We start from the raw sequence: 57671 nt of genomic DNA on the forward strand, positions 1-57671 counted from the left end.
ACCGATCCACCCCAGTTTTCACCAGGATATCAACAATCGGGGCGTTGCTCACCTCAAAAGTGGGCAACAGATAAAACTATACACGCGGGTTTTTGCAGATGCAAATCGAGGGTCCTTTTTCGTACATTTCGGGCGTGTCGCGAAATAACATACCATTAGAATCGTCAGGTATAGCAATAATTTTGCCTTGATACCCGACTTGCCGAACAGATAGATTTGCAAAAGCCGTTGCAGCCTACCGGAGGGAATGACGCCGCCAAAAGTGCAATTGATTCCCGATTTTCAGCCTACTTTGTCTTTTTCAATGCCGCAGCAAATCCCGGTTGCACCGGTAAGTTCACCAAAAACATAGCCTGTCCGGCGTGATAAATATCCGGTTTACCCGACCAAGTCAGCGCCGCGGGCCGGTTATGTCCGTCTAGTTCGTGGCACCACCGACCGGGGGATTCAATCAGGCTACTTTGGGCGTATTCGCTGAAACGTTCCACCCATTTGTCAGCGGTAATCACCAAATCCGCACTGCCCTGCCCCGCCCACCGGGTGAAGCACTTCGCTGTCACCAGGCTGGCCCCAAGCGCTTCACATATGACCCAGTGCATCCGCTGGGATGAGACGGTACGACCCTCGAAATCCGTCGTATAGGGAATTCCCGCAGCGTCGTCGGTCCCCCACGCAGCCAGAGCACTACGGTAAAGTCCCGCAGCGGCCTCGTGAACCCATTCCAATTTCAAATCTAATCCAGCAGCCTCGACCGCACCTTGGAGCTGCAAAATCAGACGTGCCCATTCAAAACCATGCCCCGGCGTAGCTCCCCACGGGCGGAAGGGATCAGTCGGTCTGTCACGGTTGTAATCGAGGTCTATACGCCAGCTACCGGTGTAATGCTCGGGAATTTTCCAGCCATATTCCCTCGCTGACCCGTTGATAATTTTCGTGGCGATAGATACACCCCGGCGCAGGTATTCGGTGTCTGCAGTGGCATCAAAAGCTGCCAAGCACGACTCCAAAGTGTGCATATTCGCGTTTGCGCCGCGGTAGTTCTCCAAATCTGTCCAGTCTCGAGCGTAGGATTCTCGGACCCTCCCCGCTGCTTTGTCCCACCAGTAGGCATCCTGGATACGTCTGGCTTCGTCTAAAAGTTCGCGCGCCCCTGGAATTTCCGCAACGGTAGCAGAGCTGGCAGCAAGAATTACGAACGCATGAGCGTAAGCCTCTTTACGGGGACCTTTTTCAAGATTGGGACGAGACTGCCCAGACGCATCAAGTTCAGTCTCAATCCACGAAAACCAACCGCCGTATTCATGGTCCACAAAGTGAGTGCGCAGGGAGTGAATGCCATGAATCGCTAGTTCGCGGGATCGTTCAGGATGGATTCCTGCGAGGGCAAAAAGCGAAAACATATGCGTCATGCGGCAATTAATCCATAGCTGGGCACCCATCTCGGGCATGACTGCCCCTTCGGGACCAAGGTAACCAAATCCGGCAGGCACTTGTGACCTCATGCCGAACTCACACAAAGAAAGAAGCTCACGCGCAGCTAAAGAAGGCAAATCAAGGATTTTGCACATGACTGAAATTCTAATGGAGCCTCGCCTGCCTTACGGGGAATACCGGAGATTGAAAATAATCAGACTAAATACAGCTGTGTGTGCGAACCAAAGTCTGTTCGCACACACAGGTTTATGGAATTATCCGGGATGAATCTAGGCAGCCTGGTGATAGGTGAGGCACTCGCCGGTCTTTCCGCCAACTTTGACGGCAGACGCCTGGCATTCCAGGTGCTCGTTAAAGCTGCAATCGGATTTTTGGCAAGCACCGACTGCCGCTTGCTTTCCGAGACCGCCGACCTCAGGCAAGGCAATAAAGGTTGAGCAGCCCTTGGTGCCCATAGTCATGGCGGTGGCTTGGCAGCCATCGTGGTTGTATGAGCAATCGGATACGGCGCAATCGCTAACTACTGGTTGAGTACTCATGGCTTCTTTCCTTTCGAGATAAGTATCTGTAAACGAATAAGTTCTTAATTACGACTGTCAACTATTTTTTCACCCCTGTAAACCCTGACTCTAAAATCTCACGTTTCCCCAGGTCAGAGGCTTGAAAATATAAAGAAACGCGCTAATTGCGTATATCAAAAAGCATATAGAGATATTTTTAAATAACATTGGCGATTCTAATTCGAGTCGATTACGCAAAGCAGGTGTAGCCTAAAGCCGGCTCCCGTCAGCAAACGACCTAGCTCAACAAATCACACTTGACCAGCACTAACAGACACTACTTCAGTATTTGAGACGAATCTGCTCGAATAGTGAACACGCCTGTACTTTGGGAGAAAATCTGCGTAACTTAACTGGTGAACGGTTCGGACTCGAACCAAATCGGCATCAGTACGAAATTGCGAAAACATAGGAGGAAAAAATGAACAAATATCGCGATTTTGACAACTATCTCAAAGAATACCCCGACGAAAAGGGATACTTCGGCAAATACGGTGGCAACTACCTGCAGGACCCCGAGCTGGTCAAAGCCTTTGACCAGTACGCCGAGGCCTACCAGACAATTGCACAGTCTGCTCAGTTTATTGCCGAACTGCGCCGCATCCGCAAGGACTTCCAAGGTCGCCCCACTCCGGTGTACCACTGCCAGCGTCTGAGCCAGAAACTGGGTCGCACCCAGATTTATTTGAAGCGCGAGGACTTGAACCATACCGGAGCGCACAAGCTCAATCACTGCATGGGTGAAGGTCTGTTGGCGAAATACATGGGTAAAAAGAAGCTCATCGCGGAAACTGGAGCAGGTCAGCACGGTGTAGCTCTCGCCACCGCCGCCGCCTATTTCGGCCTGGAGTGCGACATCTATATGGGCGAAGTCGACATCGCCAAGGAGGCCCCGAACGTGGCGCGCATGAAGGTGCTGGGGGCGCGTGTTATCCCCGTTAGCTTCGGCCTGAAAACGCTCAAAGAGGCCGTGGATGCCGCCTTCATGGCGTATTCCGAGGAATATCACGACGCCATCTATTGCATCGGCACGGCTGCTGGTCCGCATCCGTTCCCGGTCATGGTCAGAGATTTCCAAGAGGTTGTCGGCGTGGAGGCACGTGCCCAATTCTTGGAGCAGACCGGTCACCTGCCGGACAAAATCATGGCTTGCGTAGGGGGCGGCTCCAACGCGATTGGTTTGTTTGTGCCTTTCCTGGCTGACCCGGTCGAGATTTATGGGGTCGAGCCACAAGGACGGGGCACAGCTTTGGGCGATCACGCGGCCACCCTTACCTACGGCGGTGAAGGTGTGATGCACGGCTTCAACTCGATTATGCTCTCGGACGAAAAGGGCAATCCCGCCCCGGTCTATTCCAATGCGTCCGGTCTGGACTACCCCTCGGTCGGTCCTGAGCATTCCCTGCTGCACGACATGGAACGCGTCAATTACGTAACCATTCGCGATGAAGAAGCAATTGAAGCCCTGTTCTTGCTCTCGCGCTTAGAAGGCATCATCCCCGCCATCGAAAGCTCTCACGCTTTGGCTTACGCCATCAAGGAAGCCCGCAAAGGCAAGCCCGGATCCATCCTGGTCAACCTGTCGGGTCGCGGTGATAAGGACTTGGATTTCGTTATTGAACACTACGGAACAGGCGAAGACTACGTCAAATAGACTCAAAAGTAGGCTTTAAATGTTTTGTTCCCGGACCATTTGGTTCGGGAACAAAACATTTAAGAGGGAGCTCAGGGAATCCTATAGCCCAAGTTCCTTCATGATCAGGGACTTAACTGTGCCCGCATCAGCTTGACCACGGGTAGCTTTCATGATTGGCCCCATCAAGGCGCCGATAGCCGCCATCTTGCCGCCTTTAATCTTGGCGACGACATCTGGGTTATCCGCGATTGCCTGCTTTACAGCCGTTTCCAGCGCACCCGTGTCAGAAACGACCTCCAAGCCACGCGCCTTCACGACCTCTCCAGGATTACCCTCACCAGCCAGAACTCCGGCGATAACCTGTTTCGCCAACTTGTCATTAATCTTGCCGTCTTCAACCAAGTGCTGCAGTTCAGCCACCTGGGCGGGAGTAATCGCCATTTCTTCCAGGTCTTTTTCCTCGCCCTTCGCTAAGCGCGCGATTTCACCCATCCACCACTTGCGAGCCCCGCCCGCATCGGTTCCAGCTGAAACTGTCTCCTCAATGAGGTCCACCGCCCCGGCGTTGACGATGTCGCGCATTTCGATGTCGGTGAATCCCCATACGCCCTGCAGACGCTTGCGTCTCACGGCAGGAAGTTCGGGCAGACTCTTGCGGATTTCCTCCACCCATTCCCGACTCGGCGCTACAGGCACCAGGTCTGGTTCAGGGAAGTAACGGTAATCCTCAGCGTCGGATTTCTCGCGCCCCGAAGAAGTTGTCCCGTCCGCCGCATGATAGTGGCGAGTTTCCTGGACAATTTTGCCGCCTTCCGCGAGGATTGCCGCCTGGCGACGCATCTCGTAACGCACGGTTTTCTCGATGCCCCTAAAGGAGTTGACATTCTTGGTTTCCGTGCGAGTCCCCATCGGGTCCTCTGGATTGTCCCGCAAGGACACGTTCACGTCAGCGCGCACATTGCCACGCTCCATCCGAGCTTCACTAACCCCGATAGCGCGGAAAATGTCCCGCAAGGTACGCACATAGGCGGCAGCAACCTCAGGGGCGCGGTCGCCAGTCCCGGTGATGGGTTTGGTGACAATTTCCACCAGCGGCACTCCCGCGCGGTTGTAATCCACCAAGGAGTGATCTGCCCCTTGGATACGACCGTCTTCACCGCCGATATGCGTGTTCTTGCCCGCGTCCTCCTCCATGTGAGCACGCTCAATCTCCACGCGGTACACGGTACCGTCCTCCAACTCGACATCGAGCCAGCCGTCATAACAGATTGGCTCATCGTACTGAGAGGTCTGGAATGCCTTGGTCAGGTCGGGATAGAAATAGTTTTTCCGGGCAAACCGGCAGTACTCAGCAATTTGGCAATTCAGCGCCAAGCCAATCCGAATCGCGTACTCTACGGCTCGCTTATTTACCACCGGCAGACATCCCGGCAATCCCAGGGAAACCGGAGTGATATACGTGTTTGGTTCGCCCCCGAAAGCGTTGGGAGCCGCGTCGAACATCTTGGTCTTCGTACCCAGCTCAACGTGAACCTCCAGTCCCAAAACGGGATCGAAACGTTCGGTAGCCTTTTCGTAACTCATCAATTTGTCGCTCATTTTGCGCCCTCCTTCCACGCCGCTGCCGGGCAGGGCGGCATTGGCTCACTCGACTTTGCCAGCTGAGCTTCCATACGGGCTGCCACCTCATACATGGTGACGTCTCCACGAGCGGGGGCCAGAATCTGCACACCTACGGGCAAGCCATCTTCCGGAGCCACCCCGGCAGGAACCGAAATCCCGGGAATCCCAGCCATATTGGCAGGAATTGTCGCTACATCGTTGAGGTACATACTCATCGGGTCATCGAGCTTGTCGCCAAACTTGAAAGCGGTAGTCGGAGCGGTGGGGGTGAGCAGCACATCGCACTGTTCAAAGGCTGCTGCCAAATCCCGTTGCAGGAGGGTTCGCACCTTTTGCGCCGAACCGTAGTAGGCATCGTAATAGCCCGCCGACAACACGTGGGTTCCCAAGATAATGCGGCGTTTCACTTCGTCTCCAAAGCCCGCCTCACGAGTCGCTGCCATCATCCGTTCCGTGGTGACCTCGCCTTCCTGCGGCAACACTCGCAGACCGTAGCGCACCCCATCGAATCGAGCCAGGTTGGACGAAACTTCTGCCGGCATAATCAGGTAGTAAGCTGCCAAAGCGTACTCGAAGGATGGGCAATCCACTTCGACAACGTTCGCCCCCGCCTCTTGCAGACGCTCCACAGCCTGCTGGAAACGCTGCAACACCCCAGCCTGATAGCCCTCGCCTTGCAGCTGCTTGACGACCCCGACGCGCAGCCCCGTAGCGTCCGTGCCGATTTTCGCCAATGCCCCGGTAATATCCGGCACCGGTTCATCCAAAGAAGTGGAATCCAGCGGATCATGCCCCCCGATAATCATCTGTAACGCCGCCGCGTCGCGAACATCACGGGTGACCGGACCAATCTGATCCAGGGAGGATCCCATCGCAATCAGCCCGTAGCGAGACACTGCCCCGTAAGTCGGTTTCGCGCCTACAGTTCCGGTAACAGCTCCGGGCTGGCGGATGGAACCGCCCGTGTCTGACCCCAGCGCCCACGGCACCATGAATGCTGCCACTGCCGCCGCCGAACCACCGCCAGATCCACCGGGAATCCGTTCCAAATCCCACGGGTTGCGGGTCGGACCGAAAGCCGAGTGCTCAGTAGAGGAACCCATAGCGAACTCATCCATGTTGGTTTTGCCCAGGATGGGCAGTCCTGCCTCCTGGAGCTTGAGCACGATGGTGGCGTCATAAGGTGGCAGCCAGCCTTCCAGGATTTTTGACGCGCAGGTGGTGGGTTTACCCCGCTGCACCATATTGTCTTTAATCGCGATTGGCACGCCCGCAAAAGGATGCAGTTTCTTGCCAGCAGCACGGTCTGCGTCAACCTGTTTAGCGGTTTGTAACGCCCCTTCCACGTCGACAAACAGGAAAGCGTGGACATCTTTCTCGAGGTGTTCAATACGTTCCGCAAATATGCGCACCAGTTCTTCGCTGGTGACTTCTTTAGCCACCAGCTTCGCGGCCAGCTCATGGGCAGACAACAGGTAAAGTTCTGCGTTACTCATAGTTACTCCTCCCCGATAATCTTGGGCACGCCAAACATGCCACGGTCTGGCTGCGGGGCGGCCTGGAGCACCTCATCATGATCGAGGCATTCTCCCACTACATCCTCACGCCACACGTTTGTGAGCGGAATCGGGTGCGAAGTCGCCGGAATATCCGGTTTCGCCACCTCATTTACTTTCGCTACTGCCTGGGTAATTACATCCAATTCAGCGGCGAATTTTTGGATTTCTTCGTCAGTCAGCGCAATTCGGGCCAAGCCAGCGACGCGCCTCACTTCATCAGCATCAATAGTCGACATATTACTGAGTCTAGCGAAAATCCGGGCGTGGCGGTTAACCCTTGCGGTCTATGGTCGCAACGCTTCATTTCGCCCTACCCGAGACGACGAAACTGGACATGGAAATCGGGTGCGCTACCAGGGAACCGGGAAAGCTACCGTGGTTTTAACCGTGTACGCTTCTGCGCTGGGAACACTGGGATTCTGTCCATTACACTGGTAACAGGAAAGGAATACAAACATGGGCAAAAGAGTAGGGGACCCGCATAGCAATCTGCGTAATCATTACAGCCCTGAACCCCGCGGTGAAGTGTTCCGCCAAATCGCCCGTTTCTTTACCCGGCTATCGGAACTAGCGGTGCAGACACCGCAGCAGCTCCCCAGGGTAATGGCACGAATTTTTGGTGGATTCCTGCTGTTTGAATTCGTTGCCGGGGTGATTACAGTCGCCATTGATACCCTGCGAACCTGGCGTCAGTCCCCGGTCAAGCCGTTCCCGGTAACCCAGTTGCCTGAAATTCGCTTTGCTGCAGACAAAATGCAGGTGTACACCTCCGGGATTGAGGTGTACACCGCGATGCTAGAAGCTATCCGTTCGGCGCAATCTCACGTGTTCTTTGAAACTTTCATCTGGAAAAATGATGAAATCGGACATTTGTTCAAAGAAGCTTTGATTGCCGCGGCAAAGCGCGGGGTTGAGGTCTTCATTATTTGGGATGCTTTCGGCAATATCAATGTGCCCCCCGCTATGACTCGCTTCCCTCACCTGCACCACCTGCACGTGTTACGTTTTGGATTGTTCCGTTCGTTCTTTCTCTCTCTGCGTTCCACCGGGCGTGACCACCGTAAAATCCTCACCGTTGACAACAAGATTGGCTTCATTGGCGGATACAACATTGGTTCACTCTATGCGACCCAATGGCGTGATACGCACCTGCGCCTGACCGGTCCGTCAGTATGGGAGCTGACCGACGCTTTCACCGACTTTTGGAATGCTCACAAAACCCGGAATCTGCCCCAGTTGCCTCAATTTCTTCCCCGGCAGTGGAGCCCTGAAATCGAAGTGGCTCGTAACGAACCAAACCGCCTGTTGTTTCCGGTCCGCGGTCTGTACATCAAAGCGTTAAACAAGGCTCGAAAGCGATTTTGGATTACTCAGGCTTATTTCATTCCCGACCAGGATATTTTGGACGAGCTCATCGCGGCGGCGTGGCGCGGTGTGGATATTAAAGTGCTGATGCCGGAAACTTCAAACCATATCGCGGCTGACTGGGTGGCACGCTCATACTATTCCCCGATGCTGGAGGCCGGGATTGAAATCTGGCTTTACAAAGAGGCTATGGTTCACGCCAAGACCGCCACCGCCGACGGATGCTGGACCACGATTGGAACGGCAAACATCGACCGTTTGTCCATGACCGGAAACTACGAAATTAATATGGAGATTTTTTCCACCGACCTGGCCAATCAAATGGAACAAGTGTTTCTCAACGACCTGACCAACGCTCGACAGCTCACCCTGGATCAGTGGGAGGAGCGCCCCGTAGTTAATCGAGTCATTGAGCGTCTGTTGCGCCCGCTAGGTTCAGTTTTGTAGAGCTAAGTTTCGGAATCTCGGACCGTGCAACTGCGCCTTCAGGAGCTGCCTCCGGTTTGTCTCTGCCCCCAGGAGTAGTCTGTCCGCAGTACAGCCCGGACTGCCGCCATGTGACGCACCGGATTAGGCTCCGGAGATGCCCTTTTCCAGCAGGGCTTCGAAGCCAGCAGATTCAATAACCGGGATGCCTAACGCTTGGGCTTTGGATAGCTTTGACCCCGCGCCGGCGCCAGCCACAACCAAGTCGGTTTTTTTCGATACTGAACCGGTCGCTTTCCCCCCGCGGGCTTCTACCGCCAACTGAGCTGATTCACGAGTGTAGCCGGGAATGTTCCCGGTAATGACCACGGTCAGACCTTCTAGGGTGGGCGCTAGGTTGGTGTCTCCAGCCAGAGATGCTTCGCTCGCCCCCTCCGCTTTACTGACGGCTCCGACTCCCGCAGCTTCCCAAGCATCCACGATTTCTTGATGCCACGGGACTGTGAACCAGTCCCGAATGGAGGCAGCTATGACTTCCCCGATTCCTTCAGCCTCGCCCAATTGTTCGGCACTAGCGACTCGCAAAGCAGACATCGTGACAAACTGGCGGGCTATGGTCCGTGCCGCGACCGGACCCAGATGTCGAATGGATAGCGCCACCAAAACCCGCCACAGCTCTTTGGACTTCGCGGCTTGCAGCTGTTCAAAAAATGTCTGCACGACTTTCCCCGCCACAGGAGGTCCGAAACGTTGCCCGGTGGCTTCCTGAGCAGCTTTCGGCAAGGGTCGCGGCTTCGCCCAAAAGAACCTAACCTGTTGCCAATCTCGACCGCCAGTACCCGGAATCTCACGCCATACCATCACGTCGCGCAAGTCCTCAGGTTGCAAGGCAAACAAGCCTGCCTCCGAAGTCAGGACCGGGGACTGAGGGGGCGGTAAGAGGTCTTCGATGGCCTCTAGGCTGCGCGGTTCCCCGGAGGGAACGGCGACAATGGTTCCGTCCTCTAACTCACAGTGCCCTCCCGCCGCGAGAGCAGCTGCCACGTCACCGCGCCCGAACTCTGGCTGAGTCAGCGCCAAGGCGCCTTCCTCTCCCAGACCTTCAATATCCAAGGCGTTGCGTGAGCCTACGTGTATGAGTCTCTCGGTGATTTGCGCCGGACATCCCGACTGATTAGGGCAGCGTAAGTCAATGTCACCTTCCTTTTGCGCCCCGAGTTCGGTTCCGCAAGAAGGGCAGGTGTCTGGCATCACCCACTCGGGCAAACCCGCTGGTCGAAGGGACATTACTGGTCCTAAAATTTCGGGAATGATGTCTCCTGCTTTGCGCAGCACGACAGTGTCACCGGGACGCACGTCTTTCCGGGCGACTTCTTTGGCGTTATGCAGCGTGGCACGCGAAACGTAGGAACCATCGACCAGGACCCGCTCCATCACCCCGAAAGGCGTTACTCGCCCGGTGCGTCCCACCTGCACCTCGATACCGAGCAGGCGGGTGTGAACTTCCTCAGGCGGAAACTTGTAGGCACACGCCCAGCGCGGTGCTCGTGCTGTCGAACCCAGGGCGTCACGTTGCGCAAAACTGTCAACTTTTAGCACCACGCCGTCAATCTGATGGGCGAAATCGTGGCGATGCGCCGTCATCTGGTCTAAGACCGTGTGTATCTCAGCCAGGGAATGTATTCCCGCTAGGGACATCCCCAGGCTGGCGGGGGTTTCCCGCACGGAATGCAAACCCCATGATTCCAACAGCTCATAAAAGTCCTCTTGGGTCTCCAGGTGTGCCGCCGCACCGGGGTCAGCCCAACGCACTTCCCCGACCCCGTGGGCTAAAAATGCGAGGGGACGTTTTGCCGCCTGGACGGGATCTTTTTGTTTCAAAGAGCCGGTGGCTGCGTTACGCGGATTAGCAAACAACTTTTCCCCGTCACGTTCGCGGGCCGCATTCATAGCGGCGAAATCCGCCAGCGGCAGATACACTTCCCCGCGAATTTCCACCAGTTCCGGCACGTTTTCACCGCTCAGGCGCACCGGCACAGTCGCGATGGTCTTCACGTTTTCAGTTACGTCCTCACCGGTAAAGCCATCCCCGCGTGTAGCCCCGACCGCGAGCGTGCCGTGAAGGTAGGTCAAACTCATAGCCAGCCCGTCTACCTTTACCTCTGCAGAAACAGAAAAATCCTGACCTTCCAGGCTTTTTTCCACTCGCGCCCACCACGCATCAACTTCCGCGTAAGAAAACACATCGTCGATGGAACCCATCTGGCACAGGTGGTGATGTGGGGGGAACCCTTCCGTGTTCGCGGTCTCTCCGCTCCCCCCGACCGTTTGTGTCGGCGAGTCCGGGGTCACCAAATCAGGATAAGCCGCTTCCAGCAACTGCAGCTGCACGAACAAGGCGTCGTATTCCGCGTCACTCAACCGAGTCACCCCAGTCTCGGGAGTTTGGTCATAGTAATCCGTGCGTGCCGCTTCGATTTGGTCGACCAGGTCAGCGTGCTGGGCTAAAGCAGACTCAGGGATGGAGGTTTTTTTCTTCACCATTCCATCTTAAGACCAACCCGGAAACACAAAATCTGAACCTTGGAGTACCCGGAACTTTCCGGTAAATACTCCGTTCTCTGGCAACTTGCGGTGGAACTTATGGGTCTCCTGGTGTCTCAAATTAACGCGCCCCCTTGTAAACTGGGAACGAAATTGAATCAAATGATTAAGGAGACGAGATGGAAGCCAGTATTTTTATTGCTAATGGTGTTGAAGAATGCGAAGCTCTGTTGGTCGTAGATTTGTTGCGCCGCGGGGGAATCGAGATTCAAACGGTGGCAGTGAACGACGCCACCGGAACTGATGAGAAGGCGCGAACCATCGTGAGCTCACACCAGGTTCCTTTGATTTGCGATGTACACCTCAATAGCTACGCTCCCAGCGACGAAAAAGTCCTGGTTATCCCCGGAGGCAAGCTCGGGGTAGATAACCTCAAAGCGTCAAACAAACTGTCCCAGATTTTGCGTTCTCATCAGGAAAATCTGGCAGCAGTATGCGCCGGACCTACGGTATTGGGGGCACTGGGACTGCTCGATGAACATAAAGCTACGGTTTATCCCGGTTTCCAAGACGGCTTGGGGTCTGCCGATTATACCGATACCGGCTTGATTCACGATGGTCGGGTCATCACCGCGCGGGCACTCGGGGCTTCCATTGACTTTGCCTTGGAAATTATTGCTTTGCTCCGTGATGAGTCGCAGGCTCAACAGGTCGCTGCCCAGATCTGCTACCAAACTCACTAATTTTCTTGGTATTGATTCCTCCGGCAGGAGGTTTGTCCTAATTTTCCAGGCTAAACTTGTGCCCTGGAGCGGTTTGACGTGGCTTGATGCAGCTTGATGGGAGTTATCAACAAGTTCTCCTCCTAGGTTATCAACAGGCTGTGGATAACCGTTTGCGAAAATTGGCTGAACTCTCTAGCTTGAGGGTATGGAACATTTTTTGCAGCCCCGGGCAGCTCTAGCTTCTCCGCTGCTCTGGGTCGTCACTAAAGGACCCGACACAGGTCAAGCTTTACCCGCGATTCCAGGGATATTTGGCAGATTGAGCGGATTGAGCGATCCGCAAATCTCGCGTCAAAATCTGCATCTGGAAACTTCAAAAAACTCTTTGCGCGCCTTGCCGTTCCCCGGTTCTACCCCTGTGTACAAGGTGTGGAAAACTCGTCCCTGGTCGCATCAGATACGTCGCGTCTGCCATCTCAAGCCCGGCACACAACTCAAACTCGGTACCACCACACTGCGCCTGAGTCGCCGTCCGTCGGACCTTCGGTTGGTTCCACCCCCAGCTCCACGACAGTTTGCAGGACGAGCTGCTTTATTCATGTTCCTACCGCTGCTACTCATGCTGGGATTAGCGGCTTTCCTAGGATGGCGCCTGCTGGTGATTGTGGGTATTGCCGGCACGATAGCCCTGGTGGTGTTCATCCGGCGAGCACTGGCGGTACCGACTCCGGACAAGCTCTGGCTCGCCGCCGCCACTCCCCTGGCGGTGCCTTCGCAAAAAGTCAGTGAGATTCGTGTGTTTACGGGTCGGAAACTCCACCGCAGAATCCTGCAGATTCAACCGGGAGAAACACTGTGTTTCACCGGAACACAAGGCGCCGATCAGGCCCGGTGGGTCATCGCCCAAGCTATCCTGTTTGGGCAAGCTCGGCTCAGCGCAAATAATCCCGACCCGTGGCGAGGACTCAAACCGCGTGAAGAATCAGAAAAATCCGCACCCCGAACCCTGACGATTCGCGTATTTGACCCCAGCGAGACCCCACATTTGGAGAGGGACGAAGTCGGGATAACCATCTGTGCCGAGATGCCTCCACCGTGGGCGCAACGTATCCTCGCCACGCACCCGCACCGCCTCGCTATCACCGCCACCTGGTTTAGCTCTCTTATGGACGCACTGGGAGAAAATCCGCAGCGTCTTAGCCTGACTGCCATGCCTCCCACCGAGACATTGCCCGACCTGGTAGATGTCACCCAGTGGGGACACACCAGTCCCGAGACTATTGCCCGTAACTGGCAGGCGCCTCCCCCAGGCTTGTGCGCCCAGCTCGGGGTGAGCACCGCAGAACGTCCCTGGGCGGTTGATTTGGTAAAAGAAGGACCACACGCACTGGTGGCGGGCACGACAGGGGCAGGAAAGTCCGAGCTGTTGACCACCTGGTTGCTGGCATTGGCTTTGCACTATTCTCCTCGCGACTTACGGTTTATTTTGCTTGATTACAAGGGCGGGGCGGCTTTTGCGGCGTTGGGCGCCCTGCCCCACACTCACGGTGTGCTGACCGACTTGACGCCCCAGCTCACTTCTCGTGCCCTAGCTTCCCTGGAGGCATTCCTGAAACAGCGCGAGACGGTTCTATCTCAGGTCAAAGCCCGCGACCTAGAGCACTATCATCAGCTCACGGGACAACGGCTGCCCAGGGTGCTCATCGTAGTGGACGAATTTCGCGCCCTAGCCACGGATCATCCCGAGACTTTGGAAAACTTAATTCGCCTGGCGACGCATGGGCGTTCGTTGGGGCTGCACTTGATTTTGGCCACGCAAAAGCCCGGTGGAGTAGTTAACGGTCAAATTTTGGCTAATACCAATCTGCGAATAGCTTTGCGGGTTCGTTCACCCCAAGACTCCACCGAGATACTCAGCGATACGCGGGCGGCGAGTCTCCCGCACATTCCGGGTCGTCTGTATTGGGAAGGACTCACTTCCGGTGTGGCGCAAGCCGCCTGGTGCGGGAAAGCCGACTGGGTACGCCATTGCGTGGAACAGGTTTGCCAGGCATGGGAGAAATGCCACGAAAACGCACCTTTGCCAGAAATCTGGTGCCCCGATTTACCCCTAGCGGCGCCGTGCCCCCCGCAGAGTTTCGCCCTGTTGGACTTTCCCCACCAGGCTCGACAAACCTGGCGTTTTCCGCAATCTAGCCTGGGTATTTTTGGGAATCCCGGCAGCGGACGAACCACTGCCCTGACCACTCTAACCACAATGTGGCTCTGTCAAAGTCGCTCGACTATAGTCATCACTCCCGACCCGTCAACGTTTTGGAACCAGTGGCGTGGGCACAGTAGCGACCCGTCGCCAGGTTCTTTCCAACGTTTTCTCACCGTGTTTGCTCCGCAGGACTTGTGGAAACTCGAACAATTCATGTCCTTAGCAGCTAACCGTGGTTTAGAAGGAGCCGCGGTGGCGATTGACCGGGCGGATTTGCTGGCTGATGAACTGGAACGGCTCTATCCGGGACAGGGGGTAAAGCGCTTGGAAACATTGCTGAGCGAAACCGGATCGGGCAGCTATGCACTGGCGTTCACGGCTCCTTTGAGTGCGGGGCATAGCGGTTGGGGAGCCTTAGCGGGCGAAAAATTCGTGTTATGTCCACGAGATACGGTGGATTTGCATTCTGCCGGCATTGAGTCAAACGGAGTACACGGGCGTTTGCGTGAGTCTTTGCCTGCGGTAATCACACCAGGTCGCGGAGTGTGGCAAATCGGCAACGCGTGCATCACCGCACAAATTGGTATCTCCACGTGCGAAAGTCTGGTCGAAATATCTGACCCAGAGTCGAGCGCGAGTTCTCCTGAGAATACGCCAAACGCCCCAGGCAGTAAAGAAATTGTTTTAGTGGACCTTCCGAAAGCATTTTCCCATCGAGAAATGCCCCACAACGCGCTGCAAGTTACGTTAGGCTGGTCCTCATCACGCCGTGATTGGCTGAGTCTTTCTGCCGCGCAGCGTCACTGGGTGGTGGACGATTTGCCCGAGTTACGTCCCCTGGTTGCCCAGTTGAAACGCGAATATCGTCGTCTTGGTTACCAGCTAATCGAGGCAGAAGATTTAGAACCTGAACGCATAAATCGGGATAGTTTCATCATTGTCTCCAAATCTGAACGTAACATATCAAAGCTGAATGTTTTATGGGAGACTATTGAGAGTAGCCTGAAGCTTGACCTAACATTCTTAGAATTGCGCTCACCTGGAATTATGTCCGAAAATTTAGCCCTCTCGTTACCAAATTCTGCCAATCGGAAAGTTACGATTACCCAATTAGGCAACACCATCGAGGCTAGACACCGGGTGGCAAATTACCTTAACGTCGAGATGGATCACGTTAGAAAACTCCAGACTATCGGCGGATTCCCAGCCTTTTATCGGCATGGTCCCGAAGTGGGAGCTTTGGTCACTCCAGATGGTAGTGTGACACATATCACATGATATTTGGAAGATTCTTGATTTACATCTCTTGAAAATGCATTGGAATGATGTCACCCTTGTTAAGTCGAATTTATTCCACGCAAAAGTTTTACAAATCCCTAACCTAATCTTTTGCACCGAACTCTAAGGAGTAATTATGGACTGGCGCGATCAAGCAGCTTGCCTTACCGTAGATCCTGAGCTCTTCTTCCCGGTAGGGAACACCGGCCCAGCACTGGCTCAGATTGAGGAAGCCAAGGCCGTGTGCGCGACCTGCCAGGTTGTAGACATTTGCCTGAAGTGGGCTCTGGATAACAACCAGGATGCCGGCGTCTGGGGTGGCACCAGTGAGGACGAGCGTCGTTCTCTGAAGCGTCGCAACGCTCGTAATGCCCGCGCGCGTCGCGCTTCGAGCCTTTAATTCCTAACCGTTCTGGGGTGTCAAGCCCAGAAAGACCCCGCTGGTGGTGAGCGCATTAGGTTGCTCACCACCACGGTTTTTTACCCGTCTCAACGCACGAACAAAAACTGCCAGTTCACAGCTTGGTAGCGGTAAGGCGCACAATCGTGCCAGTCGCGGGCGGCTCTCGGTTCTCCCATTGCACGGTTCCGACCAGCTCAGTTTTCACTAAGGTTTGGACGATTTGGGTACCCAAGCCCGAACCTACCGAATTGCCTGTCAGACCGTGCCCGTCGTCGGTGACTGTCACCACTAAAGTTTCGTTCGTGTCGTCCCGGTGCGCCTCGACCTCAACCACCCCATCGCGATCTTCCAAACCGTGTTCAATCGCATTGGTTACCAGCTCGGTAAGCACCAGCCCCAAGGCGGAGGCCGCATCCGCACCCAGCGTCCCAAAGCTACCCACGAAACGTGTCTCCACAAAGTGGTCAGATGATGCTGCCGTCGCTACCAGAGCTAACAGCCTGCGGAACGTGTCATCAAACGACACAGTCTCATCAACTGTATGCGACAGCGCCTCGTGAACCATTGCAATAATCGAAATTCGCCGTTCCGCCTGCGATAGCGCCTCTTGAACTACCGAGTTATCCGAACGGCGAGCTTGCAGACGCAGCAGAGCACTGACCGTTTGGAGATTATTTTTGACCCGGTGATGCACTTCACGGATGGTAGCGTCTTTGCTCAGCAGTTCCTTTTCCCGATGACGTTTTTCCGTCACATCGCGGCACAGCAGCAGGGCTCCAATCCGCTCCCCCTCCTCGACCAGTGGCAGCGAACGAACGGTCAAATCCACTCCACGCACGTCAATCTCAGCTAGGGCGGAAGACCGTCCTCGCAGCACCGTTGACAAATCCTCATCGATAACGCTGCCCTTTTCCAGCAGCGGCAGGACGGAGTCGCTGAGCTTCTCGCCATAAAGCTGGTTATAAAAACCGAGCCGTTTGAAAGCAGAAATCCCGTTCGGCGAGCAATGTTCCACCACGCCCTCACCATCGAGCATCAGCGCCCCGTCAGCCACGCGGGGATTGCCGTGCTTGCCGGTGGTCGGGGTGACCTCGAAAGGAAAGTCCCCAGCTGCCACCATCTTTAAGAGGGTTCGAGAAACCGCTTTAAACCATCCCTCGCCACCAATCTCACCGACTTGGAAAGCCAGATTGGTTTCAATCGCCAGGACTCCAATGTTTCGTCCGTCAAAAGGCACGGGCACCAGCACTTCTGATACCGTGTTCATCCCGGTCCAACGGTGTACGGGGTTTTCAATAATCTCCCCTTTTATCAAGACCTGTTCCAGCAGCGAGAGACGAGTGGCAGGCAGGTTCAGCCCAATTACGTCATCCAGGTGGACGGTGGGACCGGTGGCGGGACGGCAGTGTGCCGCGCAAGACATACCATCGTAACGATTGGGCAGCCACAGCAGTAAATCTGCTTGGGAAAGGTCAGAAATAATCTGCCAATCCGACACCAAACGATAGAGCTGTTCTACTGCATCTGCGGACAATTCCTGGAATGGGGGTTCCCTCAAAGAGCGTTTAAATGTCGACACCCTCTCAGGGTATGCGTTGGGCTGTGTTTTGGGCAACCTGCATTTAGAATATAGAGGTAATTGAAACTTCAGGAGAGCCTCGACATGAAATTCACCCAGACCCTGGTTTATTCCGGATTTCGCGCCCAAGTCACCGAGATGTTAAAAAATCCGGAATACTACAAGAAACGCTGGGCAGCATTGGATGATTGCGCCCAAGTCGACTTGAGTCTGACTGAAAACCGCATCCGAGTATCTTCCACCGTGTCAGTTTCTGCTGAGAACCTCGAACAGCTGGCGAATAAGCTCAATTCCGGGCTGAACTTGAAAGTGGTGGAAGTCTGGGACTTGAATCAGTCCGGATGGGTCGAGAACGGCACCATGAGTGGCTCGATGGCGGGCGTCCCCGTAAAATTTTCCGCCACGATGGTGGCCAATTCTGGGTCGATTCCACAGTCCGACACCGAAATTACGCTGGAGGGCGAAGTGACCTGCGCGATTCCTTTCTTTGCGGCGGGGGTAGAGCGCGCCGTGATAAAGACCATTCAAAATGCTTTCACCAAAGAGACTGCCAAAGCTGACGAATTTTTGCTTTAGGGGTCCCTGATACAGTGGTTTTATACCATTTCCAGCATGTTTAAGAGGGGAAATATGACCATCACCGACCACCAATACGAGGACTTGCTAGCCGACATTATGTCTCACGGCGTGGAAAAATCCGACCGTACCGGGACGGGAACTCGCTCAATTTTTGGGCGCCAGCTACGCTATGACCTCTCGCAGGGATTTCCTGCCATCACCACCAAAAGCTTGTACTGGCACGGTGTGGTCGGCGAATTGCTGTGGTTCTTGCAGGGAGGGACCAATAACCGCTGGCTTCAGGAGAACAACATTCATATCTGGGACGAGTGGGCAGACGAATCCGGTGATTTGGGTCCAATATACGGGCATCAGTGGCGCGCCTGGCCTACCGCTGCCGGTCCGGTGGATCAGGTGAAAAAGCTGCTGGAGACCCTGCAAAATGACCCGTCATCCCGGCGCATGTTGGTGTCAGCTTGGAATGTTTCCGACTTAGACCAGATGGCACTGGCTCCCTGTCACGCTTTCTTTCAATGCTGGGTCGGACAAGGTCGTCTCTCCCTGCAGATTTACCAGCGTTCGGCAGATATGTTCCTGGGGGTGCCTTTCAATATCGCCTCCTATGCCCTACTGACCCACATGCTGGCTCAACAGTCCAATCTGCAGGTCGGTGAACTGGTGTGGACCGGCGGTGATTGCCACATCTATTCCAACCATGTGGATCAAGTCTCCCTGCAGCTGTCTCGTGAGCCGTACCCCTTCCCCATATTGGAACTAGATAAAGCCGAGTCTATCGACGGCTACACTTTTGACATGATTCGTCTGGCGAATTATCAACACCACCCCAAAATTTCCGCTCCTGTAGCGGTCTGATAAGAGAGGCAGCATGGTCGTCTTGAATCCTGATACAAATCATCCTGTCTCTAATCCCTGTGGCTGGACTCCCCCAATCTCTCCTGATTCAACACCTACTCCGGAGGATGTCTCGGCGAGTTCTCGTGCTGGACATGGTATCGGTGTGCTGGGAATGATTTGGGCAGAGGACAAAGCACAGGTCCTGGGTGCTGGTGGCAAGATGCTGTGGCACGTCCCCGCAGATTTTAAACACTTCAAAGACACGACTATGGGCAGTCCTATCATCATGGGACGAGCCTCGTTTCTCTCCCTGGGTCAGGCTCTGCCCGGTCGGCGCAATATCGTGCTTACCGGGTCACGTGAATTCACCGCTCCCGACGTCGAGATAGCGCACAGCCTCGAGGAAGCGTTGGAGCTTTGCGCCCGCACCCCCCAAGTGTGGATTACCGGAGGAGCCAAAGTTTATCGTGAAGTCATGGAGTTGGGACTGGCAGATTTGCTGGTAGTCACCCAATTGGACATGACCGCTATGGTGCCGCCAATGAGCACGGTGGCTTATGCCCCGGTGATTGACCCCGTTCGTTGGCAACTGGACCTGACCCGTTCGGATGAAAACTGGCGCCCGAAATCTGGGGATGCCGCCTGGCGAGTCCGGTATTACATACCTCGCTAGAGCTTGAGTTGTGCAAAGGACGGCGGGTCCAGTCACACCGAATGTTACTTCGGCACGATTTCAAGACCGCCGTGAAGAGGAAATGCGCCCCTAGAGATGCAGCCGCCGCATAGCTTTCAAGGCGAATTTTAAGACCTTAACGTATTGTTCCTGGCTCAGACCCATAATCGGAGCAATGGGAACCGCACGGTTTTGCACCGCGATGGTGCGTGATTCCATGTACTTTCGGATGCCCTCTATACCGTGGCGACGCCCCAAGCCAGAATCTTTCCAGCCCCCCATCGGCGCATCGGTGGAACCCCAGGCTGCGGTGAATCCTTCGTTAACATTCACTGTGCCCGCTTCAATCCGGCGCGCCACCGCCACGGCGTGAGAAGGTTGACCCCAAACCGAGGCGTTCAAGCCATAATTCGTGTCGTTAGCCAGGGCGATAGCCTGTTCATCCGTGTGGAAACGATACAGAGACACCACGGGACCAAAAGTCTCATGATTGAACAGGGTCATCCCCTCTTCGACACCCTCCAAAAGCGTGGGAGCATAGGCGGTGTAGCTGATTTCAGGCAAGGCATGACCGCCAGTCAGAGCGACCGCGCCTTTGCCCAGAGCATCTTGCACCTGAGTATCAATCGTTTCGAGATGATGCTCGGAAATCAGAACCCCCATGTCAGTCTCCCAATCGAAGGAAACCGCCACTTTCATATCATTGATACGTTTAATGAGCTTGGCTTTGAATTCATCATAAATCGAGTCTTGCACGTAGAGACGCTCAATCGAAACGCACAGCTGACCGGTGTTGGCATAAGCGGAGCGCACCAGACCCGCCACCGCATCGTCCACCCGCGCGTCCTCCAGCACTATCATCGGATTCTTGCCACCCAGCTCAGCCGAAACCCCAATCAGGTTTTCACCCGATTGCTTGGCAATAACTCGACCGGTAGCAGTAGAACCGGTAAACATCATGAAGTCGACCTGCTGGATGAGTGGAGTTCCGAGCTCAGAGCCGCGTCCGGGCACCAAGATAAACAAATCTGGATCCAGCCCAGCTTTCATCATGAGAACTTTCCCGATCACCACGGACAAAGGAGTGTTAGAGTCCGGCTTGGTGACGATGGCATTGCCAGCCGCGAGAGCCGCGATAGCATCCGTAATCCCCATCGACAGCGGGTAGTTCCAGGGTGCAATCACGCCTACGACACCCTTGGGCTCATACATCACAAAAGTGCGAGTCACGCCGGGAAAAGCCCCGCGACGCCGCTCCTCACGAACCGCGCGAGAAAGTATGCGGGCGTAGTAGCGACAATTCAGGGCAATATCTTGAATCTCGTCATAGGCATGGTAGCGAGATTTGCCGGTTTCCCACTGAATCACATCGAGAATTTCGTCAGAATACTCCCACAGCAAGTCATGAAGTTTGTACAAAAAACGAGCCCTGGTGGCAGCCGGCGCATTGCCCCAGCGTCGCCCCGCAGCGCGAGCACGCACAATGGCTTGATCCAGGTCAGCCAGAGTAGCCTGCGGAACTCCCAAAGTATCCATGCCGGTGAACGGCGATTTTACAGTCCGTAACGGACGACCTTCCGGCAGCCCCACTGCCCTTTCGAGGTCTGACACCACGTGACGAAAGGAAGCCTCACAGCGTTGCTGCATCTGACGCGCTTGAGCTTCGGCTGAAGCAGAAGGATAAATCGTTTCAGTTTCCGTATCGGACATCACAGTCTCCTTTGACAGTTCGGTATCACATCGTTGGGATATGCATCCATTTTAGGACAAAATACCTACCTACGATTGATGAACAACATTTGGGGAAATACCCCGTTGTCCTCATTCTGTAACAGCCACGCCGAGCTGCCGTTTACCCTTTCGGAACAAAACGACCCCACCCGGCAACACGTCTTCAGCAGTGATGACCCGACCTTCATCCTCAACTTTTTCGTTATTCAGGTAAGCCCCTCCGGAGGCGACAGTACGTTTTGCCGCGCCGATGCCCTTTTCCAACCCCGAGTCCACCAGGAGGTGCAAAATATTGGTCTGTCCCAGCACGACTTGGGTCCGTGGCAAATCGACGGTGGCTGCTACCAGGGTTTTCCCGTCTACCTCACGCAGGTCACCGCGACCAAACAGCGCTGTCGAAGCTGCCTTGACCCGTTCGGTCTGATCCGCCCCGTGCACCAGAGTGGTCACAGCTTCAGCCAAAGCGCGTTGCGCGGCGCGTTTCCCTGGGTTTTCCTTTGTTTCGGTTTCTAACGCTTCGATTTCCCCGCGGCTCAGGAAAGTAAAAACTTTCAGCAGGTTCACCACGTCAGCGTCCTCAGTGTTCAACCAGAACTGGTAAAAGGCGTAGGGGCTGAACATTTCTGGATCAAGCCAAATCGCCCCGCCTTCGGATTTGCCAAACTTGGTGCCATCAGATTTGGTAATCAAAGGAGTGGTCATGACGTGAACATCTTTGCCTTCAACCTTGCGAATCAGGTCCATGCCCCCGACCAGGTTGCCCCATTGGTCGTTGCCTCCGGTTTCCAAGGTGACGCCGTATTTCCGGTACAGCTGCAGGTAATCATTAGCTTGCAGAATTTGGTAAGAAAATTCTGTGAATGAGATACCTTCATCACTCTTGAGCCGCCGCGCCACCGCATCTTTAGCCAGCATCGTGCCCATCCGGAAGTTTTTACCCAAGTCCCTCAGCAAATCAATCGCGGACAGCGGCGCGGTCCACTCCAGATTATTGACCATCCGCGCCGGATTCTCGCCCTCAAAATCGAGGAAACGCTCAATTTGACACTGTAGGCGATCCGCCCAGCCCGCCACGGTTTCTTTGTCCTGCAGTTGACGCTCCGCCGTCATGCGCGGGTCACCAATCAAACCGGTCGCTCCCCCCACCAGCGCGATGGGATGATGTCCCGCCAGTTGCAGATGGCGCATCATGATGAGCTGCACCAGGTGTCCGTGATGCAACGATGCCGCAGTCGGATCAAAACCACAATAAAACGTAAGCGGACCTTCGCTCAAAGCCCGTCGCAACGCATCCATATCGGTGTGTTGCTTTATCAGACCTCGCCAAGTCAGTTCGTCAATCAAATCGCTCACGTTTACTTCCTTCAATAGTTCTTGTCGTTACGTTTTCACGCCCCTCTATGCTACCGGGTTTGCCACGCTCATACGAAAAGGTCGGGTCATTGCGTTACCTCACGGAATACACCAGGTCGGGGATAGAGTTGGTCCCAGGAACCGCAGTTCCTGGGACCAACTGGTTATTCAGATTAATCTCCGTGTTCCCAAGAAGCCGGATCACTGGAAATATTACGTCCTTGGGCGATTGCTTCTTTGGTCCAAACGTCAGTGGGTAGTTCGCCAGGGAGGAACTCATTGTCACTGGAACAGAACTGGATTTCGTCCTCGGTCTTTGTTTGGAGCTGGTGCTGGTAATCCTTGAGGGCGCCCACAGCCCACTTGAACAGCAGGGTGCAAGCCACCAAGTTCATGATGGCCAACAGGGCCGCGGTCCAGTCGCCCAAGTTCCACACCATCTCCAGGGAGAGCACTGAGCCCAGGAACACCGCGATGATAGAAATCGCCTTGACAATCCACGCGTTATTCTCAATGCCCAGCAGGTACTTAATGTTGCCTTCGGAATAGCTGAAGTTACCCAGCAAAGTCGAGTAAACGAACATAAAGATGACGATAAGGATAATCGGTTTAGTCCAGGGACCCAACGCAGCCAGCGAATCAACCGTGAGGGCCGCGCCGTCAGAAGGCTGTTCAGCCGCGTTCGGATCGTAGACTCCTCCGAGCAACACAATGAAAGCGGTCGCGCTGCAGACCAAGATGGTGTCCACGAATACGCCGAGGGACTGAATCATTCCTTGCTTAACCGGGTGAGACACGGTAGCGGTCGCAGCCGCGTTCGGGGCGGAACCCATACCGGCTTCGTTGGAGTACAGACCACGCTTCGTGCCGTTCATCAGAGCCGCAAACAAACCGCCTAAAGTTCCGCCTGCTACTGAATTCACACCGAATGCATCCTGGATAATCATGGCGAATACTGTACCGAGTTGACCTATGTTCTCGATGATAACAATCACCGCTAAGGTCATGTAAATGACTGCCATCAGCGGAGCCAGGTATTCAGCGATACGCGCTACTGAACGAATCCCGGCAATAAAGAAAGGCGCGGTGATGGCTACCAGCAACAGCCCGGTGGCGTAGGTAGGCATTCCGAAGTTCGCTTTCGCTAAGCCCGCCAGGGTATTGGCTTGAATCAGCTGGAAGGTGAAAGCGTAAGTGAAAATGAGCAATACCGCAAATACGGAACCCCAGGCACGCGAGCCCAGTCCACGTTCAATGTAGAAAGCCGGACCACCGCGGAAGGTTCCATCAGGATTACGGACCTTGAACATCTGTGCTAAGGTCGCCTCCACGAAGGCACTAGCCATCCCGACCAGAGCCACAATCCACATCCAAAAGATGGAGCCGGCACCACCCAAGGTAATCGCGATAGCTACCCCGGCAATGTTGCCGGTGCCGACACGGTCTGCCAACCCCACCGCGAAAGCCTGGAAAGAGCTGATGCCTCCATGAGAGCCTTTCCGGGAGCCCATCACGGTCTTCCACATTTTAGAAAACATGGTGATCTGGACGGCGCCGGTACGAATGGTCGCGTAGATTCCAAAACCGAGCAGGACAACAATCAATACGTATCCAATGCTCATGCCGTAGACCGTACCAAGGGCATTGGCCACAAGCTGATTAAATTTTTCGAAAGGTGAAAGCTCCTCGGGTTTCACCGGAACTATTGCTGGAAATGGCAGCATTTTTTCTCCTAACTGGTTACAGCTATATATCAATAAATTGGGTTATGCGGGGCGATAGAGTGGAAATAAAAACCTTCACGTCCCAGCTTTTCTATGCTTGACTTTCGGTTGCTTCTTCATTGGTCATGTCGGATGCGGGCATCGGCGCAGACTCGCCAGATTTCTTCATGACCCACCGATAGCTAATCGCTAACAGACCTACAAAAATAACCACTCCTACGACTTTTGCGACTGGCGCAAAAGAATCGGGGACAATCCCCAGGGCGTCCGCGTTACTGGTGGCTCCGATAATGCCGGCGTTGAGGATGCCGAACAGCGAGTCACCCACAATTAGACCGGTCGCCAGCAACACGCCCAGGCGCTTGGACTGTTCAGCCTTTTCTTGACGTTGCGCCCACCGGTTGTAAATCCAGCCCACCAGAGCACCCAACGCAATGACCAGAGTGGTCGTAATGTTGAGGTACATGCCCATGCCGACGGCGAGCGGAGCCAGGTTGAACCGGCTGACGCGACCCATGATTTCATCAACGATGACGACGCCAACACCAATCAAAGCTCCCAGACCGAACAGCTGCCAGTTCATGTCCCCACCAAAAATCCCTTTAGCGATGGTGGACAGCAGAGTCGCCTGTGGGGCTTGCAGGGCGGTAGTCTCATCTACCCCCTCCATCCCGGAGAAGCCAAAGCTGGTCATCAACAACTGCAGGACTGGAGGAATCACCAGAGAACCAAAAATAACTCCGACGATAAGGGCAACCTGCTGTTTCCAGGGGGTAGCCCCCACCAGTTGACCGGTCTTTAAGTCTTGCAGGTTATCATTCGAGATGGTAGCGATACCGAACACGATTGCAGTCGTAAACAACGCATAGGCAGTCAGTTCGGTGGGGTGAGTCTGGCTGGTGTTGCCGGTCACCAACAGAATCAGCAGCGAGGCCGCAATAATCACGATAATACCCACGCCAGAAATTGGAGAGTTAGAGGCCCCAATCAGACCTGCCATATAACCGCAAATACTGGCAATCAGCAAGCCCAAAACCAGCACAAACAGAATGCTGAGCATAATCAACGCCACGAGGTGATGCGAGATAGGCGAATTCCGGAGGAAATTCCACAGCAGCAAGCCAATGGGAATCATGGACAGCAAGGTGATGGCAGCCACGTATTTGAAAGGAATGTCCTGTTCTGTGAGCGGAACCTGACTACCGGTTTCACGCAATTTTGAAGATTTTAAGGAGTCTGCAATGCCCCTCAGGATGGGACCGATAATCTTTAGCAGCGTCCACACCGCCGCCACCGCCATGGCTCCAGCCCCAATCATGCGTACGTCATGGGCGAAAATCGTGCTGACCGCATCACCGAGATCCTGATTCGCAATCTGTCCTTGAGTCAAGACTGGCAGCAGTATCCCGTATGAAATCAGCAAACCGACCAGCATCGCGGTGCCGACTGCGGGACCGACCAGATGCCCCACCCCCATCAAAGCCAAAGACAGGGAACCGCCAATCATGGTGCCTCCGGCGCCAATCCGGAAGTTCGCGCTCAAAGATCCCGCGGTTGCTTTTAACGCCGTGAGCAGCGCCATTCCTGCAGACGCTAAGCCACCCCAGATAATCACCAGCAGACCACGACGATTTTCCTCGGCAGAGCCGTTTTCATCCCCCACTTTCAGCACTTCTGCAGCCGCAACACCTTCCGGATAGGGCAGGTCTGATCCCGTCACCAGAGCGCGACGCAGTGGAATTGAATACATTACGCCGAGAATGCCACCGACCATGCACACGGCTGTGGTCTCCCAGTAGGGAAAGCCGGACCAATATCCCACCATAACCAGACCGGGCACCACAAAGATGATGGCTGAAAGCGTGCCGGCTGCCGACGCGATGGTCTGGACGATATTGTTCTCCACGACCGTGTGGTCATGAAAATACCGCAGGATAGCCATGGAAATCACCGCAGCCGGAATGGAAGTGGCAAAGGTCAGACCAACTTTCAATCCGAGATAAGCGTTAGCAGCGGTGAATATCAGAGTGATTAACCCGCCGATGATAACGGCTCGGAAGGTTAACTCGCGATAGGGGTGAGCGGACTGGGCTTCGGCATTATTTGTCGCAGCGGCCGCAGGCTGATTGGACAAGGATTTCTCGCCTTCTTTAGTAAATCGTTTCAATTTTTGCAACCCAGCAGGGCTAACAACTTTTTATACGGATTTTAAACTACCATTAACCTAACCTGACGTACCAATATCGTGGCTTTACCTGGCAAAAGGGAAAACCTCGTTTCCCGCTAAATCACCGCAACGCCCTCGTGCAGTAAACCTCGAAACCGAGTGAGTTCGCGTCGCTCCGGCACCCTCCGAATGCGGTATACAGAGGGCAATCCCCAGGTGCTTAGTTCTGTGCGATGCCGAAATGCCGCGCAATGGCGGTCAGAATCGGATAATCAGCAGGCAGCCAGGGCAAGCTCTCGGAATGTTTGAGGTCTACCCAATGCAGGGACAAATGCGCTACTCCAACCTGGGGCGTACTGTGCGGCGCAAGGGCGCACAGGTACACGAACATCTGAAATCCTCCGTGCGCAGGCCAGGTTTCCTGCAAGCGCTCCCCCACGATAATTTCCGCTGACAGCTCTTCACGCAACTCCCGGCGCAGGGCCTGTTCGGGAGTTTCTCCGGGTTCGGTCTTACCACCGGGAAATTCATAGAAACCCCGCCATTGTTCGGGATAAGAGCGTTGCGCCCCCAGCACCTGCGTTGGTTGGCTGAGGTCATCCAGAATCGCCGCTGCGACCACTATCGGCTGAAACACACTTTCGAGTCTAATCGCTTTGCGCTGCCGAAAGAAACCCCGTTCCGGGCGTTCTGGGCTCGTAGGGTCACTCTATGATTATGGATTTTGGCGTTGTGGAGGACTCCGGGACCACCCTGACCGATATTCAACCCGTACTTCAGACCTTGTCCACCGGATTGCAGGCTTAACTGCCACGAGGTTCTTTACGCGTGGCGATGGGATTTTTTGAGGAGTGAAATGCATTCCTCGCAGATGGCGCTCACAATAAAGAGCGGATACATTCGTCCTCTATTTATTGCTATTTGTCTAGATTTGGTTCCTGTTTCGCTTAACGTGCAACCAAAATTTCGTGCACCAAATTCATCCGAGAGGCTTTTGCCATCACGGTGCTTGCTAGTACTGGAACGCCTGCAGCTGTTGGCGCGCTGCGGAAATCTGTTCCGCGACGCGCTCCGGAGCCGTGCCCCCCACTCCGCGATGACCCTGAACCGAACCGGCAGCGGTCAGGACGTCACGAACCTCTGGGGTCAGCAGCGGGTCAATCCCCGCGAAATCAGCATCGCTGAGGTCCTCCAACCCAACTCCTCGCCCTTCTGCCAAGGCAACACAGGCTCCCGAGACTTCGTGGGCATGACGGAAAGGCATACCGCGTTTCACCAACCATTCAGCCACGTCGGTCGCCAGGGAGAAACCTGCGGTAGACAGCGTTTCCATACGTTCATAGTGCAAGGTCATGGTGTCCACCATCCCGGTCATCGCCGGCAACAAAACTTCCAGAGTGTCGATGGCGTCAAACACCGGTTCTTTGTCTTCCTGCAGGTCCCGGTCGTAAGCCAGCGGCAAGCCTTTCATCGTAGTCAGCAAACCCGTCAAGTCACCGAGCAGACGCCCCGCTTTGCCGCGTGCCAGTTCAGCCACATCCGGGTTCTTCTTTTGGGGCATAATGCTGGACCCGGTCGAATAGGAATCATCCAACGTGACGTAGCCGAACTCGGCAGTATTCCAAATAATGATTTCTTCTGCCAACCGCGACATATCCACCGCCACCTGGGTGAGGACATAGAGAAACTCCACTACCCCGTCTCGTGAAGCCGTGGCATCAATCGAGTTCGGACAGACCTGAGAAAAGCCCAGCTCACGCGCAACCAATTCCGGATCCAACCCCAGCGTATTGCCTGCCAAAGCTCCGCCTCCGTAAGGAGAGGCATCGTTACGCTTTGCCCAGTCCCGCAAACGCTCCAAATTGCGCAGCTGTGGCCAAAAGTGAGCCATTAACTGATGTGCGACCAACACCGGCTGAGCGTGTTGCATATGCGTGCGACCGGGCATGATATGGGTTCCGGCACGGTCAGCTTGAGACAAAATCGCCTGGCAAAGCGCGGCAATCAGACCCTGCAGGTGGGCAGCGGCATCCCGCAGGTACATCCGCACCAGGGTGGCAATCTGGTCATTGCGGGAGCGTCCCGCCCGCAGTTTTCCGCCCAGTTCCGGTCCGGCGTAGTTTTCTTGCAGCAATCCGCGTTCCAGCGCGGTATGAACGTCCTCGTCATCGGGAGAATACGTGAAAGTTCCGTCTGCGACGTCTGCCCGCAGACGTCGCAGAGCGGCACTCAAGTCGGTGTATTCCGACTCGGTCAGCAGCCCCGCCGCCCGCAATGCTTGGGCATGAGCCAAAGAGCCCTGCAAGTCGTAGTCAGCTAAGCGCCAATCAAACTGGGTGGACACCGACAGCGCCGCTAACGCTTGGGCAGGTCCGCCCTGGAATCTGCCGCCCCACAGGGCCAACTTTTCACTCATGTGTACTCCTTTTCTCGCAACGTCACAGTACCCCCGTCAACCAGAGCTGCTGCACCTGGCTACCGGAGGAACCCTTGTGAAACCATGCGTCAACAATCCTGGGCAGTGACCTTCAGAGGCTTGAGGCCTGCAGCGTAATACCCTTGCCGTATTTTCCATCACGCGCCGCAGCTAGCTTGGACTGCAATCCGTACAGTTCAATGAAACCGCGCGCCGCGCCTTGATTAAATGAATCCCCAGAATCATAGGTAGCCAGTTTGAAATCATAGAGAGAAGCCTCAGAACGACGCCCGTTCACGACTGCCCGCCCAGCGTGCATCTCCATCCGAATATCGCCAGACACATATTCTTGCGTGTGCGCCACAAAGGCATCCAAGGATTTCTTCAGTGGCGAATTCCATTGCGCCTCGTAAACCAAATCGGACCACGCCGGCTCTACCATCTGACGTTTGTAACGCAACTGCATCCGCTCCAGAGTCACTGCTTCCAGAGCCTGATGGGCAGTAAGCAGCGCCATCGCACCGGGGGCTTCATAGATTTCACGCGATTTAATCCCAATCAGACGATCCTCGACCACATCAATACGCCCAATCCCCTGGGCGCCGGCACGCCGATTCATCTCTTGGATGACCTGCAGCGGAGTCATTTTTACGCCGTCAATCGCGACGGGAATGCCCTTTTCGAAAGTAATCACCACCTCATCGGGAATTCCCGCGAATGCCGGGTCGTCCGTGTAGTTGTACACATCCTTGGTAGGGGCGTTCCACAGATCCTCCAAAAAGCCGGTTTCAATAGCTCTGCCCCACAAGTTTTGGTCGATTGAGAAGGGGTTATGTTTCGTCGTTTCGATGGGCAAGTGGTGTTCCTCCGCGTAAGCAATCGACACGTCACGTTGCAGGGACAGATCACGAATCGGCGATACGCATTTCAAATCCGGCGCCAGAGAAGTAAACGACACCTCGAAACGGACCTGATCGTTGCCTTTTCCGGTACATCCGTGAGCCATGGTGGTGGCGCCAAACTGTTTAGCCGCCATCACCAGGTGTTTGGCGATAAGGGGGCGGGACAACGCTGAAACCAGGGGGTATTGACCTTGGTACAGTCCATTAGCTTGCAGGGAGGGCATACAGTACTCGGTGGCAAACTCGTCTTTAGCATCGGCAATATAAGCCTCCACCGCCCCGCAATCAAGAGCGCGCTGGCGGATGACATCCATGTCCTCTCCGCCTTGCCCCACGTCCACCGACACCGCAATCGTGTCCACGCCGAGTTTGTCTTTCATCCAACCAATAGCCACCGAAGTGTCCAAGCCGCCTGAATAAGCCAGCACTACCCGTTCAGTCATAGTGTTCTCTCTTTCTGAAATTTTTAAAAAAAGTCTTAGGTGAATGTTTTTGAGGTTTAAAAGAAATGTAGTGTAGGTCTAGCGCTTGGCCAGGCCTCGCAGCTTATCGCACAGCTCTGTGGCAGATTCAACACTGTCACAGATAACTAAAATCGTATTGTCCCCTGCCAGGCAGCCCAACACGTGATCCAGATTTTCCTTGTCAATGACGGACGCCAAAGTACCGGCTGTGGCTGGCGGTGTACGCAGCACCACTTGGTTCATGGCTTGAGTCGCCTGAATCAGAAGCGGAGCACACCAGCGTTCCAGAGTCCCCGGCAGCTGCAAAAGTCGTTCAGTAGTGGCTCGGGCTCCGCCCAAAACGTAGCGGAGAGAACCATTCTCATCTCGCACTTTCGTAGCTGCCAACTCTTCAAGGTCCCGCGATAGCGTGGCCTGCGTTACAGAAAACCCAGCGTTTTCCAGCAGGGTTTGCAAGACTCCCTGAGAGCGCACCACATTATCCGCCAACAGTCGCGAAATAGCGCTATGGCGGGAAATTTTGGATTGCACTACCGAGTTTTCAGGCACGGGTGCCTCCGAGGCGAATTTCTTCGTCTGCCTGACGCTGCACTCGGTCCAAGACTTCCGGCAGAGCTTGGGTAAACATGCGGGTCTGGGACGGATTAATGATGAGCGGTGGCGCCAGACGAATTGTGAACGTATCCGGGGCGTTAACGATGAATCCTGCTCTGAACAGTTCGTCTGCCAGTGGCTTCGCCAAAGGATTACGTAAACCGATTCCCAGCAGCAGCCCGCGTCCTCGGACTTCACTGATGAGGGGGTGCTCCAGCTCGAGAATTTCGCGTTTCCAAATCTCGCCTACGTTTTGCACGTTAGACAGCAAGCCTTCTTCGGTGACAGTGTTAATCATCGCCAATACGGAGGCTCCCGCCAGCGGATTGCCCGCAAAAGTCGAACCGTGCATCCCCGGTTTTAGCACGCTTGCCGCCTCGGCGTTGAGAGCCACGCAAGCCCCGACCGGGAACCCTGCACCCAGCCCTTTTGCTAACGTCACCACATCCGGAACGATTCCTGACGAATGGTGAGCCATCCAAGTCCCCGTGCGCCCCATCCCGGTTTGTACTTCATCCAAAACCAGCATGGCACCGGCGCGGGACGTCACTTCACGTGCTACCTTGAGGAAATCGTCAGAAATCGGACGCACCCCGGCTTCACCTTGAATCGGTTCGATAAACAAAGCCGCAACGGATTCTCCCCGTGCCCCCTCAAAGGCACGTTCCAAAGCCGCGATGTTGTATGGCAGGAAATCAACTTCAGCCGGCATGGGCTGGAAAGGATCGCGGAAAATCGATTTGTAGGTCAGCGACAACGCCCCCATGGTACGTCCATGAAAAGAGTTTTCCAGCGCGAGAAACCTGTTGCGATTAGCTCCTCCCCGCGCCCGCGCCAGCTTAAACGCCGCCTCCAGCGCTTCGGTACCCGAGTTGGTAAAGAACACGCGCGAGCCCTGCGGAGCGCCACCAGGCTCAACTATCGACAAAATCCGCTCTGCGGCTTCAATCTGTGGCTGGGTCGCAAAATAGTTACTGACGTGCCCTAAGGTTTCGACCTGTTCATGTAGAGCGGTGACGATATTGGGGTGTCCGTGCCCCAGGGCGTTGACTGCGATACCGCCCAACAAGTCGAGATATTGATGACCGTCCTCGTCCCATACAAAGCAGCCCGCCCCGCGAGTCAGCACAGTTTTCGGAGTCCCAAAAGTATTCATAATCGAGTTCTCGTAGCGCGTAATCCACTCTTTGACGTCCATTTTTGCTTCTTTCACTAGGCGGGTGAGGAGGTTTGGGTTTAGGCTTTCCGAAATTGCATCGTAGGCAGGGGCTCGCCGTCATGAGGGCGCAGCGGCAGGACATTGTCCGGAATGACTTCGGTACCGGTTCCTTGGTCAGTCACGATTTCGAGAAGCATGGAGTGAGCCAAGCGTCCGTCAATGATGGTCGCACGGGATACTCCGCCCTGTACCGCGTCGAGACAAGCCTGCATTTTCGGCACCATTCCGGATTTGATGGTCGGCAACATGCGTTCCAGTTCACTGGCGGTCAGGTACCTGATGAGGGATGCCGGGTTATCAATATCTTGGTAAAGCCCCTCCACGTCGGTGAGGATGATGAGCTTGCGTGCCTTTAATCCAATAGCTAGGGCTGCCGCAACCGCATCGGCGTTGACGTTGAGCACCACGTTAGGATCGTCAACTGAGGGCGCAATGGAGGAAATGACCGGAATGTTGCCCTGTTCCAGCATGTCCACTACCGCGCGGGGATGAACAGTGACGATGTCCCCGACTAGTCCCAAGTCGCTGCCCGGCTCGCAGTGGCGTTTCCGCGCGCCAAACAGACCGGCGTCCTCGCCAGTGAGCCCAATCGCCAGGGATTCTTCCACGTTTAGTAATCCCACGAGTTCACGCTGCACTTTACCGGTTAGGACCATACGCACGACTTCCATAACCTCCGGGGTCGTCACCCGGTAGCCGTTGATGAAAGGCGCTTCTAAACCCAATCGATCCAGCATCTTTGTAATTTGTGGTCCGCCACCGTGGACCACTACTGGGCGCAAACCAACCTGATGCAAGAACTGTATGTCAGCGGCGAAAGCACGGCGCAAATCCTCGTTAATCATCGCATTGCCGCCGTATTTGATGACGACAGTGGCACCGCGGTAGCTGCGCAACCACGGCATTGCTTCCAGCAACACCTCGGTCTTTTGTATCGGCGTAATCATCGTGTTCTTTCCATTTCTTTGGTTTTGCAGTGTGAATCTCCCGCGGGATTTAGTCCTCACCAGAGTCAATCACGTGGTGTAATCCCCGTTGATATGCACATACTCGTGAGTCAAATCACTGGTCCACAAGTGGGCTTCTTCCTGACCAGCGTGCAGCTCGACCAGGATATGACACTCCCGCGGACTCATGTCAGCCAAATAGGGATCCTCACCGATTCCCCCGTTTTTACAGACTTTCACACCGTTAATGGAAACATCCACCCGAGCCGGGTCGAAAGGCAAGACGTCTTCTGGAACTGTACCCAGCTGGGACAGAATGCGCCCCCAGTTCGGGTCGTTGCCATACACGGCGGTTTTTACCAGGTTAGAGCGCGAAATCGTCCGAGCTGCCTCCAAAGCGCCCGCTTCGCTGGCAGCCCCGGTCACCCGAATTTCAATATCGTGATGCGCTCCCTCAGCATCCCGTAGCAGTTGCAGGGCTAAGTCTTCACAGACTTGCAAAAGAGCGGCGGCAAACTCGTCCGGGTCAGGCTTGACTCCGGAAGCGCCAGATGCCAGTAGCAACACAGTGTCATTGGTAGACATGCAGCCATCCGAGTCAAGGCGATTGAAGGTCCGGTCTACTGCTTGGGACAGAATCGTTTGCATGGTTGCAGAATCCCCAACAGCGTCGGTGGTAAGCACCACAATCATGGTCGCCAGAGCAGGAGCCAGCATTCCGGCACCTTTTGCCATGCCACCGATCCTCCACCCGGCGGTACTTTCGTGTGTGACCGTTTTTGCCTTCGTATCGGTGGTGAGAATAGCCTCGGCAGCCTCAGCACCACCGTTCTCACTCAGCTTGGCAGCAACCGTGTCAATACCGGCGGTCATTTTGGGCATATTCAAGGCTCGCCCAATGATTCCGGTGGAACACACCAAACATTCATTTTCTGCCACACCCAGAACCTGACCCAGATGCGCCGCCATCGCGGCAGCGTCCCTATCCCCCTGTTCACCGGTACAAGCGTTAGCGATTGCCGAGTTGATAACTACGGCTTGAGCGCGACCTCCCGCTACGACTTTCCGATCCCAGCCTACCGGAGCAGCAAACACGCGATTGGATGTAAACACCCCCGCTACAGTGGAGTCAGGACCCAAATTCCTAACGATAGCCATATCCGGATGCAGCTTGCCGCGTAGACCCACATGGTCACCGGCGGCCTTAAAACCACGGGGATAAGTAACGCTCATTGCCTACCTCCTATTTTTCACACTTACAGGTAATAAATATACGCCAATATGAATAGTTTTACAAAACTGTGCAAAGATTCATAAAAACACGTTGGCTCGAATCCACGTGGACCCGAGCCGAACGTTCACGGTTTTATGCAGGGCTAGTTAACCCAAGCGCCATTTTGATAGAACTGGAAGTTGTCACCTTGATACGAACCCAGTTTGACCAAACTGATGATGAAGTCAATCAAAGTCCAAATTCCAAAACAACCAATGGTGATAATCATCAAAATACCAAGACCGACTTGACCACGCAGGAAACGGTGCACGCCCAGGTTGCCGAAAAAGAAGCACATCAAAATATAGAGAACCTTGCTGACTTCGCGAAACTGTCCCGGAGCACCAACATTAACGCCGTAAGGCATCTGCTGGTATTGCTGGAATTGGGGCTGTGGCGGCTGCGGTTGTTGTGGCTGCTGAGGCTGAGGCTGCATGCCGTATTGAGGATTGGACATAAGTAATACACCTTTGCTCTTAAATTTAGTCCGCCCGATGGCGACACAGTCTGAACGGACGCTCGACAGAATCTTAGCAGGACTAGTGCAATCTGTGGAGTGTTTTCCTCCATCCACAACCCCTCGAGGGAAATCCGAGGCATCCAACCTGGTCTAGGGTGCCGTCGAAACGGTAGGAACCCCGGTTAGCTCAGGGAACCCCAGAGCCAAATTCATACCTTGCACAGCTGCCGCCGCAGTGCCTTTGCCCAAATTATCAATGGCACATTGCGCCACCACCTTGCCGGCGCGCTTATCCACCGCCACTTGGATAGCCGCTTTGGCGCAACCACTCACCATCGACACGGTGGGCCAGATACCCTCAGGTAGAAATTCCAGCAAAGGCTCACTATCGCAAACTTCGTGATATACGCGTCGCAGTTCGCCCAGGTCGCCAGTTCCAACCAACGGCGCGGTAACCGTGGCAAGGATACCGCGGTTCATAGGAACCAACACAGGGGTGAAACTGAGGTTAACTTTCGTCGCCCCCGCAACGCGGAAGTTCTGAGCAATTTCGGGGATATGTCGGTGTACGCCAGCCATGGCATACCCTTGCGCATTGCCCAATGCCGATACCGCCAGCAAATGAGATTTCATGGCTTTCCCAGCCCCGGAATAACCCACCGCTAGGTTCGCCACGAGGTCAGACGCATCTACCAGTCCTGCCCACACCGCGGGGAGCAACGCCAACGTGACCGCAGTCACATTACACCCCGGAACCGCGATTTCAGAAGCCTGACGCAATATTTCTCGCTGTGCCCGCGCCGAGCTTTCCTTGGCGTGCAATAGTTCTGGCATCGAGTAAGCCCAAGGTTCTTCGGGTTCAGAATGGTAGTAATCCCGCCACGCTGCCGGGTCGGTCAAACGGTGATCCGCACCGCAATCTATCAACAGGGATTTCACTCCACCATCGCGCAGAGTGCGAGTTACCTGCCCGGAAGCCCCGTGGGGCAACCCCAAGAAGATAACATCATGACCCGCCAGATTCTCAACGTCTGTAGGTTGCAACACCCGTTGCGCCAAGGGAAACAGATGGGGGTGATGCTTTCCCAGGGGCTCCCCCACCGAAGATGCCGCCGTGAGGGCTCCAATTTCGACCTGAGGGTGATTCAACAACAATCGCAACAATTCACCGCCAGCAAAACCGGAAGCTCCCGCCACCGCAACTTTAACCTTTTTACCTGTTACCTCTGCCATACCCACAACTATACATGTTTATTCATATGGTTGCATATTTATGCTAAGAGTTTCGGGAAAATTACGAAGCTGGACGAATAAAACTCCCTCCAGGTTAGTGTCCAGCTATCTTTGCTCCCAGAGATTCCAGCCGATAATGCCGCCACACTTTCCCGCGATTGCCCAGGACATCAGCCTCATAGCGAGACCAAAATCCGTTGCCCTCATGATGCAATACATAAGGTAACCCCTGCGCGTTGCGCCTATCTGAAATAATCGCCACGTGTTCCTTCCACACCACGATGTCGCCCGGCTGCCAGGACGCCACGTCCGTGGTATCTGTGCTCAGGCTCTGGGCGTGACGGTCGAAATAAACAATGAGGTTACGAACGCGCCGATAGTCAATGTCCGGATTGGGAGCCTCGCCCTCAGGAGCCATCGCGGCGTAAGCCTGCGGGTCAGCTCGCCGATCCGCATCAACCAGTTCACGCAAGTCCATTCCCGCAGCTTTAGCGGCATACCACACCACGTCGGTACACACCCCGGTACCGTCGTTAGGCACCCCACCGGGATACACTTTAGAACCGTCATATTTCGGCGCGGTGTCAAGGTACGCAACCGCGCCCGACAGCATCTTTGTCCCTACCGGTCCCGGATGGTTCAGGTTTTGTCCGCCCCAAGCATCATCTAGGCGCCACGGCCCACTAGACCTCCAGTTCGACAACAGGAACACGACACCGCCTGCCAACACGACGATAACCAGCAGCAAAATCGCCAGAGTAACGTAGCATTTTCGACCTCGTGAACTGCGAGCAGTCACTCTAACTCCTTAGTTACACCACCAACCGCGTCCCGCAGCAGTCCAGTCGTGTCTGGTCCGGAGACTCTAACGCAGTGTTGCCTGACAGGTTTTCTCTACCTTCTTGATGATGCGGTTGCGAGTTTCCTTGATTTCCTGCGGGCTCAGCGTACGGTCAGCGGCACGCAGCCGCAGCGCAAACGCCAGGGATTTTCGACCCTCCCCCAGTTGTTCCACATTCTCAAACACGTCGAACAGGCGCAACTCCTCGACCAGACCTTCGCCGGCTTTGGCAATCGCGTTAGCAACCTTCAGCGCGGGAACGTCTTGCTTCACGACGAACGCCAAGTCTTCCTTAGCGGCGGGGAAAGTCGAGACGGGACGCAGCTGGAATGCGTCCTTGGGGCGGGACTTTTCAATCGCATCCAAATCCAGTTCAAATGCACAAGTCCGGGGCGGCAAGCCGAAGTTTTGGCATACCTTGGGGTGTAGCTCACCAGCGTACCCCAGTACTTTCCCACCGGTGAACGCGCCCACACGGATTTGCGCAACTCGTCCGGGATGGAAAGGCGCCGCAATCGCGGCTTGTCCCCCGACCCCCAAGGCTTCGGGGCGCACTGCCAACCCTTGCGACACGGCCACGCGAATTGCTAGCTCGATAGCATCCGCCCAATCCCAAGCGCGCGCCGCATCGTGAGGGCTGGCTTCGATGGCGTTTCCTGCCAGCACTGCCGCCACATGCCAGGGCTGCTTCGGTACTCCTGCCCGCAACGCCTGCATGGCTTCATCACTGGGCTTTTCCTCCACTCCGGGGATGGGCGCCGGAATGACCCCGTGGGCGCTAACGACCTGATCCAGTTCAAAAATTGCCACTCGCGGATTGCCACGGGACACATTTCGCGAGGCTGTGTTCAGCAAGGTATCCAGCAGGGAACTGCGCAATGCCGGGGAATCGTCTGCCAGCGGGTTCGCCAGCTTGACGGTGTCGCGCCGCGGGTCGTCGACCGGCAGCCCCATCAAATCGTGTTCATTGCCCAAGAAGGGGTAAGTCATGACTTCGGTCAAGCCGGCTTCTGCCAGAGTGTCGCTGACTTCCCGACGGGTTCGCAGCGGCGCCGGGTTACCAATCTTGGCAGGTCCGACCGGCACCACGGAAGGAATCTTTTCGTAGCCGTCCAGGCGGGCAATTTCTTCAATCAGGTGGGCAGGACCACCAGCCAAATCGGGTCGCCATGAGGGAGGTACTACCGAGAACGTATCAGCATCGGACTTGGTGACGTTACAGCCTATAGCGCGCAACAGTTCCTCCACACGCTGGGGCGAATACTCCACCCCAATGAGCCGAGTTGCGGCCGTAAAAGGTAAAGCAACGGTCGGTTGGGGTTTGACGTGGTTGACATCAGTAACCCCGGGGTCGATGGTGCCACCACCGTATTCCACCAGCAGCTCAGCGGCATACTGCGCCGCCACCGGGGGGAGTTCCGGATCACTACCGCGCTCAAAACGCTTTGAAGCCTCTGACGGCAGCTTGTGACGGCGCGCCGAGCGAGCCACGGACACCGCGTCGAAATGCGCTGCTTCCAACAGGACGTTCGTGGAAGACTCGGTCATCTCAGTGTCCGCGCCCCCCATCACTCCAGCGATGCCAAGTACGCGCGCGCCGTGACCGCCCTGGCAGTCAGTAATCAACAGATCCTCAGCGTCCAAGGTGCGTTCTACGTCGTCCAAGGTAGTGTGCTGTTCTCCTTGGCGGGCTCGGCGCACCACCAAAGGACCGGTCACCTTGTCCAGGTCATAAGCGTGCATGGGCTGCCCCAAGTCCAACATGACATAGTTCGTCACGTCGACTGGCAAGGAAATGGAACGCATTCCCGCCGATTCCAGCCGCGCCACCATCCACTGCGGAGTGGGCGCGTTCGGATTTAGTCCGCGCACTATCCGTGCCACAAACCGGTCGCACCCCACATGACCGCGAATCGGAGCCGCGTCCTCGATTTCGACGGGGAAGCCGGAATCATTGACCGCGGGCAAGCCATTTTTCAGATTTTCAGCCAAACCCCAGTCAGTGAACTTTGCGCCCGTGGAGTGGCTGTATTCACGCCCCACCCCACGCATCGAGAAACAGTAACCGCGGTCGGGAGTGATGTTGATTTCCAGCAGTTCCTGGTTCAGCCCCAGAATGGGCAGCATATCGGTGCCGGGAGCAGGGACTTCCATCCCGCGCTCACCGAGGTATTCCTCCAAGACGATGATGCCATTGGAATCCTGACCCAGCCCCAGCTCACGAGCTGAACAAATCATGCCGTCTGAAATATGACCGTAAGTCTTTCGGGTCGCGATAGCGAAATCGCCAGGCAGCACAGCTCCCGGCAGGGAGACCACCACATGATTGCCTTCCTTGAAATTATGCGCCCCACAAATGATGCTGCGGCTGGGAATATCGGAAGGCTCCTTGCCAGTGCCAGGCGCATCGTTAAATTCCTCGCCCACATCTACCCGGCAGTAGTTGACAGTTTTACCGTTAGAGGCTGTTTCGGGAACCATCGAGACTACCCGACCGCACACCAACGGACCAGTCACTCCTGAAGTGTGGATGGCTTCCTCTTCCAGACCGACCTTTACCAAGTCTTTTGCGAGTTGAGACGCGCTCGTGTCCGCGGGAACTGCCGCCCACCGACGCAACCATTCAATCGAAACAAAAGCCATTTTTAGCGCCCCTTTCCATTCACGCCGAACTGGTCTGAGAATCTCACGTCACCTTCCACGATGTCGTGCATATCCTCTATGCCGTGGCGCAGCATCAGCGTGCGCTCAATGCCCATTCCGAAAGCAAATCCTTGATAAACCTCGGTATCAATCCCACAAGCTCGCAGCACATTTGGATTCACCATGCCACAACCACCCCACTCAATCCAGCCGGGTCCACCTTTCTTTTGCGGGAACCACAGGTCGACCTCTGCGGAAGGCTCAGTGAAAGGGAAGAAAGATGGTCTGAACCGGGTTTTTGCCTCCGGACCGAACATGGCACGGGCAAAGTGATCCAAAGTCCCTTTCAAATCCGCCATCGTTAATCCCTGGTCCACTGCCAAGCCCTCTACCTGGTTAAACACTGGGGAGTGGGTGGGGTCTAGCTCGTCGGCACGAAAGACTTTACCGGGAATAGCCACGTAAATCGGCAGCTCGCGGGTGGTCAACAAACGCGCTTGCACCGGTGAAGTATGCGTGCGCAGCACCAAGTTGGCAGGGTTTTCCGCGCTGCCCCCCACGGAGGCGGAATCGATATAGAGCGTGTCTTGCATCTGGCGCGCCGGATGATCGGCGTCAAAGTTCAACGCATCAAAGTTGAACCACTCGTGTTCTACCTGAGGACCAGCAGCAATATCCCACCCTAAAGACACGAAAAAGTCCGCAACTTCCTCTTCCAGCACCATCAGCGGGTGGCGCGACCCAAGCGGGTGCCGCGCGGACAACACACTCACGTCCACAGTTTCTGCCGCCAAAGCCGCCTCTTGCGCAGCTTCCTGAAGTTCAGTCTGTTTGGCATCCAAAGCTGCTCGAACCCGACCTTGGGCAGCTCCCAAGTTCTGCCCCGCGGTGGCTTTGTCCTGAGAATCGAGCTTCCCGATAAGTTTTTTTGCCTGGGTCAAGGGTGCTTTGTCGCCGTTGTAGCGAGAACGCACCGCCTTTAGTGTATCCACGTCAGCCGCCGCTGCGATAGCTTGTAACGCCGCGGCGACTTCCCGTTCCAAACCCTCTGTATCCAGCGGACTCAACACGTTTTCGCTCATTTTTCCTCGATTTCTTTGACTCCTAGCCAGCTCAAAACCCCTTCAACTTTAGTCGAAATGCCACTCCGTCCGGTAATCAAGGTGTGCCACGATACTCGCTTGTTCCGCAACTGATCGAGGCTAATCGAATGAAAACTGCGGACAAAAAGTAGAAAACAGATGAAAGCGCTACAGAATTGCAGCGTATTGAGATAAATTAGCTATTGTTTTGAGGAAAATCTTTAGTCAAGGATAACCAAAGTGAGAAAAGCCAAGACCGCTGTAGAAACGCAACAATTACAGGCAGAGATTGAGCGTCTCCGCGCTGAACTCGCCGAGCTTCAAGCTGAGAAAGAATTTCAGGAGAAAGCTCTCAATGATTTGAACCAGAAGCAATCTTTCACCCAGAGCACTAATGACCCCCTGGCTCGTTGTTTCGGATCGGCAGAAAACGTCCGTGATTCCCTGGGCAAGATTGTGTCCGAATTGGACGCGGGATCCGCTGACACCGCCGAGACACGTCGGGTTATGGCAGAATCGACCCACGATTTGCACGACATGGCTGACGGCGCCCAAGACATTTCGAAAAAGCTGCAAGACATGGGCGGTAATATGGAGGAGCTCTCCAAGGCTTCCGAGTCCATCCATAACTTTGTACAGCAAATCGAGGGTATCGCTTCACAAACGAATTTGCTGGCTCTCAACGCCACTATTGAAGCGGCTCGCGCGGGTGAAGCTGGTCGCGGTTTCGCCGTGGTTGCAGGGGAAGTGCGCACTCTAGCGGAACGCACTGCCAGTGCCACACAAGAAATCGGCGCCTTGGTCAGTTCCATCACCGAGGGCACTTCTATGGCCTTGGAAAACATCACCCAAGCTATTGACGAGTCCAAAGAGTTCGAAGAAAAATCCAGCCAGACTGCGACCGCGGTGGGAGAAAAAGTTTCCTCTATGGCGGACTCGATTGCGCGGGTAACCACGGAATCATTCGTTTCGGTGGTGAAGCTCGATCACTTCATCTTTAAGTTGGGTATTTACCGTCAAATTACCGGAATTTCGGAGCCAAACCCCGAGGGGATTTCCTCCTCCCACACCTGTCGCTTGGGCAAGTGGTATTACGAAGGGCGCGGTCACCTCGATTATTCTGGACAGCCTTGTTTCCAGAAGCTGGAGGGCGTTCACGAAGGTACCCATGTCTCCGGCAAGGCCGCGGTCGAAGCCTACATGGCAGGCGACAGCGAACTCATGAAAAAACATCTGCAGACTATGGAGGACAACTCCGCCCAGGTTGGTGCTCTGCTCGATCAGTTGATGTCGAATTAGACAACCGGTCAGTTTTTTCGTGGTTCCTCCCAGATTAAGCCAAAATACTAGGTCATGACCCTGCCCCCCGCCCGTGAAAACCGTAAGGTCAGGTCTGTGCTGCGGAATTGGCTACCCAATCAGCATGGGGCTTGGTTCATTGTCACCGTTCCGGCGCTATTCGGAGCTACGCTGGGCGGATGGGCTTGGCAACAGGCAGTGCTGCTCTCCGCGTGGATGTTTGGTTTCTGCTTTGTGTTTTCGGCACTACGCCTGATTAAGAATCCGCGGAGAAAATCCTTGCGATACCCTGTTATGGTATACGGGATTCTGGTGGGATTACTGGGTCTAGGCGTTCTGGCAGCGCTGCCGCTGCTCTGCTGCTGGATTCCGGCTTTCGCTCTCCTCATCGGGGTGTGGGCTGGTGAAGTGTACCGCGGACGGGAACGTGATTTGGGAGCGCGCCTGACGATTATCCTGGCAGCGGGGCTGATGACCTTGGTCGCCTATCACTGCGGCTTGATGGCAACGGCTTTGCGGATGGGTCAGGACGCGATGTACGGGGTTCGCGAGGCGTCCGCTCTGGGTGGACACGCTTTATCCACTGTTTTACGGGGTTGGTCAGCTGCCGCCGCGATAGCAGTGCAACTCACAGCCTATTACGCAGCTTCGGTGCCCTACGTAAAGACGATTTTTCGGCAGCGGGGGAACCGGCGTTTCTTGGCGATTTCGGTCGTCTCGCACGCCCTGGGGTTCACCGCTGCGCTGCTTTCTGCCGCACTATCTTGGGTATCGCCTTTGGTCGCAGTCGCCTGGCTGGTGACATTAGCACGCTCGATATGGTTCCCCTGGCAGGCACACCGACGCGGCAAACCCTGGCGACCGCGAGTCATCGGACTGACCGAAGTAGCAATTTCAGTATTGATTTTTGTGGCGGCAGCGCTGTAATAGCCGCCGGAGTCCAGCGTGATGGCAGCTCTCCGCCCAATGACGAGCTTTTCCGCACCAGCCTAACGAATTCTCGACCGTATCCGCGCTAGGGGACCGGGCTCGCCGGCGACAACCGTAATGGCTTGCGGTACGACCTGGAAGACCCAGTGCCGCGCCGCGGCTTCGGGGTCGCCGTCCATCTCCCACACCGCCGGCTTGTGCAACAGGACTTCGAAGCGTTTGCCGCTGAAATACTCTAGCGTGCTGCGCCGCCCCAGTCTCAAAACCACGTTCTTAACCACGCGCCACCAGCCGCTAATCCCCTGCGGCGCTCCAATGAGCAAATCTAGGGAACCATCAAAAGGCGTGGCTTCAGGGAACAGCTGGATGCCACCGGTCAGCTGAGAAGTATTGCCGACCATGAAAATAATCACGTTGCGTTTCAATACTTGCTTGCCGTCGATGCGGAACCGACACCGCTGCACCGAATTGTTGACCTGCCTAAAAAAGGACATGACGTATGCCACGGGACCGACCACCTTTTTCAGCCCCTCATCCACGTGATGCATCACTTCGGCGTCTATCCCGATTCCTGCCATACCAGTGAAATACCAAGGTTTGCGAGATTTTTCGTTATGCACCTTGACGATGTCCATCGAGACTTGTTGCCCCGTAAACGCCAGCTCCATGGCAGCTTTCATGTCCAAAGGCACATTGAGGTTTCGCGCCAAAAGATTCGTCGTGCCCGCCGGTAGCACCGCCACCGGAATCTCGCTGTGACGCATCTCGGTGCTGACCACACGCACGGTACCGTCCCCGCCCGCGGCAATAACCAGGTCGGGCTGCAGCTTTCGAGCCTGCGCAGCCATCGCGAAGCCAGGGTCATCGACACTGGTGGTGAGGTATTTCACCACAAAACCGTGCTGTTGCGCCACGGCGCTCAAACTGGTTTTAAACTCGTCTTCGTCCCCGACTTTCACGGGGTTATAGATGGTTACGACTTGACGCAATTTCAGCTCCTGATCTGAAACTTCCTGCCGGCTCAGGCATCATCACGTGAGAACGAATTGTGCATATTGAGGCTGGCGTCAAACAGGACTTTATCCAGCAAGTCATCCGTTTCCCGTTTCAACATGTCAGCAATCTCAGCATTAGCAGCCTCTAGCAGTTCGTAGACGCGAGAGTCTTCCATGTTATTTGCCGCGTCCTCACCCAGCTCAGCCACTGCCCGGTCGGTCCGCGCCACGACCTGTAAAGCCGCCGCCACGACCTTTTGCTGGTAACGCTCGACGTGCGGAATCGTCTGATGATAGTGAGCATCCACCAGAGCCGCAATAATCCGATTCGCCCAATAGTGATTTTCAGTGGTGACTCGCTCGGTTGTCGCCTCCAGGTACTCCGGGGTGTGCCGCACGTTGGCATAGAACGGCACCAGGGCGTTGAACGGCATCGCTCCGTAGGCTATCCAGTTCAGTCCGGTGGTGGTGGCAGGTTTGTCGGGGCGAATCTGGAGTGCTGCCACGAAATTAGTGCGATTAATCCCAATCGGGCGATACATACCGCGCTGATCAGCCCCACCAATCCGAGCTTGTTCCGCCCTCGCGTAAGGATTAAACGGAGTGCCCTGATAGTGGTAGGACTGAGTGTATTTCACGTCCTCCATAGTGATGAGACGCTCTGGAATCAGGCACCAATCCAAGTCATCTGAATCTGGGCGGGAATCTCCTTGGAAACCAAACCGAGATGCGTCCGTGGGGTTGAGGAATCGTTGCAATGCCCACACTCGTGGCGTGTTATAGGTGTGATCCGAATCCGAACGTGACCCAAAAGCCAGGCGCGGATTGAACCGCTGGACCGGCTGACCGTCGGTTTGTGCAGTGTCCAGATGATTGTCTGCCACAAATTCTCGCAAATCCGGCGAGCACAGGTAATCGCGCCCCTCCCCTAGAGCATCTTCAAAGTCAAAGTCATCGAGGCTGAACTGGTTCGCGATAACCGCATAGCATTCCTCGGGCAGACGCCGCGCCAGCCAATGATGCCCCCCTACTGTCTCGAGCCACCACACGTCGTCATTATCGGCGAAACCAATGCCATTCATCTCGTAAGTGCCATATTTTTGCAGCAATTCCCCTAACCGCAGCACACCTTCACGAGCTGTCTTAATGTAGGGCAGCACCAACACCACCATGTCTTCTTCTCCGATGCCACCGGGCTGTTCCGGCACGTAGCCGTCCTGACCCTCAACCCCTTGGGATTCACGCAACTCAACCAGCGGGTCGGCACCCAACACGCGCTCATTCGAGGTCAGCGTCTCGGTGGCAGTCATCGAGACGCGAGCCGAGTTGATTCCCGCACCTGCCCACAGACCCTTATGGGGGCTAGCGTCAGGGAAACGGGTATAGCGCAAACCAGTCTCCGGTAGGGGGATTTCGACGTGGGACAGGACAGAACGGTAGGTTTTTGGCAAATCCTCCGGGGCAATGACCTCAAATCGTTTCGCTTCAAAAGACCCGTGTCCCGAGTCGTCGGTCCGCGCCATAATTGTCGAACCATCCGCCGAAGCGTGCTTTCCCACCAAAATAGTCGTGCAACCCATGTGTTTTCGCCTTTCTCAAAATTGCTGCCGGACTGTACCCAGTCTGCCAATATCTTAAAACGTTTAGGCATCTGATGCTGAGGAAAAGTCTACCTGAGGAACTATTGCCCGCGACAAAGTCATAGGATGTATAGGGACATAGGGACAGAATCAAGGAGTGACTATGCACAAACACCATCCAGACATTGGCCCCAAGCCTGGAAAACCTTTTCGCGTCCAGCACGTCCAGCAGTACTTCACAGCCGGACGTCCGCTGACGATGCTGACTGCCTATGATGCGATTACCGCGAGGATTATTGATTCGGCAGAAATTGACATGATTCTGGTCGGTGATTCCTACGGCACCACTATGTTAGGAATGTCCTCCACCGTGGGGGTGACCTTAGACGACATGGTTCGTGCCACTGCCGCGGTCGCCGCAGGGGCTTCACGAGCTCTGGTTGTGGCGGATATGCCTTTCGGGACTTACGAGTCCAGCCCTGCCCAAGCCGTGGATACCGCCGTCGTGCTGGTACGCGCCGGGGCCGCCGCGGTGAAGCTGGAAGGCGGAAGGCGCATCCTGCCCCAGGTCAAAGCCATCGTGAATGCCGGTATCAACGTGATGGGACATCTCGGTTTCACTCCCCAGTCCGAAAACCACCTGGGTGGCAAACGTCTGCAGGGGCGCTCCGATGCTGCTCCAGAGCTGATAGCGGACGCACTGGCCTTGCAAGACGCGGGAGCGTTCTCGATTGTCTTTGAGATGGTTCCCGCCGCGACCACACGCGCTGCAGTCAACCAGCTCAACATTCCCATCATCGGTATCGGCGCTGGTCCGGATGCCGCTGGGCAGGTCCTGGTGTGGACTGATATGGCAGGTATGCAAGACTGGAAGCCTTCATTCGCCCAAGTGTTTGGTCAGGTGGGGGCGGAACTGAAACACGCTGCCCAAAACTACCGTGATGCCGTGGTGAACCGGACTTTCCCGGCTCCCGAAAACTACCATGAGAATTAGGTCGTCCCGCAGAGGCGACTTCCGAACTATTGAATCGAAAGAATTACTACCGTGTTACACAAGAAAACTCGAACTGATGAACTCGCCCGCCGCGCGCCCTTGGGAAACCTGAAACCAGGACGCATTTCCGCTACGTTACCGGTTCCCTCTCACATCGACCGCCCGGAATACATGTTCCATGACGGACCGGAACGGGTCACCGCCTCCGATGTGAAAAGCGAGGAAACAATTGAAAAAATCCGCCAAGCCGGACGTATCGCCGCTGACGCCATCGTGGAAACTGCCAAGCATATCGCTCCTGGGGTGACTACCGATGCTTTGGATCGTGTGGCGCACGAGTTTATTTGTGATCACGGCGCCTACCCGTCTTGCCTGGGCTATATGGGATTCCGCAAATCTATCTGTACCTCGGTCAATGAGTGTATCTGCCACGGCATTCCGGATGACCGACCGCTTGAGGAGGGCGACATCATTAACCTGGACATTACCGCTTATAAGGACGGAGTCCACGGCGATACTTGTGCCATGTTCCCGGTCGGTGAGATTGACCCCGAGTCCCAGCAGCTCATCGACTGCACCAAAGAAGCCATGATGCGCGCCATTAAAGTCTGCAAACCGGGACGCTCCATCAACGTTATCGGGCGAATTATCGAGTCCTATGCCAGCCGTTTTGAATACGGAGTGGTGCAGGATTTCACCGGTCACGGCGTCGGCGAGGCTTTCCACAGCGGGCTGGTTATTCCGCACTACGATTCCCCCCGCTATGACACAATCATGGAAGAAGGCATGGTTTTCACCATTGAACCGATGCTAACTATGGGTTCTATCGCTTGGGAACAGTGGCGGGACGGCTGGACCGTGGTGACCCGCGACCGGGGACGCACTGCCCAGTTTGAACACACCCTCGTGGTGCGCGAGGACGGCGGAGAAATTCTCACCTGGCCCAGCAACCACCAGGATTGATAGTTTGTTATCGCCGGGGTGGATTGACCACTCCCCATGGCTCTGGATTCGGGCTGTAATTTGGTGAAATCACAGCCTTTACCATAGAGTATTTGCCAAGTTCATCCCCCACGCGAAAGGGACTTTTGTGGCAACTGGATTTGGGATTGATGTTGGTGGCTCCGGTATTAAAGGTGCCTATGTAGATTTGGAAACCGGCGATTTTATTGGCGATCGCCTGAGAATTAAAACTCCCGCACATTCGACCCCACAGGCCGTGGCGGAAGTATGCCGTCAAATCATTGAGGAAAAGGGCGTTCCTGAGGACATGCCTTTGGGGCTGACAATTCCGGCTCCGGTTAAGAATGATTTGGTTCCGTTTATTGCTAATCTCGACCAGGGATGGGCTGGCATTGATGTCCGTGTCCTGTTGCGCAAGTACACCGGTCACATGGTCAAGTGCGTGAATGACGCAGATGCTGCGGGTTACGCAGAAGTTCGTTACGGCGCGGCGCGCGATGTGCCCGGTCTGGTCATCGTCACCACCTTGGGCACTGGAATTGGCACCGCTCTCATTTATAACGGGATTCTGGTTCCTAACAGCGAACTGGGACATATCGAGATTGATGGCAAAGACGCGGAGAGTCGCGCTTCTTCCGGCGTGAAAGCAGCCAAGAAACTGTCCTTTAAGCAGTGGTCGAAGCGTCTGCAAAAATATTATTCAACGATGGAGATGCTATTCAGCCCGGACCTGTTCGTGGTTGGCGGTGGAGTCTCTCGTCAGCACAACAAGTTCTTGCCGCTGCTGGATTTGAAAACCCCGATTATCCCTGCCCAGCTACGTAACCAAGCTGGCATCGCGGGGGCTGCCGCGCTGGCGGCTGGAGTCTGAGCCGAGCTTACTAATGTTTCGCTCCGGGATGCTGCGGCGTCCCGGAGCGTTTTGCATTTGGCATTGCCGCCGAACCAGGAACTTCCGTTGCCCGGAGAGGCCGTCTCCCCCACTTGTGCCCCCGCAGTTGCGAACCGGTTGATTTGAGCGGAAAAGCCGGGCGTAAGCCGGATTCTGTAACGCGCTTTGTTGCCGCCGCGCGCCGGTAGCCATTTCTCTGGAAGGCCAGTTACCCGACCTCTCTAGCAGCCTACCCGCAGGCTTTGAACGGGCCGCCCAGCCTGCTGCTTGGCCTTGCTCCGGGTGGGGTTTACCCTGCCACGACTGTCACCAGCCGCGCGGTGAGCTCTTACCTCACCTTTTCACCCTTACCTCACCGTGCATAAGCCCGGTGGGGCGGTTTCGCTTTCTGTGGCACTGTCCCGAGGGTCGCCCCTGGTGGCCGTTAGCCATCACCCTGCCCTGTGGAGTCCGGACTTTCCTCGAGCTTATCGAATGACTCGCCCGCGACTACCTGCCCGGCTTTTCCGCCCGATTATTGTACTACTTACGCACCAAAATGACTTCGTGGTCCTCGCTGACGATGACATCATCGGGAGCGGCGACGTTTAAACGCGAAATTTCTGCCATCGAAAATTCCAAATCCATCCCGACTGACTGGTTGCCACTAACCGCTACGACCCCGATTCCGCCGGTCGCCCGCTTGCAAGTTTCGTATTCCCGCAGCAAATCCGCGGGTATCGTGGCGACCAGTTCGTCTCGCTCGGTTTGCTGTCCGACCAGTTCCTGCTGCAGTTCACCGGCAACGCTGCCCGCTTCGGTTTGCGCTTCGTCGAGCTCAACAGCCAGCTCCGCGCGACGGTTTTCCACCAGTTTTACTTTTTTGCTGGCACGTTCTAACGCATCCAATGCGTCCAGGGCACTATCTTCCAGTTCCCCCTGACGAGTCGCCAGCTGAGCGAGTTCGGCTTGGATGCGTTCCATTTCTTTGGGGCTCATCTGACCCGAATCCAAGCGTTCACGTTGAGTTTTCGCCCGCTCCTGGACCTTGCTGACCTCTCCTTCGGCTTGCTTCAAAGCCCGGTTCAAGTCGTTGCGGGCGGAAGTAGCCAAAGCCAACTTGGTACGCAGTTCATCTTGCTCAACCTTGATTTGTTCGGCGCGCACCGCTGCCGGAATGCTGGCCAGAGAGTGTTTCAAACCGGCAATCTTTCGATCCAGGACCTGCAGGTCCAAAAGTTTTTCTTGGTCTTCGGGCGCAGCTTTCATTGACTTCTTCCTTGGGTCTATGTAGTCTTTTAGTAAATCTTAACGCGATTACAGCTAATAGTTTACCGAACTGCAACCGGCATCGTCCGGCGTAGTCTCCTCGTCGGCAACGGTGGGGATATAGGCGTCCCAGGGTTCGGAAATAACCGTGCTGATTTTAGTTTCCAGGGGTTTGCCGATTTCACCTGCCCACAGGTTCAACGCTGTTTCTAAACGGGGCAGCCACATCCATTCACTGGCCCAATGCGACGGCATGATGAGGGCGGGAGCCCCGTCCATCTCCAGGAAATCCAGCGCTGGGTGGTGGCGCAAATCGGCGGTCACGAACACATCTGCGCCGGCATCTAAGGCTGCGGGCAACAGGGATTGACCCGATCCGCCGCTGACCGCCACCGTCTTGACTGGGCGGTCAGACTCCCCTGCCACCAGTAAACCTGCTGGCGAACTGGGCAATAGGTTCGCTAGGCGGCTGGCGACCTCCCCCACAGTGGTGGGCGTGACCGGACCAACTCGTCCGATGCCCAAGGACGTGTCGGCGGGGGCGGGCTGCAGCGGCCGCCAGGTCTGCGGGTCCAGCCCCGCTGCTTGAGCCAGGGCTTCCGCGACCCCATCGTGTGCCGAGTCCGCGTTGGTGTGGGCGTTAAACAGGGCAGCCCCGCCACGAATCAGGCGATGCACCACCCGACCTTTGGCAGTATCCGTGGACACGAAAGAAGTGCCACGCAGGAACAGGGGGTGGTGCGTAATGACCAGCTGGGCACCCCACTCGAGGGCCTCGTCCACGACCGGCTCGACAGGATCCACCGCGAGCAGAATTCGCGTCACCGGGTCGCCCCGATCCCCGCAAATCAGCCCGACCCGGTCCCAATCTTCCTGCAGCTCGGGCGCAAAATGCGCGTCCATCCACTCACATAGGTCACAAACAGTCAATGCCTCATTGCTCATGCGTCCATCATACCGGGTGGTGGCATTAATTACATATGAAAGTTACGAAAAGAAAAAGCTGAAACTATAATCCTGGAATTAAGAAAAAGATTCTCTGATTATCCATTTTACAGGCCTTGATAATTTCCTGCTGGGATTTCTTCATGCTCTCGCTTATATTATATAACCTCGGTTCTTTGACAAAGAAGTTATGCTGTTCAGCAGTCTCTCCAACACTCCAAGAGGCTCCGTTTTCAAAAGAGAACAGATCATTCGTAAAATTTGCTTCTTCAGGTAATACTATACCGTAATTTTGTCCACTCTGGGAATCGGTTAAGCAGATTGCATTACCTGATTCAATCATTTTTAACTCCCCATGACCAAGATCCGTAAATTGAGAGAGTTGTTTACTCCATGCGTAATAAATCATTCCGTCCGTATCGTGTTTTTCGATTCCAAAATCCATAATATGACCGGTATCGGAATTTCTATTTTCAGTTTCGGGATGAGCAGCGGTATCGTTTACCTCCACGGAACAAGCCGTCAATGACAAAAACACAACTAGAATAAAGCCAACGAATGCATAAGATGGGAGTTTTACATCAAACACTTTATCCTAGTTTCACAGTTGCGCCTGTTACCTGTTCTGCTTTAGATATCGTTGTAAAGTAAGAGTGAGAAGTTCCATCCGACATTGTAACGAGTCCTCCGTGTATACCTGCCGCCCCACCGCTGCTAAACCATGGACCACCGGAATCTCCACCCAACGTAACGCCTCTCTTCGTGTACATCATTCCACATCCTGCAGTACCTCCACAAACGTACCCTGATACAAAGTCGTAAATCCTTCGCGAGGATGTTTCTCCCTTAAAGGCAAGCTTTTGCCCTATAGAAGGTGTAAACTTCCACGTTACAGTGGTTAACCCCCCGTTGGGGAGGCTCCAGAATATAGGTGAAGTCACATATCCCGCGGCAGAGAGAAACCCGGCATCAGCTGTATGATTTTTTACTCTGGTAACCCTTTTCAAGGAAATGTTCGAATTTTCCATCCCTTAAACTATCGGTGAGGTTCCGACCAAACAATGACCAGCTGTAAGAATTCCACTAGAATATCCTGATTTTGAAGCAGTGAAACCTGTGGTGCAATATCCAATATCACTACCAGAGATACGACCGCCACCGTAAAGCGCCTGCTCTTCGCGGCTAACATTGCCTATATTCATGTCGATTTTGAGCTTTGCGAGGAGTTTAGGATTATCTGTGTTTAACAATTTTGAGCCAAGGTTTGTGGCGCTTCTATCCTGTAAATCGTCAGAAATAGACTCTAGACCAAAAATCAAATCTGATTTGAGTTTTTGCTGCACAGAGTTATCAATTTGTAAACCTATACTAGGGGTAGTCGGATCAATGGTCGTAAATACGGAATCCGAATCTATTACCCCGACAGCGCTTTCAACATGCCGAACCAGAAAGGCCGCTGCATCGAATAATTCTTTTTGTGAATAACCAGTATTCTCATCAACTTTGAAGTCAGTCGCAAACTTTTTGGCAGCGAGTTCTGCTTCTAGGGGCATCCCACCTTTCACTCCCATAACGAATTTATTCGTTTCTTGATCCCACTTACCAAAAGAAAATATTTCAGGATACTTTTGCTCGAATCTGGTCATAAAATCCTGTGAATTGATTGAATCCTTTACCAGTGAAGTATCGCCTACACCCAATGCCGGAGCATTCCCAAGACAAACCAGAGAAAATCCTATTACCAAAATAGGTATTATTTTGTAATACATCGTATCCTCCTCAGCTTTAGGAAACACATTTAAAATGTTACAGTTATGTCACACATTCCGTCAATGCTTTTATAATCCCCTAGCATTGCATTGAGCGACTTATGCTCATCTTACAAATCCAGCAATCTTGGTATGATTCAACAGTGGTCGATTATTCACCGATGAAATTCCTGCAAGCAGCCGCTTTGCGACACCCTGGGCGCACTTCGATGATTTGGATTGCCCAGGGAATCAGCGCCGAGACCATCGCTGAACCCAGTTTTGCCCCGCCGACTTGGAACGTGGCACAGACGCTGGCACGCGCCACCAGGCTGGCAGCCCAGTTTCGGTCTTGGGGCGTCGTTCCCGGCGAGCGCGTGGTTGTCATCGGGAAAAACTCCCCGTGGCATTTGCTGACTTTCGTGGCTGCCGCCGCCATTCCGGCGATTACAGTGCCCTTGGATCAAAACCTCCCCGCCCCGGAGTTAGCGAAAATCCTGGCGCATTGTGAACCGAAAATCATTATTTGTGACCCCACCCAGAACGAAAAACTGGCGGACTGCGACCCCACCGCGACTCCTCGCCCCCGCCTGGTGACGTACTCTGACCTGGAGGATTGCCTAGATCCACGCGACGACTCGACCCCACCCGTGACGTTGGCGCTCGCGGCCACCAAAATGCTGGACGACCTGCCCGAATGCGGGGACGATGTACCCGGCGCGATTATCTATACCTCCGGCACCTCCGCTCACCCGAAAGGCACCCTGCTGACGTACAAAAACCTATGGTGGGGCTGCACGAATTTCCGCGAAGTTTTCGAGTATTCTGCTGCCACCGTCGAGGCGGTCACGGCTCCCCTGTCACATATCGGCGGGTTCAACGGCACGACGACGGATATTTTTTCCCACGGCGGTACGGTCGTTATTTTTGAGAAGTTCGATGCGGCCGCTATCCTCGCCGCTATCGAGAAGTATCGGGTCCAGATGATGTTCGCGGTGCCGACCATGTACCGGATGCTGGTGCGCGAGGTCCGGCAGGCGGCGCAATCCGGGCGCCCAGTGGACACCTCTCGGTTTACAAAAGCCCTGGTGGGCGGCGCGCCGTGGGATGAGCAGCTGGCCGCTGACATGATTGGCTTAGGGTGGAACCCCATCAACATTTGGGGCATGACCGAGCAAAGCGCTTCAGGAGCCGCCTTGACCACGGATGTCATGGCGGGGCGCGAACTGGTAGTGGGTCGGGCGTTTCCGCATATTGAGCTGCGCGCTGTTGACGGTGCGGGAAATCCGGTCAAACCTGGAGTGATTGGCCAGCTGGAATGCCGCGGCCCCAGCGTGACGCGGGAATACTTCCGAAATCCGGAACTGAACGCCGCCCTGATTGACCCGCAAACGGGCTGGTTACGGACCGGGGATTTGGGATTTTTTGATGCAGACAGTTTCCTTCACCTGGTGGGACGCCTGACTGACACGATTAACTCCGGCGGGGAAAAGGTCTTTTCCCAGCGGGTCGCCGCGGTGCTCTCGCGTCATCCGGGGGTGTCAGAAGCGCGGGTCGTTGGGGTTCCCGACCCGACTTGGGGTGAAATCGTGGCAGCGGTGGTGGTACAAACCCCCGACACTCACGAAAACGCGGAACCGCTCAGTTTGGAACAACTCCAAGACTTCGCCCGCCCTTACCTGACGAAAGCGGAACTCCCCCGAGCCTTGCGCCTCGTGAGCCGCATCCCACTGAACTCAAACGGCAAACCTGACCGGCAAGGACTTTTGGCACTGTTCCAATAACCCCCAAAGCGACCGCCCGCGCACTCAAGCGCACGATTGCCGCTGTTTTTCCCGTTCCACAACCGCTTCGGCTTCCTGACGAGCCGGGGGACGGTCCTGTTCCAGATGCGCGAACTGGGGCGGAATGCAACGTTCGTAGTGCCGCATCGCCTGTGCCCACAGCTTGCCGGCACGGTACGAGGAGCGCACCAGCGGTCCTGACATGCAGGCGGCGAACCCCATGTCCAACGCCAGCTCCTTGAGTCGCACAAATTCTTCAGGCTTGACCCAGCGCACCACCGGCAGGTACCGCTCGGAGGGGCGCAGGTATTGGGTCAGGGTTAAGATGTCTACCCCCGCGTTCAGCATATCGCGCATGGTCGCTTCGATTTCCTCGGGTTCTTCGCCCAGCCCCAGCATCAGGTTCGACTTCGTGATTAGCCCGAACTGTTTGGCTTGGGTGATGACGTCCAGGGAACGCGCGTAGGTGAAGGCGGGACGCACCGTATGCATCAGGCGCGCCACCGTTTCCAAGTTATGACCAAAGACTTGGGGGTCGCTGGCAAAAATTTCCTCCAGCGCGACCGATTTACCTTGAAAATCATCGACCAGCAGTTCCACTCCGGTTTCGGGGCACAGCGCGCGAAGCTGGCGCACCGACTCTGCATAGAGCCACGACGCCCCGTTTTCCAGGTCATCACGAGACACCCCGGTGACCGTCACGTACTTCAGCCCCAGATGCTTGACAGTTTCCGCGAGACGACGCGGTTCGTCGCGGTCATACCCCTCCGGTTTACCCGAAGCCACATCGCAAAACCCGCACCGCCGGGTACACACTGCCCCGCCAATCAGGAAAGTCGCCTCCCGGTCCTCCCAGCATTCAAAAATGTTGGGGCATCCCGCCTCGGCGCAAACCGTGTGCAGTCCCGCTCCCTGCATGAGGGAACGCATTTCCTGGTATTCCGTCCCAGCTTTTGCCACCACCCGCAGCCAACGCGGATGATCTTCACGGGGTTTGCGCGCGTTCGCCACTTCCAGGCGCAGCGGTTTTCGGTGCTGCGCGGACTCCAGCGTGGACATGGCGGCTCTCTCTCAGTCGGTTTGGGGACACTCTCTGTCCATTTTACCCACGTTTTCTGCCTGCCTCACGCCCGTTCCTGCGATAGGACACACGCGACAAAAACAATCCGGGAACCTCACCACGCGGTGAAGCTCCCGGAAAGTCTGTTGACCCGATCGGGCTAGTGCGCTACGAACACCGGATTGTCAGCGAAAGCCTCGTCAGCAGCGGTGTTGGCAGCGATGTAACCAAAGACCAGCGCCGCCCCGATGGAGGTGCCTCCGGCCGTGTAGGTGTGACCGATGACCGACTTGGTCGTGTTGCCGGCCGCCATCAGACCGGGGATAACACTGCCGTCTTCACGAGTGACGCGGGCTTTGGTGTCGATGACCAGACCGCCTGCCGTGCCAATGTCGCCGGGATAGACCTGGGTGGCATAGAACGGACCCTTTTCCAAGCGTCCCAGCGAGGGGTTCGGGTGATGGTAACGATTGGCATAGAACTTGTCGTGTTCGTTTTCGCCGCGGTGGAAGTCCTCGTCGATGCCGCGGTCGGCGAAACCGTTGAACCGCTCAATCGTCTCCGCCAGGGCTGCTGATGGCACGTCGATGGCTTCAGCCAGCTCATCCAGGGTGTCGCGACGTACCAGGGCACCGGATTCGTAATAAACGTCAGGCAGCTCCACCCGTGGCATATGACCGTAGGCAAAGAAGTATTTGTCACGGAACTGCTGATCGAAAATCAGCCATGCCGGCATGTTCTCAGCGTCGCCCTCGCCTTTCCCAAAGACACCACCATACAGACCTTGACCAGCCGCGCAATAGGGCAGGGCTTCGTTCATGAACCGCTTACCCTTGCCGTTGACCATCAGGGTGTGCGGCAGGGAGCGGTCGGGAATGATGAAGCGTTCCTCGTCCTCAATCACGATGGGCTGGAACCCTTCGGTGCGCGGCAGCTTAATGACCGGCGACCAGATGGCGTCAGCCATGTTGTCGATGGCTGCGCCATGCTTCATGCCCAGTTCGATGCCGTCGCCCGTGTTGCCTTCCACGCCTACGGTCCAGGTGCCGGTGATGGGATGACGCTGGTACTTTTGCCGCATGACTTCGTTGCGTTCAAAGCCACCACAAGCCAGGATGACGCCGTGGGTCGCGTTGATTGGGTACCGGGTGCCATTGTGTTCCAGCACGACACCGGTCACGCGCTGCTCACCTTTGCCTTTCTTGCCCGCGTCGCCGTCTCCGATGAGGAAGTCGACCAGGGCGTTTTGCAGTTTCACTTCCACTCCCTCACGTAGGACGGAGTACATAATGGCAGCGGTCAAGCCCGCGCCCATAGTGAGCGGGCGGGTGCCTTTGGCGTAATGTTTCAGGTTGCGCCACAACAGTTTCATGCCACGTATCCAGGGACGGGGGTCGGTCATTGCCAGCAGCAAATCGGCCGAATCATAAGAGTTCATGTCCACCGGAGACATCGGGCGGAAGTACGCCTTGACGTGCGTTTTCTCCCACGGCCCCAACAGGCGAGAATCGAAAGCGCCTGCTTCAACGCCACGCCCGGTTTTTGCCGCGCCCGGTGCATCCAACCAATAGTCGGGGTAGCCTTCCATCCGCCTAAACTCCAGGTGGGGGCACGAAGCGGTGAGGAAGTCCATGCACTTCTTGCCTTCCTCCAGGAAGGTGTCAATCATTTCATCGCTGGTGCAGTCCCCCACGGTCGCTTTCATATACTGGCGACCCAGGTCAGTGGAATCCGAGCCCCCGAGTCGAGCGAAAACGTTATTACCGGGTACCCACACCATGCCGGCAGATTTGGAGGTCGAACCTCCCCACTGATCGCTTTTTTCGACCATCAAAACTTTCAGACCACGCCTCGCGGCAGTCAGAGAAGCGGACAGACCGGCAGCTCCGGAACCAACGACGATGACGTCATAAGTATCTTTGCTGGGACGGCCAAAGGGTTTACGAGCTGAAGACTTCTTTGTGTTCATAAGCTAAATGCTAGACCACTTCGTTGGTTCGCGTCAGGGTCTTCGGTCCCTAAATTTCTGAAAACGGAGCCAGCAAGGGGGTGAGTTTCACGGCGAGCTGGTCCACCACGACTTTTGCGGCGGTGTCGAAGTCCGTCTCGATCCCCTCCTCGAACAGGGAGGTGACCCCGGCATCGTTGAGACCGCAAGGAATAATCCCCGTAAACGCGTGGCTGAAATCCGGGTGAATGTTGAGTGCCAACCCGTGCAGGGTCGCGTTTTGCACGACTTTCAACCCGATGGCACACAGTTTGCGGTCGCGTCCCGTCCCCCGCTCAGTGGCGGTGCGCCCCGTGGCATCACGGTAACGCAGCCACACTCCCGCGCGACCCTGCACAATCTCAACGTCCAGACCCCAAGTGTCACGAACCGCGTCGATGACCGAGCCTTCCACCGCGCGAATGTAGGCAATCAGGTCCACCGGCTCGCGTAGCCTCACCACCGGATAGATCACCAGCTGACCCGGACCGTGCCAGGTGAGCGACCCGGCCCGGTCGGTGCGAATGACCGGCAAGTCTTTGTTGATGAGGTCACTGTCGTGGGTGTTGCGTCCGGCGGTATAGGTCGGTTCGAACTGTCCCAAGATTAGGGTGTGGTCCAGTTCCCCATCACGTACCCGCGCCCAAGTCTCACGCTGAATCCGATCCGCTTCCTGGTAAGACACCAGCCCTCTGGGCAGCAAATTTTCCACTCGCACGGGGTTTACTCTATCGCGTCGGGGGTGTTCGAGCGCGTACCGGACATCTGGGCAGGGT

At 55.4% G+C, this 57671-nt stretch carries 46 protein-coding genes and 1 other RNA gene; 14 read left to right on the forward strand and 33 right to left on the reverse strand.

Annotation, left to right across the window (positions count from 1 at the left end; translation table 11 throughout):
* Positions 1 to 287 precede the first annotated feature (287 nt).
* Together HMPREF0574_RS07045 and HMPREF0574_RS09545 are read right to left on the reverse strand one after the other, a co-directional pair.
* On the reverse strand, positions 288 to 1568 hold the full coding sequence (locus HMPREF0574_RS07045; RefSeq protein WP_004008036.1) for an AGE family epimerase/isomerase: 1281 nt from the start codon (positions 1566 to 1568) through the stop codon (positions 288 to 290).
* A 135-nt stretch (positions 1569 to 1703) separates the two neighbouring features.
* Positions 1704 to 1973 carry a hypothetical protein gene (locus HMPREF0574_RS09545; RefSeq protein ID WP_004008037.1) on the reverse strand — a complete coding sequence of 90 codons (270 nt, stop codon included), beginning with the start codon at positions 1971 to 1973 and terminating at the stop codon, positions 1704 to 1706.
* A 442-nt stretch (positions 1974 to 2415) separates the two neighbouring features.
* Between HMPREF0574_RS09545 and trpB the strand changes: the two genes are divergently transcribed.
* A complete protein-coding gene (gene trpB / locus HMPREF0574_RS07050; protein ID WP_004008038.1) occupies positions 2416 to 3648 on the forward strand; it encodes a tryptophan synthase subunit beta in 1233 nt (410 codons plus the stop codon).
* Positions 3649 to 3729: 81 nt separating this feature from the next.
* Here trpB and gatB read toward each other — a convergent pair whose 3' ends face one another.
* From gatB to gatC, 3 genes are read right to left on the reverse strand one after another with little or no spacing between them, the layout of a single operon-like run.
* On the reverse strand, positions 3730 to 5229 hold the full coding sequence (gene gatB / locus HMPREF0574_RS07055; RefSeq protein ID WP_004008039.1) for an Asp-tRNA(Asn)/Glu-tRNA(Gln) amidotransferase subunit GatB: 1500 nt from the start codon (positions 5227 to 5229) through the stop codon (positions 3730 to 3732).
* Positions 5226 to 6749, reverse strand: coding sequence for an Asp-tRNA(Asn)/Glu-tRNA(Gln) amidotransferase subunit GatA (gene gatA / locus HMPREF0574_RS07060; protein WP_004008040.1), 1524 nt, complete (start codon positions 6747 to 6749; stop codon positions 5226 to 5228). Before gatA ends, gatB begins: the two co-directional genes overlap by 4 nt.
* A 2-nt stretch (positions 6750 to 6751) precedes the next feature.
* A complete protein-coding gene (gatC, locus tag HMPREF0574_RS07065) occupies positions 6752 to 7048 on the reverse strand; it encodes an Asp-tRNA(Asn)/Glu-tRNA(Gln) amidotransferase subunit GatC (protein WP_004008041.1) in 297 nt (98 codons plus the stop codon).
* 220 nt (positions 7049 to 7268) lie between these two features.
* On the opposite strand from gatC, the gene HMPREF0574_RS07070 reads away from it, so the two are divergent.
* Positions 7269 to 8624 carry a phospholipase D-like domain-containing protein gene (locus tag HMPREF0574_RS07070; protein ID WP_004008042.1) on the forward strand — a complete coding sequence of 452 codons (1356 nt, stop codon included), beginning with the start codon at positions 7269 to 7271 and terminating at the stop codon, positions 8622 to 8624.
* 123 nt (positions 8625 to 8747) lie between these two features.
* On the opposite strand, the gene ligA is transcribed toward HMPREF0574_RS07070, so the two are convergent.
* Positions 8748 to 11147, reverse strand: coding sequence for an NAD-dependent DNA ligase LigA (gene ligA / locus HMPREF0574_RS07075; RefSeq protein ID WP_004008043.1), 2400 nt, complete (start codon positions 11145 to 11147; stop codon positions 8748 to 8750).
* Positions 11148 to 11326: 179 nt separating this feature from the next.
* On the opposite strand from ligA, the gene HMPREF0574_RS07080 reads away from it, so the two are divergent.
* The 3 genes from HMPREF0574_RS07080 (at position 11327) to HMPREF0574_RS07090 (ending at position 15753) form a co-directional block, all read left to right on the forward strand.
* Positions 11327 to 11890, forward strand: a complete 564-nt coding sequence (locus tag HMPREF0574_RS07080; RefSeq protein ID WP_004008044.1) for a DJ-1/PfpI family protein — start codon at positions 11327 to 11329, stop codon at positions 11888 to 11890.
* A gap of 187 nt (positions 11891 to 12077) precedes the next feature.
* Positions 12078 to 15353 (forward strand): FtsK/SpoIIIE domain-containing protein, encoded by a 3276-nt coding sequence (locus HMPREF0574_RS07085; RefSeq protein WP_004008045.1) that lies wholly within the window; start codon positions 12078 to 12080, stop codon positions 15351 to 15353.
* 136 nt (positions 15354 to 15489) lie between these two features.
* Complete coding sequence (locus HMPREF0574_RS07090; protein WP_004008046.1) at positions 15490 to 15753, forward strand: WhiB family transcriptional regulator; 264 nt, start codon at positions 15490 to 15492, stop codon at positions 15751 to 15753.
* Positions 15754 to 15868: 115 nt separating this feature from the next.
* On the opposite strand, the gene HMPREF0574_RS07095 is transcribed toward HMPREF0574_RS07090, so the two are convergent.
* Positions 15869 to 17335 (reverse strand): sensor histidine kinase, encoded by a 1467-nt coding sequence (locus HMPREF0574_RS07095; RefSeq protein WP_236585901.1) that lies wholly within the window; start codon positions 17333 to 17335, stop codon positions 15869 to 15871.
* A gap of 60 nt (positions 17336 to 17395) precedes the next feature.
* On the opposite strand from HMPREF0574_RS07095, the gene HMPREF0574_RS07100 reads away from it, so the two are divergent.
* From HMPREF0574_RS07100 to HMPREF0574_RS07110, 3 genes are read left to right on the forward strand one after another with little or no spacing between them, the layout of a single operon-like run.
* Positions 17396 to 17911 (forward strand): DUF2505 domain-containing protein, encoded by a 516-nt coding sequence (locus HMPREF0574_RS07100; protein WP_004008048.1) that lies wholly within the window; start codon positions 17396 to 17398, stop codon positions 17909 to 17911.
* Positions 17912 to 17947: 36 nt separating this feature from the next.
* Positions 17948 to 18766: a thymidylate synthase gene (locus HMPREF0574_RS07105; protein WP_004008049.1), complete on the forward strand. Its 819-nt coding sequence runs from the start codon at positions 17948 to 17950 to the stop codon at positions 18764 to 18766.
* A gap of 13 nt (positions 18767 to 18779) precedes the next feature.
* Complete coding sequence (locus HMPREF0574_RS07110) at positions 18780 to 19421, forward strand: dihydrofolate reductase (RefSeq protein WP_004008050.1); 642 nt, start codon at positions 18780 to 18782, stop codon at positions 19419 to 19421.
* 90 nt (positions 19422 to 19511) lie between these two features.
* Here the strand turns inward: HMPREF0574_RS07110 and HMPREF0574_RS07115 are convergent, their stop codons facing one another.
* The 16 genes from HMPREF0574_RS07115 to pheS all read right to left on the reverse strand — a co-directional run bounded on the left by HMPREF0574_RS07115 (position 19512) and on the right by pheS (position 40470).
* The gene (locus HMPREF0574_RS07115; RefSeq protein ID WP_004008051.1) at positions 19512 to 21131 is read right to left on the reverse strand and encodes a succinic semialdehyde dehydrogenase; all 1620 of its coding nucleotides are present in this window, start codon (positions 21129 to 21131) and stop codon (positions 19512 to 19514) included.
* 111 nt (positions 21132 to 21242) lie between these two features.
* Complete coding sequence (gene tyrS / locus HMPREF0574_RS07120; protein WP_036324959.1) at positions 21243 to 22505, reverse strand: tyrosine--tRNA ligase; 1263 nt, start codon at positions 22503 to 22505, stop codon at positions 21243 to 21245.
* A gap of 173 nt (positions 22506 to 22678) precedes the next feature.
* Positions 22679 to 24229 carry an alanine/glycine:cation symporter family protein gene (locus HMPREF0574_RS07125; protein ID WP_004008053.1) on the reverse strand — a complete coding sequence of 517 codons (1551 nt, stop codon included), beginning with the start codon at positions 24227 to 24229 and terminating at the stop codon, positions 22679 to 22681.
* A 91-nt stretch (positions 24230 to 24320) separates the two neighbouring features.
* The gene (locus HMPREF0574_RS07130; protein ID WP_004008054.1) at positions 24321 to 26405 is read right to left on the reverse strand and encodes an OPT family oligopeptide transporter; all 2085 of its coding nucleotides are present in this window, start codon (positions 26403 to 26405) and stop codon (positions 24321 to 24323) included.
* Positions 26406 to 26616: 211 nt separating this feature from the next.
* Positions 26617 to 27033: a (deoxy)nucleoside triphosphate pyrophosphohydrolase gene (locus HMPREF0574_RS07135; protein WP_004008055.1), complete on the reverse strand. Its 417-nt coding sequence runs from the start codon at positions 27031 to 27033 to the stop codon at positions 26617 to 26619.
* A gap of 375 nt (positions 27034 to 27408) precedes the next feature.
* A complete protein-coding gene (argH, locus tag HMPREF0574_RS07140; protein ID WP_004008056.1) occupies positions 27409 to 28812 on the reverse strand; it encodes an argininosuccinate lyase in 1404 nt (467 codons plus the stop codon).
* 112 nt (positions 28813 to 28924) lie between these two features.
* Positions 28925 to 30157, reverse strand: coding sequence for an argininosuccinate synthase (locus HMPREF0574_RS07145; protein ID WP_004008057.1), 1233 nt, complete (start codon positions 30155 to 30157; stop codon positions 28925 to 28927).
* 78 nt (positions 30158 to 30235) lie between these two features.
* Positions 30236 to 30727 carry an arginine repressor gene (locus HMPREF0574_RS07150; protein WP_004008058.1) on the reverse strand — a complete coding sequence of 164 codons (492 nt, stop codon included), beginning with the start codon at positions 30725 to 30727 and terminating at the stop codon, positions 30236 to 30238.
* Positions 30720 to 31970: an acetylornithine transaminase gene (locus HMPREF0574_RS07155; protein ID WP_004008059.1), complete on the reverse strand. Its 1251-nt coding sequence runs from the start codon at positions 31968 to 31970 to the stop codon at positions 30720 to 30722. Before HMPREF0574_RS07155 ends, HMPREF0574_RS07150 begins: the two co-directional genes overlap by 8 nt.
* A gap of 38 nt (positions 31971 to 32008) precedes the next feature.
* Positions 32009 to 32938 carry an acetylglutamate kinase gene (gene argB / locus HMPREF0574_RS07160; protein WP_004008060.1) on the reverse strand — a complete coding sequence of 310 codons (930 nt, stop codon included), beginning with the start codon at positions 32936 to 32938 and terminating at the stop codon, positions 32009 to 32011.
* 69 nt (positions 32939 to 33007) lie between these two features.
* The gene (gene argJ, locus HMPREF0574_RS07165) at positions 33008 to 34171 is read right to left on the reverse strand and encodes a bifunctional glutamate N-acetyltransferase/amino-acid acetyltransferase ArgJ (protein ID WP_004008061.1); all 1164 of its coding nucleotides are present in this window, start codon (positions 34169 to 34171) and stop codon (positions 33008 to 33010) included.
* A gap of 143 nt (positions 34172 to 34314) precedes the next feature.
* Complete coding sequence (locus tag HMPREF0574_RS07170) at positions 34315 to 34668, reverse strand: TM2 domain-containing protein (protein WP_004008062.1); 354 nt, start codon at positions 34666 to 34668, stop codon at positions 34315 to 34317.
* Between the two features lie 153 nt (positions 34669 to 34821).
* Positions 34822 to 35904, reverse strand: coding sequence for an N-acetyl-gamma-glutamyl-phosphate reductase (gene argC, locus HMPREF0574_RS07175; protein WP_004008063.1), 1083 nt, complete (start codon positions 35902 to 35904; stop codon positions 34822 to 34824).
* A gap of 94 nt (positions 35905 to 35998) precedes the next feature.
* The gene (locus HMPREF0574_RS07180) at positions 35999 to 36703 is read right to left on the reverse strand and encodes a DUF1287 domain-containing protein (protein ID WP_004008064.1); all 705 of its coding nucleotides are present in this window, start codon (positions 36701 to 36703) and stop codon (positions 35999 to 36001) included.
* Between the two features lie 66 nt (positions 36704 to 36769).
* Positions 36770 to 39388 carry a phenylalanine--tRNA ligase subunit beta gene (gene pheT, locus HMPREF0574_RS07185; RefSeq protein ID WP_004008065.1) on the reverse strand — a complete coding sequence of 873 codons (2619 nt, stop codon included), beginning with the start codon at positions 39386 to 39388 and terminating at the stop codon, positions 36770 to 36772.
* A gap of 2 nt (positions 39389 to 39390) precedes the next feature.
* Positions 39391 to 40470, reverse strand: coding sequence for a phenylalanine--tRNA ligase subunit alpha (gene pheS / locus HMPREF0574_RS07190; RefSeq protein WP_004008066.1), 1080 nt, complete (start codon positions 40468 to 40470; stop codon positions 39391 to 39393).
* Between the two features lie 240 nt (positions 40471 to 40710).
* Between pheS and HMPREF0574_RS07195 the strand changes: the two genes are divergently transcribed.
* Together HMPREF0574_RS07195 and HMPREF0574_RS07200 are read left to right on the forward strand one after the other, a co-directional pair.
* Complete coding sequence (locus HMPREF0574_RS07195) at positions 40711 to 41769, forward strand: methyl-accepting chemotaxis protein (protein WP_004008067.1); 1059 nt, start codon at positions 40711 to 40713, stop codon at positions 41767 to 41769.
* A gap of 54 nt (positions 41770 to 41823) precedes the next feature.
* Positions 41824 to 42696 carry a YwiC-like family protein gene (locus tag HMPREF0574_RS07200; protein WP_004008068.1) on the forward strand — a complete coding sequence of 291 codons (873 nt, stop codon included), beginning with the start codon at positions 41824 to 41826 and terminating at the stop codon, positions 42694 to 42696.
* A 62-nt stretch (positions 42697 to 42758) separates the two neighbouring features.
* Here the strand turns inward: HMPREF0574_RS07200 and HMPREF0574_RS07205 are convergent, their stop codons facing one another.
* Both HMPREF0574_RS07205 and HMPREF0574_RS07210 read right to left on the reverse strand, forming a co-directional pair.
* Positions 42759 to 43688, reverse strand: coding sequence for a diacylglycerol/lipid kinase family protein (locus HMPREF0574_RS07205; RefSeq protein ID WP_004008069.1), 930 nt, complete (start codon positions 43686 to 43688; stop codon positions 42759 to 42761).
* A gap of 32 nt (positions 43689 to 43720) precedes the next feature.
* Positions 43721 to 45274, reverse strand: coding sequence for a C69 family dipeptidase (locus HMPREF0574_RS07210; protein WP_004008070.1), 1554 nt, complete (start codon positions 45272 to 45274; stop codon positions 43721 to 43723).
* A 163-nt stretch (positions 45275 to 45437) separates the two neighbouring features.
* Here HMPREF0574_RS07210 and panB point away from each other — a divergent pair, with 163 nt between their 5' ends.
* The 3 genes from panB to ppgK all read left to right on the forward strand — a co-directional run bounded on the left by panB (position 45438) and on the right by ppgK (position 48102).
* Positions 45438 to 46268 (forward strand): 3-methyl-2-oxobutanoate hydroxymethyltransferase, encoded by an 831-nt coding sequence (panB, locus tag HMPREF0574_RS07215; RefSeq protein ID WP_004008071.1) that lies wholly within the window; start codon positions 45438 to 45440, stop codon positions 46266 to 46268.
* A 51-nt stretch (positions 46269 to 46319) separates the two neighbouring features.
* On the forward strand, positions 46320 to 47231 hold the full coding sequence (gene map, locus HMPREF0574_RS07220; RefSeq protein ID WP_004008072.1) for a type I methionyl aminopeptidase: 912 nt from the start codon (positions 46320 to 46322) through the stop codon (positions 47229 to 47231).
* A 127-nt stretch (positions 47232 to 47358) separates the two neighbouring features.
* Positions 47359 to 48102 carry a polyphosphate--glucose phosphotransferase gene (gene ppgK / locus HMPREF0574_RS07225; protein ID WP_004008073.1) on the forward strand — a complete coding sequence of 248 codons (744 nt, stop codon included), beginning with the start codon at positions 47359 to 47361 and terminating at the stop codon, positions 48100 to 48102.
* Between the two features lie 148 nt (positions 48103 to 48250).
* Here ppgK and rnpB read toward each other — a convergent pair.
* From rnpB to HMPREF0574_RS07245, 5 genes are all read right to left on the reverse strand, one after another.
* Positions 48251 to 48628: RNase P RNA component class A (rnpB, locus tag HMPREF0574_RS09300), an RNA gene on the reverse strand.
* 17 nt (positions 48629 to 48645) lie between these two features.
* Positions 48646 to 49371, reverse strand: coding sequence for a zinc ribbon domain-containing protein (locus HMPREF0574_RS07230; RefSeq protein ID WP_004008074.1), 726 nt, complete (start codon positions 49369 to 49371; stop codon positions 48646 to 48648).
* Positions 49372 to 49425: 54 nt separating this feature from the next.
* Positions 49426 to 50316, reverse strand: a complete 891-nt coding sequence (locus HMPREF0574_RS07235; RefSeq protein WP_004008075.1) for a Nif3-like dinuclear metal center hexameric protein — start codon at positions 50314 to 50316, stop codon at positions 49426 to 49428.
* A gap of 64 nt (positions 50317 to 50380) precedes the next feature.
* Positions 50381 to 50905 carry a hypothetical protein gene (locus HMPREF0574_RS07240; protein ID WP_236585903.1) on the reverse strand — a complete coding sequence of 175 codons (525 nt, stop codon included), beginning with the start codon at positions 50903 to 50905 and terminating at the stop codon, positions 50381 to 50383.
* A 442-nt stretch (positions 50906 to 51347) separates the two neighbouring features.
* Positions 51348 to 52085 carry a S1 family peptidase gene (locus tag HMPREF0574_RS07245; protein ID WP_236585904.1) on the reverse strand — a complete coding sequence of 246 codons (738 nt, stop codon included), beginning with the start codon at positions 52083 to 52085 and terminating at the stop codon, positions 51348 to 51350.
* Between the two features lie 143 nt (positions 52086 to 52228).
* Here HMPREF0574_RS07245 and HMPREF0574_RS07250 point away from each other — a divergent pair, with 143 nt between their 5' ends.
* A complete protein-coding gene (locus HMPREF0574_RS07250) occupies positions 52229 to 53848 on the forward strand; it encodes a class I adenylate-forming enzyme family protein (protein ID WP_236585905.1) in 1620 nt (539 codons plus the stop codon).
* 24 nt (positions 53849 to 53872) lie between these two features.
* On the opposite strand, the gene lipA is transcribed toward HMPREF0574_RS07250, so the two are convergent.
* The 3 genes from lipA to lipB form a co-directional block, all read right to left on the reverse strand.
* Complete coding sequence (lipA, locus tag HMPREF0574_RS07255; RefSeq protein WP_004008079.1) at positions 53873 to 54907, reverse strand: lipoyl synthase; 1035 nt, start codon at positions 54905 to 54907, stop codon at positions 53873 to 53875.
* Positions 54908 to 55068: 161 nt separating this feature from the next.
* A complete protein-coding gene (locus tag HMPREF0574_RS07260; protein ID WP_004008080.1) occupies positions 55069 to 56877 on the reverse strand; it encodes an FAD-dependent oxidoreductase in 1809 nt (602 codons plus the stop codon).
* Between the two features lie 49 nt (positions 56878 to 56926).
* Positions 56927 to 57613: a lipoyl(octanoyl) transferase LipB gene (gene lipB, locus HMPREF0574_RS07265; protein ID WP_004008081.1), complete on the reverse strand. Its 687-nt coding sequence runs from the start codon at positions 57611 to 57613 to the stop codon at positions 56927 to 56929.
* Positions 57614 to 57671: the final 58 nt, after the last annotated feature.

This window comes from Mobiluncus curtisii subsp. curtisii ATCC 35241 (assembly GCF_000146285.1).
GTDB lineage: Bacteria > Actinomycetota > Actinomycetes > Actinomycetales > Actinomycetaceae > Mobiluncus > Mobiluncus curtisii.

Bases quoted from the DNA above. Each gene is read 5' to 3' on its own strand.
- HMPREF0574_RS07105 (WP_004008049.1), top strand. From the start codon at position 17,948: ATGTTTAAGAGGGGAAATATGACCATCACCGACCACCAATACGAGGAC.
- pheS (WP_004008066.1), bottom strand. From the start codon at position 40,470: ATGAGCGAAAACGTGTTGAGTCCGCTGGATACAGAGGGTTTGGAACGG.
- pheT (WP_004008065.1), bottom strand. From the start codon at position 39,388: ATGGCTTTTGTTTCGATTGAATGGTTGCGTCGGTGGGCGGCAGTTCCC.
- ligA (WP_004008043.1), bottom strand. From the start codon at position 11,147: ATGGTGAAGAAAAAAACCTCCATCCCTGAGTCTGCTTTAGCCCAGCAC.
- argJ (WP_004008061.1), bottom strand. From the start codon at position 34,171: ATGAGCGTTACTTATCCCCGTGGTTTTAAGGCCGCCGGTGACCATGTG.
- argH (WP_004008056.1), bottom strand. From the start codon at position 28,812: ATGAGTGAAAAGTTGGCCCTGTGGGGCGGCAGATTCCAGGGCGGACCT.
- HMPREF0574_RS07155 (WP_004008059.1), bottom strand. From the start codon at position 31,970: ATGGACGTCAAAGAGTGGATTACGCGCTACGAGAACTCGATTATGAAT.
- trpB (WP_004008038.1), top strand. From the start codon at position 2,416: ATGAACAAATATCGCGATTTTGACAACTATCTCAAAGAATACCCCGAC.
- argB (WP_004008060.1), bottom strand. From the start codon at position 32,938: ATGATTACGCCGATACAAAAGACCGAGGTGTTGCTGGAAGCAATGCCG.
- HMPREF0574_RS07070 (WP_004008042.1), top strand. From the start codon at position 7,269: ATGGGCAAAAGAGTAGGGGACCCGCATAGCAATCTGCGTAATCATTAC.
- HMPREF0574_RS07085 (WP_004008045.1), top strand. From the start codon at position 12,078: ATGGAACATTTTTTGCAGCCCCGGGCAGCTCTAGCTTCTCCGCTGCTC.
- gatB (WP_004008039.1), bottom strand. From the start codon at position 5,229: ATGAGCGACAAATTGATGAGTTACGAAAAGGCTACCGAACGTTTCGAT.
- HMPREF0574_RS07230 (WP_004008074.1), bottom strand. From the start codon at position 49,371: ATGAAAGCTGCGCCCGAAGACCAAGAAAAACTTTTGGACCTGCAGGTC.
- HMPREF0574_RS07145 (WP_004008057.1), bottom strand. From the start codon at position 30,157: ATGACTGAACGGGTAGTGCTGGCTTATTCAGGCGGCTTGGACACTTCG.
- HMPREF0574_RS07235 (WP_004008075.1), bottom strand. From the start codon at position 50,316: ATGAGCAATGAGGCATTGACTGTTTGTGACCTATGTGAGTGGATGGAC.
- HMPREF0574_RS07090 (WP_004008046.1), top strand. From the start codon at position 15,490: ATGGACTGGCGCGATCAAGCAGCTTGCCTTACCGTAGATCCTGAGCTC.
- panB (WP_004008071.1), top strand. From the start codon at position 45,438: ATGCACAAACACCATCCAGACATTGGCCCCAAGCCTGGAAAACCTTTT.
- HMPREF0574_RS07210 (WP_004008070.1), bottom strand. From the start codon at position 45,274: ATGGGTTGCACGACTATTTTGGTGGGAAAGCACGCTTCGGCGGATGGT.
- gatA (WP_004008040.1), bottom strand. From the start codon at position 6,749: ATGAGTAACGCAGAACTTTACCTGTTGTCTGCCCATGAGCTGGCCGCG.
- HMPREF0574_RS07170 (WP_004008062.1), bottom strand. From the start codon at position 34,668: ATGTCCAATCCTCAATACGGCATGCAGCCTCAGCCTCAGCAGCCACAA.
- HMPREF0574_RS07260 (WP_004008080.1), bottom strand. From the start codon at position 56,877: ATGAACACAAAGAAGTCTTCAGCTCGTAAACCCTTTGGCCGTCCCAGC.
- gatC (WP_004008041.1), bottom strand. From the start codon at position 7,048: ATGTCGACTATTGATGCTGATGAAGTGAGGCGCGTCGCTGGCTTGGCC.
- lipA (WP_004008079.1), bottom strand. From the start codon at position 54,907: ATGTCCACGCTGGAGTCCGCGCAGCACCGAAAACCGCTGCGCCTGGAA.
- HMPREF0574_RS07110 (WP_004008050.1), top strand. From the start codon at position 18,780: ATGGTCGTCTTGAATCCTGATACAAATCATCCTGTCTCTAATCCCTGT.
- HMPREF0574_RS07245 (WP_236585904.1), bottom strand. From the start codon at position 52,085: ATGTATTACAAAATAATACCTATTTTGGTAATAGGATTTTCTCTGGTT.
- HMPREF0574_RS07080 (WP_004008044.1), top strand. From the start codon at position 11,327: ATGGAAGCCAGTATTTTTATTGCTAATGGTGTTGAAGAATGCGAAGCT.
- argC (WP_004008063.1), bottom strand. From the start codon at position 35,904: ATGGCAGAGGTAACAGGTAAAAAGGTTAAAGTTGCGGTGGCGGGAGCT.
- HMPREF0574_RS07200 (WP_004008068.1), top strand. From the start codon at position 41,824: ATGACCCTGCCCCCCGCCCGTGAAAACCGTAAGGTCAGGTCTGTGCTG.
- HMPREF0574_RS07125 (WP_004008053.1), bottom strand. From the start codon at position 24,229: ATGCTGCCATTTCCAGCAATAGTTCCGGTGAAACCCGAGGAGCTTTCA.
- HMPREF0574_RS07045 (WP_004008036.1), bottom strand. From the start codon at position 1,568: ATGTGCAAAATCCTTGATTTGCCTTCTTTAGCTGCGCGTGAGCTTCTT.
- HMPREF0574_RS09545 (WP_004008037.1), bottom strand. From the start codon at position 1,973: ATGAGTACTCAACCAGTAGTTAGCGATTGCGCCGTATCCGATTGCTCA.
- HMPREF0574_RS07115 (WP_004008051.1), bottom strand. From the start codon at position 21,131: ATGTCCGATACGGAAACTGAAACGATTTATCCTTCTGCTTCAGCCGAA.